Below are 55,608 nucleotides of genomic sequence, written 5' to 3'. Positions count from 1 at the left end.
ACACGGTAACCCTCAATCTGATTGGCGAGATTGCTGCGGGAATGGCCGCGGCGATCATAAGTAACAACCGTGTACCAGTTAGCCAGATGATTGGCAACATGATGGAACTTGTCGGCATCACCGCCTCCTCCGTGGACCAAAAGAATGATTGGACCAGAGCCACGCACCTGATAGTGGATGTTCGCGCCGGGTACTTGCAACGTTCCATTGTTTATCGTCATTTGTAGGACCTTCCTTTCTTCTCATCTCCCTTAACTTTACACAATTGGCCAATGGTATCATATGCAGGAAATAACTAAGAAACAAACTCGCCATATAAAAAGCACTGATTATTTTTTATCAGTGCTTCCGTTTTGTTTATTTAGAGTAGACAATTTTTTTTATTGTTTCAATAGAGAGGTGATATTCATCAGATAATTGATGAATGGTTTTGCCGTTTTTAAATGCTTTTTTAATAGAAGCGTTTCTGTCATCGATCAGCTTTCTTGTTCCTGAACACGCACCCCATTTTTGATGAGAGGATTCAGGTTTAGGGATATATATTGTTTTTCCTTGAACATACTTTTGAATTTCCGATATCAGCTTTTCAGGTAAAATAGCGGTTGCTTTTACATATGCCATTTCTGCCAGCTCCTTATTTTTTTATGTCAAATAAGGTGCAAAGCCACTATATCAGAAAAGCTTACTTGGGCGATCTTTTAGAAAGTCTACCCCATGCAAAGTATCGCCTTCCCAATAGTAGGCTTTGCATGGGACGTTGCGGAATCTGGCATTCTCATCTTGCTTGCCATTACATCACCTCCCTAACGATTTTCGATGATCACTTCCATTATAAAATAGAGTAAAGCCTTATGGCATCTTGTTAATGAAAGTTGAAGCAGTATGAAAATCAAGGGACCTTCCCAGTGAGAGGGGCTAAGGCTGATTGGCAATGAATAGAGTAAGATTCAAGCTATATTACTTTAGATTCAAAATATTGACAAATTGATGTATTTTCAACAATAGGGCAGTTTCTTCATGTATACTGAGTCTGTATTTACAATATTTAGAAAGGGGAAGTGAAATGAAAATCAGTATGCAAAAAGCAGATTTTTGGAAAAAAGCAGCGATCTCATTACTTGTTTTCACCATGTTTTTTACCCTGATGATGAGCGAAACGGTTTTTGCGGCGGGACTGAATAAAGATCAAAAGCGCCGGGCGGAACAGCTGACAAGTATCTTTGAAAACGGCACAACGGAGATCCAATATGGATATGTAGAGCGATTGGATGACGGGCGAGGCTATACATGCGGACGGGCAGGCTTTACAACGGCTACCGGGGATGCATTGGAAGTAGTGGAAGTATACACAAAGGCAGTTCCGAATAACAAACTGAAAAAGTATCTGCCTGAATTGCGCCGTCTGGCCAAGGAAGAAAGCGATGATACAAGCAATCTCAAGGGATTCGCTTCTGCCTGGAAGTCGCTTGCAAATGATAAGGAATTTCGCGCCGCTCAAGACAAAGTAAATGACCATTTGTATTATCAGCCTGCCATGAAACGATCGGATAATGCCGGACTAAAAACAGCATTGGCAAGAGCTGTGATGTACGATACGGTTATTCAGCATGGCGATGGTGATGACCCTGACTCTTTTTATGCCTTGATTAAACGTACGAACAAAAAAGCGGGCGGATCACCTAAAGACGGAATAGACGAGAAGAAGTGGTTGAATAAATTCTTGGACGTACGCTATGACGATCTGATGAATCCGGCCAATCATGACACCCGTGACGAATGGAGAGAATCAGTTGCCCGTGTGGACGTGCTTCGCTCTATCGCCAAGGAGAACAACTATAATCTAAACGGACCGATTCATGTTCGTTCAAACGAGTACGGTAATTTTGTAATCAAATAAGCAGTGAGGAAAAGAAACCGCTGCAGATGAACTCAATCTAAAAGATACCAATGATGTTGGTATCTTTTTATTTGCAGTAAAAAGTATTCAATTTTCTCTATAATGATTATGTCATGCTTGAGGCAGATACATGAAAGGACCTTGGCGATTTCATAAAAAACAATATAGAGGCTTTTTTAAAGCCATGCAAGATTACAATGGATCTGTGCAAGAAGGCGCATTCAATCCATCTATTAACGATGGAAAGGGGGGAGGCTTTTTGCACAGTCCATCTACATCATTTGATAGTCTCCATGCGTATAAACTGTTCCGTCCATAATACGTCGTGCGGTACGGACGATCTTTATACCAGTGGGCTCCACCATTGTTTCAATAATACCAGAAGAATGAGCTAGCCGAACCTTTGTAGAGTGGTTTTTTGCTATTCTTGCAGGGATTGCACCTTCCACTGAAAGGGCTCTTGTTGTACATATCGCTCCAGTGACAGCCAGTGCTTGATGTGGCTTTTGCATGGACATCATCCTGATGTGTAAGTCCATCTCAACGCTTGAATGCCAAGCACCTGTACTATCTTTATATTTCTCTGGTTTTGCTACTATAGCCAGTTTGGGGACAGCCGGCGATAACTTTGTAGCTGAAAATCGACTGGCAAAGCCGCATTTCTCTGCCGCAATGGATCTTAATTCTTCAAATTGAGCCAACTGTAGATCAGTAAATTCTTCTGCAAGTTCCGTTCCATCCAGGCCGATACTGCTCGCTTCCACAAAAACTAATGGATTTGCATAGTCGATAATAGACACCTCTATTTGGCCTTGACTTGTATCTAAAAACTCCGAACTATTTCCAGTAGGCAATAAATGACCGGTAACTGAACCAGCGGCATCATGAAAGTTTAAATAGATTGGAGATCCAGATCCAGGTACTCCAGATATCGTAACATCTCCGTCATATTTGACCTGACCGTCTTCCACTTCTACTTCCGCAATGATCATTTTATTCGTATTGGTATTCAGGATCCTTACCGCAGTCATTGGTTCTGTCGCTTTTACAAGTCCTTCTTCGATAGCAAATGGACCAACAGCAGCGGAGATATTTCCGCAGTTCCCTTTAAAGTCCACTTTTTCTTCTGAAATGCTGACTTGACCGAAAGTATAGTGAACATCAATATCCGAAGTATATGCTTTCTTTATTATTGCCACTTTACTAGTAAGGGAATTACCGCCACCCAAACCATCTATTTGTCTTTTATCAGGACTTCCCATGACATCAAGCAAAAAGGGCTCCCATTCGTTTTTATTGTTAGGCATGGCTGATTCGTGGAAAAAAACGCCTTTGCTTGTTCCGCCTCTCATGATTGTTACATTCGTCTTGACCATCGTCATCATCCTCATCTTAAAGGTAGTATTTTTTATGTTTTTTAGTGTAGAAGGTAAAAAAATAAAAATAAAATATAAGTTTTCTTAATATTCGATAAAAAAACTTTTATAATTGTGAAAGAAGGACTAGAAAGGAAGATGAAAATGGATGAGAAAGATTGGATTTTATTGAAAATTCTTCACGAAGAACAAAGTGTAACAAAAACAGCAGAACGATTATTTACATCACAGCCTTCCATCACTTATCGGTTGAATAAGATTGAGGAGATTTTCGGAATTGAATTATTCACCAAAAGGCATAAAGGAATTACCTTTACTGCGGAAGGAGAACACTTGGTTGCTTATGCAAGAAGAATGCTACAGGAACTTCAAGATACCAAAGATCATATCTCTAATCTAAGCAAAGAGGTGCAAGGACATCTAAGGCTGGGGGTATCAAGCAATTTCGCTCAATATAAGCTCCCTAAGTTATTAAGGGAATTTTCCACTATGTATCCTAATGTCCAATATAGTGTACAAACAGGCTGGAGCACAGATGTCATGAAATTATTAGATGCTGGTATTGTACAAGTCGGTATACTGAGAGGAAGCCATCGCTGGAAAGGGGTGGAGGAACGGCTGACACGGGAAAAATTACATATCATCTCAAAAAAACCAATAACGATAGAGCAACTTCCTTTTTTACCTTTTATCAAATATAAAACGGATGCTTCTTTAAAAACGATTATAGAAGATTGGATGCATACGAATCTAAAACAAGCCCCCATTATTGCAATGGAAGTGGATCGACAAGAGACTTGCAAAGAGATGGTAAAGCATGGTCTTGGTTACTCCATAGCACCAGAAATTTGCCTGCAGGAATCTGATCATTTGTACACAATGGAACTGTATAATGCTAAGGGTAAGCCTCTAATGAGAGATACTTGGCTAATGTACGATCAAAAATCATTAGGAATCAAACTCGTTAAAGCATTCATTGATTTTTTAAAGGGTGAACAAATGGTAACCATTTAAAGTTATGATAGAATTTTTTTTGAAACACAGTAAAAAAATATTTATTTAACTTATTACACCGTATAAGATATGTTAATCAAAAGTCATTTGAAAGCGCATTCTTGGAGGTGTAATATGCTTACTATTTTAGGTTTTTCGATGGTAACTGTTTTTACAATATTAATAATGACAAAGAAAGTCTCGCCTATTGTTGCCTTGACCATCACTCCCATTGTTTTTGCTCTTATTGGAGGTTTTGGTAAGGGTATTGGCGACATGATTTTAGAAGGAATTCAAACAGTTGCAAGTTCAGCGGCATTGCTATTGTTTGCTATTCTTTTTTTCGGAATTTTAATTGATGCAGGTTTATTTGATCCGCTAATAGAAAAAATTTTATCTATAGTAAAGGGAGACCCTGTGAAAATAGCGATAGGGTCTGCCGTCTTGGCAATGCTTATCGCTTTAGATGGGGACGGTACAACAACCTATATGATAACAGTCTCAGCAATGTTACCTTTGTATAAAAGAATTGGTATGAATCCCATGGTTATGGCGACATTAGCAATGCTGTCGTTGAGTATCGTTAGCGGAATGACTCCATGGGGCGGACCAGCTACAAGAGCGATTTCAGTGCTGGGATTGGATCCTTCAGATTTCTTTGTGTCATTACTTCCGACCATGCTTGGAGGTATTGCTTGTGTGATATTTCTGGCTTTTCTAATGGGAAGGAAAGAGAGGAATCGAATAGGCATCGTTCAATTAGAGCCTAGACATATAACAAAGGACAGCTCTCAATCTTATATGGCTGCTACTTTGGAGAGCGAACAATTGAAAAGGCCACGCTTAATATATCTTAATTTATTCCTCGTTATAAGTATCATGGTGTTTATTGTGCTTGGAACTAAGCATCCGTCAGTTTTATTTTTAATTGGTTTTGTTCTTGCCCTTACTATAAATTATCCGAATGTAAAAATGCAGAAGGAGCGAATCGCCGAGCATTCTGGTAATGCCATAACCGTGGTATTATTGGTATTTTCAGCAGGAGTATTTGCTGGTATATTATCCGGGACAAAGATGGTGGATGCCATAGCAGGATCATTGGTATCCATCATCCCCTCATCAATGGGAGAGTTTTTCCCCATTATTGTAGCACTCACTAGCATTCCGTTTACTTTTGTTTTATCAAATGATGCATATTACTTTGGTATGGTACCTATCTTTGCAGAAGCTGCCTCAGCATATGGTATAGAACCAGTAGAAATAGCAAGGGCTTCTATAATGGGGCAGCCGGTTCATCTGATGAGTCCATTAGTTGCGTCAACACTACTGTTAGTAAGCATGCTTAAAATGGACTTGGGATCATTTCAAAGGTTTGCCGTTAAGTGGGCTGTAATTACATCATTAGTTATTACGTTGTTAGCAATAATTACAGGGGCTATTACTATTTTGTAAAGAAACAATAATAATATTTAGACTGCCAATGAATCATTAGTTTGATTGATTTAAATACAGCTGAAAGGGGTCCCAAGCTGATCAAGCCAGTTGTCTCTCCAGTTACTCTATTGTTTAGGGTTCTTTTTTAGAAGTGGCAGCATTTTTGTCGATGTTTAGCCAGCATTTTCAGCATGATGTGGAAAAGACAAGAGACAAACATGCTCTTGTCTTTCTTAATATGATAGTTCAGTATAAATATTTAAGAAAAATGTCAGTATTGAGTAATGAATGTATCACCAGGCGTATGCCTCAGGTGTCTCTCCTCCAGGTCCGGGAAAGATATCATTTAACATGCGGAGAATCTCCTTATCCAGACTGATTTCAACGGCTTTTATCGTATCACGCAGCTGCTCAACCGTTCGTGGTCCGATGATCGGCGCAGTTAAAACTGGATTTGCCAGCACCCATGCCAAAGCCACATTTGCTTCATTTTCTCCTAGTTCTTTGCATAAATCTGAAAATTTCTCGAGTTGCAAACGATGTTTTTCAATTAAATCTGCTCTTTTTGCTGTACGAGTTCCGGCATTGCTTTTCAATGCCTTCCCGCCAAGAAGCCCTCCTGCAAGGGGACTCCACGCCACTACTCCTAAACCAAGATCCCGTGCAGCCGGCAGCACTTCCATTTCAGCTGTTCGTTCTAATAAACTATACTTATGCTGTTCAGTGACGAGTCCCATGAATCGCCGTTTTTCAGCTTCAGCTTGCGCTTTAACTAAATGCCAGCCTGCAAAATTACTGGATCCAATATAGTCTACTTTGCCGGAGCGAACCTGAGTCTCAAAAGCTTCCCATATCTCATCCCACGGTGTCCGCCTATCGATATGATGCATTTGGTACAATTCGATATGATCTGTCTGAAGCCGCTTCAGTGATCCTTCCAGATGACGTCTGATTTTGTATAGAGACAAGCCCCTCATATCATTTGGTCCGTCATTCGGATCAGAAATCGGTTCATATACTTTTGTCGCCAGAACAACTTTCTCGCGGCGCTGTCCTCCTTGTGCAAACCATTTTCCAATGATGCTCTCTGTCAATCCTGCGTTTTTGCCCCAGCCGTAAATATTGGCAGTATCAAAAAATTGAATGCCGTTATCAAGCGCTTCATCCATGATACGGAACGCAGTCTTTTCGTCTGTATCAACTCCAAAATTCATCGTGCCTAGACATAAACGGCTCACCCGCAATCCTGTTCTCCCTAAATAGGTATACTCCACAACAAACCTCTCCTTTATCATTATTTTTTGCAACAGCTGCAATACAATTGATTCAACAATTGTTTCGCTCTTTGTTACGATTAAAAAGACGAAGCAAATGTAAAACAGACGCAAAATTATAGGAGGTTCTTTCAAATGAATATAGAGGATCTATGGGATCAATTTCATCAGCCGTTAAAAACATATATTTCACATAGGGTTAACGATCAATCTATCGTTGATGACCTCTTGCAAATCGTATTTATGAAAATACAAGTGCATCTCCCAAATCTGATCGATGAACAAAAGATCGACAGCTGGATTTATCGGATCACTAGAAATACGATTATTGATTTTTACCGTACAAAAAAAACAAGCGAAATATTGCCTGATGTTCTACATTTTAATGACAGTGCAGAGGAAGAAAATTTCACCAAGGAAGCAACTGTGTGTATTCGATCGACCATCAAACGGTTGCCTGAAAAGTATCGAGAGGCGCTCGAGTTAACTGAATTCCAGGGGTTATCACAAAAAGAGTTGAGTGAAAAGCTCGGCATTTCTTACTCCGGAGCAAAATCAAGGGTACAACGCGGACGGGGAAAATTAAAACAGCTGCTTGAGGGGTGCTGTCATATTGAAGCGGATCGATATGGAAATATCGTAGACTTTCGTATTTTAAAGGAATAACTGATGAACATAGTCAGTTATTCCTTTAAAATAGGCCATCCGCATGAAGAGCATTTTCCCTTTGATGTTTGCAAGAGATGTATGTATAATATAAATCGTAACGTTTTCGATTTAATAAAAAAGGAGTGTTGGAATGAACATTTTATTTTCAAAGCGGCTAGGCATATTAACGATTGGTTCATTACTAGTTTTGGCAGGATGTCAGACTTCAGGTTCTTCTGCAGGTGAGTCTAATAAAACAACATCATCCTCAGCAGTTGAAGAAGACTCTTCCAAAACGCAAGAGCAAACATCTGACAGTCATACACACGAACATTCTCACGATCATAGTCATGCGCATGATGAAGAAACAGAAAAAATATATGAAGGCTATTTTAAAAACAGCCAAGTAAAGGATCGCTTACTTTCTGATTGGGAAGGAGATTGGCAATCTGTATATCCATACCTGCAAGATGGTACTCTTGACGAAGTGTTTTCATATAAATCAGAACACGAAGGCGGCAAGACAGCTGAAGAATATAAAGAGTATTATAAAAAAGGCTATCAAACAGATGTTGACCGTATTGTAATCCAGAAAGATACTGTAACGTTCTTCAAAAATGGAAAAGAATATTCTGGTAAGTATACGTATGACGGATACGAAATTCTAACCTATGATGCGGGCAATAGAGGGGTAAGATACATATTCAAACTAGCTAAAAAAGCAGAAGGGCTGCCTCAGTATATTCAGTTTAGTGATCATAGTATTTACCCGACTAAAGCTAGTCATTACCATCTCTATTGGGGGGACGACCGTGAAGCTTTACTTGATGAAGTCAAAAACTGGCCTACTTACTACCCGTCAAAAATGGATGGACACGATATTGCCCATGAGATGATGGCTCATTAAATGATGATTACTCTATGAAAGTTGTTCTGCCATAGCCATTTTTTCTGTGGAGAATTGATAGAATGGGGAAAAAACTGATTGAGACCATTCAGTATCCGCCATATTATTGTGACGTGGCATACCTTGAGTCATCTCACATGAAGAGTAGAAGAAACCTATTTCAAAATAAAAAATCATTGGATGTATGGCAGTGGATTACGCTTGAAATCTATTGGCTTATATGAAGCAAAGAAGAGACCCAAAAACCGCAAAGCTTCTTCAAGAAAGCTTTGCGGTTTTTTATATGTCTAAGCCTCGATTCATCTCACCATAAAAATGCATTTCAACTTTCTCTTTTGATCGACAATAGTCCATAAAGGGAAGAATATTTCCCTCACAAAGAAGTCGTGGCAGTAATCTCCATAGGTGTGTTTGCATGGCCCCACTTTAATGGTTTTGTTTAAATCTAATAAAAAACAGACGCCATAAAGATTTCTTATGGCGTCTGATGGATATGAGGTAAGGTGTGTTCTTAATAGCCACCAAAGAAAGATGTCCCAACGATGATTAATAGGATGAATAGAACTACAATTAATGGAAATGACCTCATAACATCACCTTCCTTAAAAGAGGATAATACATGATATGCAGATCGAGCTTATTCGATAGTGATGCTAGTTTAATTGATGTAAAAATATTTTTTAGCCTAAGGCTGGACTGCTAACTGATCTTTATTAGTTATTGGATCATACTTATTATTTTGGAATGAATCCGTTTCAAAGTGATGTGTTGTTCTCGGCCAATCGCTGGTTAATCTTCCTGGTGCTATCGAGCTATATGAAGACATCCCTCTTTTATGAAAGTACACCCAAAACTTCTCTCTCTTGCAGACCCTTAATCATTTGACTTGCATATCGAGCGTAAGCATGCCTCATCTAAAAATAAAGTGCACCATCTGCCATTTGTTTTAACATTTTTAAGACAGTGATGCACACCTTTTGCGTTGAGCAAATGGAACAGGCTCAGAAGGGGCGAGCTGCTCCTTACTTCACCCAGATAAAAGACGGGGATAGACGGCATGCACCGAAGCTAACTGAAAGTTAAATTGAAATGAAAAAAGGGGCATGTTAAGCCCCCTTTAAGACTATCGAGAGCTTCTCAATAGCCTAACGCATTGTATGTTTAACATGTTTTAATTTTTGACAACGGATAAACTGACACTGTTGCCTGAGACTGTTACTTTAGCGAAGTCTTGTGTATCAATTACAGGTGTTATTGCTTTGTTGTCGATGGTGATGTTTGTAAAAGATGTTGAAAAATTTGATTTGATAGATTGGCGTGACCCTGTTGTTGCAACTGTAGCGAGCGCTTTCCATTTGGAGATAGAGCCGACATTTGTTTTGCTGATTTCTGAAATGAGACGGCCGTTGTATCCCGCATTGTTCGTGCCCCAGTATGTAGCGCGGGTATTGCCGTTAAGGTTTTTGTAGATGGTAAGTTGTACGGTGCTGCCGGGACGGAAGCCTTTCGTATTCGTGAATTGGCTTCCTCCTTCGAGGTACTGAACCTGATCCTGTCCTTTTGAACCGACTTTCATATATGGTTTCCATACGTTATATTTATCACTGTACTGAAATCCGATATCGGATTCTGTGCCCCCGCTAAAGCCAGAGTAGATGTAGGCTGTCCCATTTGAAACCTGAATGGAGCTAGGAAGCTGGATTTTCGTAACAAAAATGGCACCAGTGCTGTTCAAGTAAGCCCTTCCGCCGATTCCATCAGTTAGCTGTGATGCAGCTTCTGCGGTTTTTGGACTAATAATACCCGGCACATCTACTGCACATGTGCCAAAAAGCACAGTTGCCGTAAGCGCACCCGCAAGCAGTCCTTTTTTCATCATCATTATTTCCCCCTATCATTATAATTAGAAAGCGTTATCATCTTGTATTATAAAACATTATGAAAATAATTCCATAATCAACATGAAAATAGACACAGAATTTACACATTATGACTTTGTGTATCTGGCAAACGGTCGATTTCTAATCTCGAAAAATGTCCTGTGAAGTGTAAATGTTACGATAACTTTTCAATCGAGACTTGTGTTTTATTGAAATAGAAAAGCTATAAGAGATGGGGGAGAAATAAGAGGGGAAAGAGCGAAAACACTGTAATCAGATATGTGTGTATAACTCAATTGTTTGTTAGAAAAAAAGTGGGCTTTTTAAGCCCGCTTCTTAGTTCATGTTTCTCTTCAGGAGATTGTCTTTTTCATTTACATTCAATGTCCAACATGACTCCTTTGAGTTTCATCTAATATTTCAAACAATCTTTTGTACTTTGATATGACTACTTGGTCCACAATTTTATGGCCAGAATTGAAAAAGGTGATTGAGCCCGATCCTTTACCAAGCTGGTTACGATCTGCAAGAACTTTTTTCAACTGTTTTGCAGTACCGACACTGCCTGAAATCATATCAACTTTTATCCCAAATAGTTTTTCAAAACTGTTTTTGAAAAACGGAAAATGAGTGCATCCTAACACAATCGTTCCATATTGTTTCAGATCAAAAGAAGATAGTTCGTTCTTTAGATATTTAATGATTTTGTCTTCACTAAAATCAAAGTTCTCAGCAAATTCAACTAGTCCTGGAAGAGCTAAGCAATCAACAAGGTCATGGTGATCAATTTCTTTAACTAGATTATGAAATTTCTCTTCTTTAAGCGTCAAATTAGTAGCAACTACCAGAACTCTTTTTCTTTCCTCTGTACATTTATTTATAGCAGGCTTTACAGCGGGTTCGATTCCGATTATCGGAAAGTCGAAGTTTCTCCGAAGATCCTCTATCGCAATGCTAGTAGCTGTATTACACGCAATAACAAGAGCTTTGATATTTTGACTGGCCAGAAATTCAGCTGCATTGAAAATATATTCTTTAACTTTACCCTTTGATTTTTCACCGTATGGAACGTTTAACGTATCTGCATAAAAAATGTAATCTTCATAAGGAAGAACTTTTATGGCCTCATACAATACAGTCATGCCACCAATTCCTGAATCAAAAAATCCTATTTTCATCACTTCTCACGCTTTCTGTCTCATTCTTTTTTTATCATATGACTTTATATCATCTGAATCAAACGAAAAAGAACCATTTTACTATTCGAATTTAATATGGGAGTTATCGATTTTTCGAATAGGGAGCAAAACTTGAGAAGGGGAGATAAGATCGAAATGTTGGTAATGTATTGTGGTTGTGGTGAAATTATCAAGATCGCATCGTATCAATGTGATGATTGATAACCCGATTCAAATTAGCTTTGAAAATGTAGGAGTATTTAGATTTCCAGAGTCAGTGGATGAAATTACGAAAAAAAAGCAAACTGCCTGTCGAAGTTTGCTTTTTGCTCTATCAATGAGGTGCGCCTATATTTTTATATCCTCTTGGCAAAGCTGATTTAAAAGCTGCTTAACCGAAATTTCCTCAGTCAATGACCGTATCCCTTGACCTGCCCATAAAGACATCTGATCATGGTTATTTTGAAGTGAAGCCTTCTGTCTCATTGCCTTCGTTAGTGTATTTTGATAAGGGTACGGAAGGGTTTGTGTCTCAAACTGTTCTTTTTCTTCCATCCATTTATTTACGATTCCTCTGGCCTCTTTACCTGAAAATAATGTCGTAAGCTTTGTATCTGCTTCGTTTGCTTCTAGTATTTTCTGTTTATGTACTGGATGTGCGTTACTCTCGTGACAAATTAAAAAGGCAGAACCGATTTGAACGCCTTGGGCTCCAAGGGTTAAAGCTGCTTTTACTCCTCTGTGGTCTATCATTCCCCCAGCAGCTATGACAGGTACGCTCAGTGCATCTGCTGCTTGTGGAATCAGAGCCATTAAACCTACGGCAGATTCACCTTTGGAAGGTAAGAATGCTCCGCGATGTCCACCGGCTTCACTTCCTTGAAGGACTACTATATCCATTCCCCGTTCTTCCATTAACAATGCTTCTTCTACTGTTGAAGCGGTTCCTATTAAACAGCATCCAGCGGTTTTTAGCTCCTTTACTGCGTCTTCAGGCGGCAGATCAAAAGTGAATGAGCAAGCCTTAACCTTATATTTTAAAATTAGATCAATTTTTTGATAGAAGTCATCCCACTCTTCTTGTACAGATGTGAATTGATTTACTTGATTAGCTAACGGTATGTTTTCTTTCCACTTTTTAATCTGATCTTCTGGTGGCATCTCTAGACCTAGCGGAACAAACACATTAATTTGAAAAGGAGCGTCTGTCAGCTCAAACATTTCTTTTATCTGTTGTTCTAGCAGGTCTGGCGTAAGATACCCCGATGCTAAGCTGCCAAGAGCACCTTGATTCGAAACTGCAGATGCAAGTCGGGGCGTTGTAATACCGCCAGCCATTGGAGCTTGAATAATCGGTTTTGTTAAGGAAAACTTCTTCATAAATTCATTCATACCGAATCCCCCCGTTAAGACATGATTTTTGAAAAAAGTGTCATTTTAAAATTTGCTCAAAAACTCGTATTCGCTTAAATATATTGTTTTCCTTCTTTTTGTCAATCTCTCATACCAGTTAACATGTCGATAAAGCAGGGGAGATTAAAGTGTGTCAAAGAGTGTCGTCCCATGGCGGCTCTACAAAAAACTGAATATTCATGTAGTCCTTCATAGTTGATATCTGATTTTGAGATGTCTTGCATCTTAATTTTGAATGATATATAGAAGGACTTCATGTAAAATAAAGCTTAGAAGAATACATCACATTCAAGAGTAAAAAAATCTATAAGACGTACAGATCAATATTCGGTTTTACAGTTAGATATTAAGGCTGAAACGGAGGAACATGCGATGCGAAGTGAGCAGGAAATGATGGACATTTTTTTGGACTTTGCTTTGAACGATGAGAGAATCCGATTGGTCACTTTGGAAGGGTCACGTACAAACAGAAATATCCCTCCTGACAACTTCCAAGATTATGACATCTCGTATTTTGTAACTGATGTAGAATCTTTTAAAGAAAATGATCAGTGGCTCGAAATCTTTGGGAAGCGCATTATGATGCAAAAACCAGAAGATATGGAGCTTTTTCCTCCCGAATTAGGTAATTGGTTTTCATACATCATTCTTTTTGAGGATGGCAACAAATTAGATCTAACCCTTATTCCAATTCGTGAAGCAGAAGACTATTTTGCTAATAACGATGGTTTGGTTAAGGTATTGCTTGATAAGGATTCGTTCATCAACTATAAAGTGACCCCAAATGATCGCCAATACTGGATGAAAAAGCCGACTGCAAGGGAATTTGATGATTGCTGTAATGAGTTCTGGATGGTTTCGACTTACGTAGTAAAAGGATTAGCAAGAAATGAAATCCTTTTTGCCATTGACCATTTAAATGAAATTGTACGTCCTAATTTATTGAGAATGATGGCCTGGCATATCGCATCTCAGAAAGGGTATTCATTTAGTATGGGGAAGAACTATAAATTTATGAAACGGTACCTTTCAAATAAAGAATGGGAGGAACTCATGTCTACATATTCTGTGAATGGGTATCAGGAAATGTGGAAGTCTTTATTTACTTGCTATGCATTATTTAGAAAGTATTCAAAAGCTGTATCAGAAAGTCTTGCATATAAGTATCCTGATTACGATGAAGGCATCACTAAGTATACGGAAGGTATTTATTGCTCAGTAAAGTAATAAGAATATAGGATTGTTTTCATATGATATTTGATTCTCGCTGACAATGGAGACCAAGGAGTCACCATGTTTGTAAAAAGATGCGTAAATCGTTATGTTTAAGAATGTCTACGCATTTTACTATGATTATTCTTGTCCAAAATTTTTGTTCTTTTTAACGAAACGAGGCATTATAATTAACCTATAGGCACATTAAAAAAATAATAGAATGTAAAGGAGGATTTTTGTGTTCCAAACCTTAGACCATTTTTTGAAATCTTGGGAGTTCGAAGCAGATGCTACACAGAAACTATTAAATAGTCTGACTGATGAATCACTTAAACAAGAAATAACTTCACAAAATTGGACTCTAGGCCGTATTGCTTGGCATACTGTTGCTGCCATTCGCATCATTACCTCAAACACAGACTTAACGTTCCATGCCCCAGCTGAAGATTATCCTGTTCCAACTTCGGCTCAGTTTATAGCTGACAGCTATCATCAAGCCAGTAATACATTTGTACAGGCATTAAAAACCCAATGGACTGACCATACACTTCAAGAACGTATCAACTTTATCGGACAACAATTGCCTAACGGTTCACTTTTGATGTTTTTAATTCAACATCAAAATCACCATCGGGGACAAATGACTGTTCTTATGAGACAAGCAGGGTTAACTGTTCCAGGTATTTATGGTCCAGCAAAAGAAGAATGGGCAAAATTTGGTTTGGAAGCCCCGAAAATGTAATCAACCTTTTTATAAAAAAGTTACGCTATGACAACATATAAGAAGATGTTTTGATCTATCTTTTTTCAAAACATGTTCTTTTTTTGTTCGTTTACCAATGATAAGAACATATTCGAATCATTTTTATTCCAAACCACTTCAAATGACAACGTTCTTCCGCTTTATTGTTGGCCTATTCCCAACGATGTAAGTATAATTTTTAATGCTGTCAAATCTTCGATACACATATCTATAGATTCCTCTCTAACAAAACCCCCGCTTTTTCTGCCATCACTCGAGGTGGGGAAGGCATTTCATTTTTCAACCACCATTCGACTACTCCTACGTATGCATTTGCAACAAATTCAGCAGCGATCGATGGTTCAGAAATTCCAATGAAACATTTAGGTGTTGCTCAATTTTTGAATAAAAGCAGCTGCGCCAAAAGGAAGCCTATTGGAAGAGTCTAGCTGAGTTGGAACGTCTTCTCAAAAGGGAAGGCAATTTATTTACTGTAATTCATACAATGAGTAAAGCCTCCCAGGTATAATCTTTACTTCGTTCGACAAATTCTGCAAATTGTAGACAACTTCCTGATTATTTGGATAATTAACTGGGTAGGAGGGGAAAAGTTGTCATATTTCATTATACTTATCATCGTTCTATTATCGGAGCATTGGTAACAGCAGCAGTCGGTATCATCTCTTCAAAAGTAGAGGTAATCTCGCCGAAAACTACAATAGAATCTAAAGAGGAAGAACAGAAAAGTTTTTATACGCTGAAATAAAGCAGAGAAAGAGCATCTCCTGCGGGGGTGTTTTTTATAGAGGAGTTGGAAAAACTGAATCAGACTAATTTACTTTTAAGATTCACCCTTGAAATTGCTGCACTAATCTCCTTAGGGGTGTATGCTTGGATAAGCTTTAATGGTTATTTTAAATATGTTTTAACTTTGGTTTTACCTATTGCAGTTATGATTGTCTGGTCTGTATTTGCAGTACCTCATGATCCTAGTCGAAGCGGACAAACTGTAATAGCTGTAAACGGAGTAACAAGGTTAGTTATTGAATTATTGATCTTTGCAATGGCTGTTGCAGCGCTTTATTTTAGTTATTTAAAACCAGTTGGTATTGTCTTTTTATGTCTTATAATACTCCACTACATCATTTCAGCTGAGCGTATCAAATGGCTTCTAAATCAATAGTTTTTCATTTCAGCACTCGTTATTAGAGTGTTTTTATTATTCTCTGTAGAGCCAGTGATTCTCAGATTAGATTTGAAGGTTAACGGCTTGGGCACAGTTGCAGTATAGAACGCATTTTCCAATAAAGAAGGCGCTCATTTGAAATTCATCATTAAACAATTGTACAAAAGTAAAATTTGTATTTAGAATGTAGTAATAAATAGAAATTCTACGTAGGAGGGTATCTTGTGGAAGAAAAGAAAGCTTTAATCATTGTGGATGTACAAAAAGCCTTCGATGATAAAAAATGGGGGGAACGGAATAACGTAAAGGCGGAAGAAAACATTAGTAAAATACTAAAATTATGGAGAGAAAAAGGATGGACAGTCATATACATACAACACACTTCTGATAAACCTCATTCTTTATTCCATCCAAAGAATGAAGGGTTTGCGATAAAGGAAATAGTTAAGCCTATGGATGAAGAAGTCATTATAACCAAGACAGTAAATAGCAGCTTTATTGGTACGAATTTAGAAGAATTCTTAAAATTAAATGAAATAACCACTGTAGTCATAACTGGTTTAACCACGCCTCACTGTGTATCAACCACCACAAGAATGAGTGGTAATTTAGGGTTTGATACATACCTGATTTCAGATGCAACAGCAGCCTTCGGAATGAGAGACCAAAATGATACATATTATGATGCGGCGACTATTCATAATATATCTCTAGCTACATTGCATGATGAATTTGCCACAATATTGACAACTGATCAATTAATAAATGATTTTATAAAAACTCACTGATGAAAAACATTTTGCACAGTAAAACGGCAGGCGCTTTTCCAATAGGAAGGGCGCTTTAATTCGATTTCCTGCTTTACTTGCTCAGAGGAGATGTATCAATGTTTCTTTATCGACAAGCAAGGGCATATGAATAAGCTAAGTGGCAAAGCTACTCCATGAATCTTTTAATCAATATCCTTTTATGGATTTACTCGTAAAACGCGAAAAAAAAGATCATTCTTTTGGCCATGGCAATCATTTTTGCCTTGGTGCACAGCTAGCCCGCTTAGAAGCAAAGATTGCGATGTCCACCTTATTACGCCGCTGTCCAAATATACAGTTAAAAGGCGAAAAGGAACAAATGAAATGGAAAGGGAATTTTCTGATGAGAGCACTCGAAGAACTGCCGCTTAGTTTTTAATTTTTGGGGGATATGTGATTTTCAAACATATCTCGTTTTACTCCTCAATTAGATTAAACGATAGTAAAAGCTGTAACATAAAAATTTGATATGATAGCTTTTCAAAAACAAAGTTTAGCATTATTTATGCCTACCGGGCATGAAAATGTATTGCAAACACCAATAGTTTCCCCCTATTGGTGTTTTTTATTTGTTTTCAGCCTCATTTGGACAAACAGCTGTTACATAGTAAACGTTTGTTAAGATAAAATAATGGAGGGCATTGTTTCTAATGAGAAAAATAATAATAGATGGAAGAGACTTTGAAAATATAGAAGTTTTACATGATGTTTTAAAAGATAAATTAGACTTCCCAAACTACTATGGGAGAAATTTAGACGCTTTATGGGATTGCCTAACAGGGTGGGTGGATTTGCCGCTCACTTTAGTCTTGATAAATTTTGAGTTTAGTAAAAAGTTTTTAGGTTCATACGCTGATGATGTATTAGAAGTTTTACTAGAGGCTCAAGAGGAATTAGAGGACGAGTTTAAAATAATAATAGAGTAGACTTTCTGTTTTGTGAATTTTAACAATTTTCGTTCGTAGAAAAAGGCAATAGGGCACCACAAATTAAAATTTCGGTGAGACCGCAATAACTTTTTGGCTTATGATAAGTTTCTTATGATGTTGGTATCAAGTCACACAAGTACATAACTCTCCCATGACTTCTTTCTGATGTAAGTTAATTTCATTATGAGTTAATCGCGGGGATAATTTTATTCTGTGAATAATATTTTAAAGGGATTTAAATTTAAATAATATTTGATTAACGAATAAAAATTCGTTATTATTTAAATTGGATGAAATATAATTCTGTTAAGCTGTATTGGGGGTTATCAAATGAGTATTATGCTTGACGAAACTGATAAGGCCATCTTAAGAGAATTGCAGGAAGATGCTTCAATATCAAATCTGAATTTATCTAAGAAAATTGGGCTTTCACCATCAGCTTGCCTTGCAAGAACAAAGAACCTAGTAGAAGCAGGTATAATTAAAAAGTTTACGACTATTGTTGATGAGAAAAAACTTGGAATTGAAGTCACAGCACTAGCTCTCATCAACTTATCACCCTTAAATAGGGAGACAATTCATTCATTTTTAGAGGATATAAACAAATTCCCACAGGTACAAGAATGCTACACACTTACAGGAAGCCATGACTATATGCTTAAGATTGTGGCGAAGGACATGGAGAGTTATCGGAATTTTATCATTGATTCATTAATGCAGAACCCTGCTATTAGTGGAGTTGACACAAGCATAGTCATGAGTACAGAAAAAAGAACTGTCAGTGTGCCAATTGATGAAATGTAGGAGGTTGTTGATTTGAATAAAAATAAAGAATCGTTACATTTAAGCTCTCCTGCTATAAACACTCATATGAATAAGAGAAGTCAAATATGGGCTGCATTTCGTTCTGCATTCCCATATACAATTCCGATTTTTGCGGGGTTTTTGTTTTTGGGGATAGCTTATGGAATCTTTATGCATTCTTTGGGATTTAGCGCAATCTATCCAATCATCATGAGTTTTATGATATTTGCGGGCTCAATGGAGTTTGTTGCAGCGAATTTTTTACTTGGTGCGTTCAACCCTATGAATGCTCTTTTTTTGACGTTAATGGTCAATGCCAGGCATTTGTTTTATGGAATTTCCATGTTGGATAAGTACAGGGGGACTGGAAAGAAAAAGCTTTATCTGATTTTCGGAATGTGCGATGAATCATTTTCTATCAATTATACCGCTAATGTTCCGGCGAATGTTGACAAGGGCTGGTTTATGTTTTTTGTGACACTGCTTAATCATTTATATTGGGTCGCGGGGGCAGCGATAGGAGGTATTTTTGGGTCGTACGTGAAGTTTAATACCGAAGGGCTTGATTTTGTGATGACTGCTCTGTTTATTGTGATATTCATAGAACAATGGATGAAAGAGAAAAAGCATTACAGTGCTCTCACAGGACTTGGACTTTCAGTAGCCTGTCTTATCCTTTTTGGCGGAAACCAATTTATTATTCCTGCTATGCTCGCCATTTTAGGGGTACTGACTGTTCTGAGAAAACCATTGGAGAAAGCTGAGGTTTCCGTATGACGATGACTATGACGCAGCAAATGATCACCATTGCAATGGTCGTGCTAGGAACAATGCTGACACGGTTCCTTCCATTCATGATTTTCCCGTCTGGCAAACCGACACCGAAATATGTACAGTATCTTGGTAAAGTGCTGCCATCAGCGGTAATCGGGCTTTTGGTCATTTATTGTTTAAAAGATGTGAGTCTGCTTTCTGGAAGTCATGGCATTCCTGAATTAGTTGGAGCAGCTGCAGTTGTACTGCTTCACTTGTGGAAGAAAAATATGCTTCTTTCCATAGCGGGGGGAACCGTTGTTTATATGGTTTTGGTGCAATTGGTTTTTTAACCGATATCGGAAACTATCAAATCATGCTTTTATTAAACTTGATAAAAATATATAAAACTGACACAAGCTTATTTTGGAATCAACACTGTGCCAGTGCAAATAGCATCTGTAATGTTTCCTGGCTATTCAAGAAGTGTCTACTTTAATCGGAGGATATATAATGTCAAAAAAAGTGTCTGCTTCCTATATCATCATTATAGGATTAATGCTATTTGCATTGTTTTTTGGAGCAGGAAATCTCATTTTTCCACCTATGCTTGGTCAATTGGCCGGGAAAAATGTATGGGTCGCTAATGCAGGTTTCTTAGTGACCGGAGTTGGATTGCCATTACTGGCTATAACAGCATTTGTTTTTTCGGGTAAACAAAACTTACAGTCGTTAGCCAGCCGTGTTCACCCGGTGTTTGGCATTGTATTTACGACGATTCTCTATTTGGCAATCGGGCCTTTTTTCGCTATCCCGAGATCAGGAAACGTATCGTTTGAAATTGGGGTAAAACCTTTTTTATCAAATGATGCAGGCCCTGTCTCATTGATCATATTTACAATATTATTTTTCGGATTGGCATGCGTGTTATCACTTAATCCTTCAAAAATCATTGATATAGTTGGGAAATTTTTGACACCAATTAAGCTGACATTTATCGGATTGCTTGTAGTGGTAGCTCTTATTCGCCCAATTGGAACCATTCAAGCACCATCAAAAGGGTACACATCACAAGCGTTTTTTAAAGGATTTCAGGAAGGATACCTTACTCTGGATGCCCTTGTAGCATTTGTTTTTGGAATTATCATCGTGAATGCATTGAAGGAACAAGGAGCTTCTACCAAAAAACAGCTGATGGGTGTTTGTGCAAAAGCAGCCGCGATTGCAGCTGTACTCTTAGCAGTTATGTATACAGCTCTTTCCTATATGGGGGCTTCCAGCGTTGAAGAACTGGGGATTTTAGAAAATGGAGCAGAGGTTTTGGCTAAGGTTTCATCCTATTATTTTGGTTCTTATGGTTCAATCTTATTGGGCTTAATGATTACAGTGGCGTGTCTGACGACAAGTGTCGGACTGATCACTGCGTGTTCTTCATTTTTTCATGAACTATTCCCGAACATTTCTTATAAAAAAATTGCTGTCGTTTTATCAGTGTTTAGTACGCTTGTCGCAAATATAGGATTAACCCAGCTTATTAAGGTGTCAATGCCTGTCTTACTGACGATGTATCCTATCGCGATTTCCTTAATATTTTTAACGTTTTTGCATTCTGTATTTAAAGGGAAGACAGAAGTGTATCAAGGCAGTTTATTATTCGCATTCATCATCAGCTTATTTGACGGTTTGAAGGAGGCGGGAATAAAAATTGAAGTTGTGAATCATATTTTCACTCAGATTCTTCCTATGTATAACATAGGGCTGGGGTGGCTCATTCCAGCTATTACAGGGGGAATATGCGGCTATATACTGAGTATATTCCGAACAAAAACAAGTTGATCAATCAACAGCAATATCACTCAGATCTGCAGGATCTCCTCCATCAGTGGATACTTCAACTGTTACAATTGGATGTTCTGCCCCTGTCCAACCGAAAATATCAATCTTTCCGTTGTCACCCGAAATCTGTAGGTGAATATTTAATAGTTGTGAGAGCGATTGACTCTTTAGGAAATAGTCAGCCTTTAACTTCAAGACGCAACCAAGTTTCTAGGGCAATGATCTTCGTTCAAAATTCTTTGAATGAGGAAAATCTACATTCTAATATCGACTAGGTTTCACAATTCAGAGTGCAAAATCACGAAGAAAAAGCAAACTACATACCGAAGTTTGCTTTTTTGCTCTATACAAACAATGAGATGCGCCTATATTTTTATATCAGACAACTGATCAGAGGTATTTTGAGGCGAAGCCTGCCTTCCATCCATTTATTTACGATTGATCTGGCCTCTTTACCTGAAAATGATCCCTCATATGCGTTAAAAAAGCAGATAAAGCAGGGGTAATTAAAGTGTCTTTCCGCCTTATAAACATGGTTGATACGAAAGAATATTTGTCAGAGATAGTGTGGCTGCGAATGCGGCCTTCTTTTTCATGCGAAGCAATGATTGAACGAGGCAGCAGTGAAATCCCCAAGCCGGCGCTTACACAGCCAATGATCGCTTCAAGTATGCCAAATTCCATTAATTTTATAGGTAATAAACCTTCTTCTTGGAGGATATGATTGAGCTTTGCTCTGTAAGAGCATCCTTTACGGAATACAAGCATTGTTTGTGTTTGAACATCCTGAATGGAAGAAATCACAGGGTGTGAAGCGCTTGTAACAAGAACCATCTCTTCATCCAATACCTTTTCTTGAACTAAATCAGGGTGTTCAATAGGCCCTGAAATAAAAGCGCCGTTTAACTCATAATGTAAAACTGCTTGTATTTGTTGTTCCGTAGGGCCGGTTACTAGGTTCAAATCAACATTTGGATAGAGGTTATTATAATGTGCAAGGAGTTGAGGAAGCCAAACTGCAGCTGTTGTTTCCATTGATCCTATACGCAGTGGCCCAGAAGGCGCGGATGATTCGCCCATGGCTGCTCTAGCTTCTTCAATAGTATGTAGAATTTTCTCTGAGTAAGAAACAAGAATTTGCCCTGGGGGAGTAAGTGTGATTCCTCGACTATGGCGATAGAATAATTTTGTCTGTAAATCGTTTTCTAGTTGTTGTATCTTATTCGTTACGTTCGATTGTGCATAATTTAAAGTCTGAGCAGCCTTGGAAATACTGCCTTCACGAGCAGTAGTGAGAAAAACCTGTAACAACTGAATATTCATCTAGTCCTCCATAGTTGATATCTGATTTTGAGATGTCTTCCATCTTAATTTTGAATTATATATGATAGCAGAGCTTCATGTAAACTAAAGCTTAGAAGAATAAATGATTTCTAAAGTAAGTGATAAGGCTATTTCAAAAAATGGTTAATTTACTCGAAGTTGATTCTGTATATTGCCTATGGAAATACACATCATAACATAGGCTTGACTAACACCAGAATGAAGGGGTTATTGGGAAATTACTTTATTTTCTAATGTAGCAGCTGCTTGGAAATAGCTGACACATTAACGAATGAAATTAAAAAGACTGTTGTAGTAGAAGGAGGGGATTTTATGCCATTACTTCGTTTTGACTTAATAGAAGGGCGAGATCAATCAAGTTTGAAAAAACTTTTAGATGTCGCTCACAATGTTGTAGTAGAGGCTTTTGATGTGCCTCAACAAGACCGTTATCAAATTGTTCATGAACATCCAGAAAATCATATGATTATTGAGGATACTGGGTTAGGATTTAACCGAACTAAAAATCTTGTTGTTCTTTCAGTTACAAGTAAATCCCGACCGGAAGAGAAGAAACAAAAATTTTACAGGCTGTTAGCTGAAAGACTGGAATCTGAGTGCGGTATCGCATCAACTGATTTAATTGTATCTATTGTTGAAAATGATAATGCTGACTGGAGTTTTGGACTTGGTGAGGCCCAATTTTTAACAGGTAAATTGTAGTTGAATACTACCCTCAAATGCTTGATTGAAGAAAAGGATAGAGAAACTAGGGTAGCGGAGCAAACCATGTGTTTGCTCCGCTTTTTTATGTTTATAAAAGAATAATTAAGGAGGTATTGTGGATTTCTATAAAAAATATTTTGACATTTCAGTAAAGAGCAGATATATTTATATATGAACACATGCTCATATATAAATATTGTTTGCATTATGTTAGAATGCTTCATAACAGATTTGAAATAATAAATACATATGTATCAATAAACTTTAGGTAAGGAGGAGTTTTTTATGGGTCACAATCATAGTCACAATCATAATGAAGGAGCAAATAAAAAGGTTTTATTGATCTCTTTTATCATGATTACAGGTTATATGATAATAGAAGCTATAGGTGGATTTTTAACAAATAGTCTGGCGCTTTTATCTGATGCAGGCCATATGCTGAGTGATTCAATTTCATTAATGGTTGCCCTGATTGCTTTTACATTAGCTGAAAAAAAGGCAAATCACAATAAGACATTCGGCTATAAACGATTTGAGATTCTTGCAGCTGTGATAAACGGTGCTGCCTTAATTCTTATTTCTCTTTATATCATTTATGAAGCAATCGAACGCTTCTCTAATCCACCAAAAGTAGCAACAACTGGAATGCTTACAATTAGTATCATCGGGTTAGTTGTGAATCTATTGGTCGCTTGGATTATGATGAGTGGCGGAGATACAAAGAATAATCTGAATATAAGAGGAGCTTATTTACATGTAATAAGCGATATGCTCGGCTCTGTAGGTGCCATTTTAGCTGCCATCCTCATCATCTTCTTTGGATGGGGCTGGGCAGACCCATTGGCTAGTATCATTGTGGCTATTCTTGTTCTAAGAAGCGGTTACAATGTGACTAAAGATTCCATTCACATATTAATGGAAGGAACTCCAGAAAATATCGATGTCTATGATATCATTCGTACAATTGAAGGGACAGAGGGAATTCAAAACATTCATGATTTACACATATGGTCTATCACAAGCGGATTGAATGCTCTTTCTTGCCATGCAGTTGTTGACGATCAACTGACCATTTCAGAAAGTGAAAATATTTTACGCAAAATTGAACATGAACTTGAGCATAAAGGCATTACGCACGTAACCATTCAAATGGAAACCGAAGCGCATAATCACGACAATGCGATCCTTTGTCAGCCCAAAATGGAGAAGCCGCGTGACCACCATCACCATTAAATTTTTTATCTAACTTTATAGTGAGGAGATCAACTAGCATTTTGCAGATTCTGTCTACTGACAATTTGAAATTGGCGGGGTGATAATGTGTACGACACTATAGTAATCGGGGCTGGTCAAGCAGGGATCTCGATAGGGTATTATCTAAAGCAGTCCGATCAAAAGTTTATTATTTTGGATAAAAGTCATGGGGTGGGGGAGAGCTGGAAAGATCGGTATGACTCATTAGTTTTATTTACTTCTCGAATGTATAGCTCTTTGCCTGGAATGCATCTTGAAGGAGAAAAACATGGATTTCCTTCAAAAAATGAAATTGTTGCTTATCTAAAGAAGTATGTTAAAAAATTTGAAATTCCAATCCAATTACGGACAGAAGTAATAAGTGTCCTAAAAATAAAGAATTATTTCTTAATAAAAACAAATCGGGAAGAATATCAAACGAAGAATCTTGTCATTGCTACAGGGCCTTTTCATACCCCTAATATTCCATCAATATCAAAGGATTTATCCGATAATATTAATCAACTACACTCATCACAATATAAGAATTCAAAACAATTGGCATATGGAAATGTACTAGTAGTTGGTGGTGGGAATAGTGGTGCTCAAATAGCTGTTGAATTATCCAAAGAAAGAGTTACATATTTAGCTTGTAGTAATAAACTTGTTTATTTCCCTTTAATGATCGGAAAAAGAAGCATCTTTTGGTGGTTTGATAAACTAGGAGTTTTACATGCAAGTCATACATCAATAGTAGGCAAATTCATTCAAAAGAAAGGTGATCCAGTATTTGGGCATGAATTAAAACATGCAATAAAACAGAAGGAGATCATCTTAAAAAAAAGAGTCATTGCCGCAAAGCAAAATGAAATCATTTTTAAAGATTCATCTACATTAGAAGTAAACAATATTATTTGGGCTACTGGTTTCAGGAATCCCTTATGTTGGATAAATATAAAAGGTGTTTTGGATCAAGAAGGTCGAATCATACATCATAGAGGTGTTTCACCTGTAGAAGGATTGTACTTTATAGGTTTGCCTTGGCAGCATAGGCGAGGTTCAGCGTTGCTTCAAGGCGTAGGAAATGATGCTGAATACATTGTAAAACAAATGAACGGTGAATAAACGAAGCAGAGCAGTAACTCACATGTTTACTGCTCTATTTTTTGCGTGAATAAGGGTAGCGAAGTGGAGATGAGCCTTCTCTTTTATTTAAGAAGTTAGAATATAGAAAGAGAAAAATCACTTTAAGCCATACTCATATTTTTATGTTCAACAATGGTCTTAAGGAGGCTGCGCATTGAATTTGTCAGGTACGCATCTTTATGGCGTATAAAGATTGTGGAGATACAGCTGTCTTTCTCAGGTAATGGGTGGCAATAAACCTTACCTTGTGCAGCTAGATGCATAACTGCAGATTCCGGTACCACTGTTATACCGAGTCCAAGTGCAACACTATTTAAGATTGTCTCTAGGATGTTAAATTCCATCATTCTGTTTGGGAGCACACCTTCATCTTTGAGCCATTGTTCAAGCCTAGACCGATACCCGCACCCCTGGTTAAAAACAAGAATCGGAGTCGTTGAAAAATCCTCTATATTAAACGTTTTGTTACTGGTTACAAGAGTAAGTTTTTCAGTATAAACATCATATTGTTCCAGAATAGAATGTTTCAAAGGGCCTGAAATAAAAGCTCCGTCTAATTCGTGATTCATGACCTTTTTAATAAGTTCCTCTGTTAGACCAGCCTGCAATGATAAATCCACATTAGGATACTTTTTATAATAGGAAGCTATGATGGTCGGCAGTATCCTCACTGTTTCCACTGTACCGATTTTTAATATTCCAGACGGTATATCAGTATCTAGAAAGACTTGCTCCAGTTCTTCAACATCTTTCAAAATTTTGTTAACGTATTCAATCATTTTTCGGCCCTCTGGGCTTAGTGAAACCCCTTTTTTATGGCGATTGAAAAGAGGTGTTTTGAGCTCATTCTCTAATTGCTTAATCCGCGCAGTTACATTAGATTGTACATAATTTAACTCTTTTGCAGCACCGGTAATACTCTTGTGATGGGCTACGCATTTGAAAATTTGTAAGTCTCGCAGTTCCATGAAGATCCCCCCTTCATTAAAGTATCATTATCAATGATGTTTTTCATCACTTTTGTTCATTTTACTTGATGCTTACTTCTTTTTATAATTCTCATTGTAATTTTAAAGAAAAGGAGGGGAATTCAATGAAAAAAAGTCAATTATTCATTGGTGCCCTTACATGTTTAGTGGCAAGTATGTCTTGGGGCGCGATGTTTCCAGTTGCAGATCATGCATTAGAATTTATTGATCCGTTTTATTTTTCATTTATTCGCTACGGTGTGGTAACGATTATGTTAGTGATTTTATTATTGGTGAGAGAAGGAAAAAAATCATTTCATTTAGAGGGTAAAGCAAAATGGATCATTTTATTTGGGGTGATGGCGTTTACTGTATACAATGTTCTTATTTTTTTAGGTCAAAGGTTGATGGGGAAGTCTGGAATTATGACAGCATCCATTGCCGAGGCACTCATGCCAATGCTTTCAATTGTTATTCTATGGGGATATAAACATGTGAAACCTAAAAAATACACAATGATCAGTATATTGATTGCCTTTTTGGGGGCTTCGATGGTCATAACCAAAGGTAATATAAGTTTCTTTTTTTCATTAGGGGATCATCTATTCTCGCTACTCTTTATATTCATTGGTGTTTTAGGATGGGTTGTCTACACAATGGGGGGACAGTTATTCCAAGAGTGGTCCACACTTCGTTATTCAACATTGACATGTTTATTCGGCACAGCTATAACAGGAATCATGACAGCTATACTTACCGCGCAAGGTTACGTGTCGGTACCGAGTATTAAAGTGATTGCAGCAATTAAGTATGATTTTTTATTTATGATTACTTTACCAGGTATCATAGCCCTCCTTAGTTGGAACTATGGCATTAAAATCCTATCATCCATTAATGGGATTTTATTTATTAACTTTGTCCCCATTACTACATTGTTAATCATGGTGATCAAAGGATATAACATAACTGCATTTGATATAGTAGGAACACTGTTTGTCATTATTGGACTCATTTTAAATAACATATATCAGCGTAAGGAAGATTATAAGCAGGTATTACAAAAAGAAAAAACAAATTTGACTATCACTTAGACGGTGGGGGATTTAAAATGTTTGAAGGTTTATTGTTTTTCATTTCAGCTGGAATTGTCTGTGAACTTGCTGCAATTAATAGAAATGGCCGCAAAAATATAAAGCAACAGGCGGAATTGATTCAAATTTTAAAAGAAAACCTTAATAAAGACATTAAATAAATCAAGACGGTTGGATATTATTGAAACACACCAGAAAATTCAGGTGTGTTTTTATTTTGCTTTCTATTTTAAGTCTTAAAACGTCACCAATCGCTAGTTGAATACTACGGGAACCACTCTCCATACGGAAAAAGATGATTATTTACATCATTCAGAGTTGATTTTAGGTTCTTTTGAACTTATAATGTTATATATACTGTTTTTTGTTTATTCAGAAAAAACGGGTTATAAAAATAAATATTTATATCGGAGGTGTACGCCTTACTAGGTAAGGCAAATCATTGACAACCATTAACCTTATAATCTTTACTATTTTAATTGTCTTAACAGCATTTTTTGTTGCGACTGAATTTGCGATAGTAAAGATCAGGTCATCAAAAATTGACCAACTCATATTAGAGGGAAAAAAAGGTGCCGTATCAGCCAAAAAGGTCATTACTCATTTGGACGAATATTTGTCAGCTTGTCAATTAGGGATCACGGTTACAGCGTTGGGAATTGGCTGGGTTGGAGAATCGACTTTTGAAGTGATTTTGCACCCCTTATTTGCTCATTTTCATGTAAGTGAAACAGTCTCACATGTATTGATCTTAGTGATTGCTTTTGTGATGGCGACTTTTTTGCACGTTGTAGTTGGAGAACTTGCTCCTAAAACACTCGCTATCCAAAAAGCGGAAACCATCACTCTTTTGACTGCAAAGCCAATTATTTGGTTTTACCGCATCCTGTTCCCTTTTATATGGTTTTTAAATGGTTCAGCCCGGTTTATAGTAGGACTCTTCGGTTTGAAACCTGCATCAGAACATGAACTTGCTCATTCTGAAGAAGAACTGCGCATCTTACTGTCTGAAAGCTATAAGAGCGGTGAAATCAATCAAAATGAGTTGAAATATGTAAATAATATTTTTGAATTTGATGAAAGAATCGCCAAAGAAATTATGATTCCGAGAAGAGAGATCGTAGCGATTTCTAGTGAGGATTCTTATGAAACTATTGTTAAGACCATTAAGACAGAGAGCTATACAAGGTACCCAGTCCTAAATGGAGATAAAGATTCAATCATTGGTTTTATCAATGCTAAAGAATTTTTGTCAGCTTATATTGACACAGACCAGAAGATAAAAGAGGATTTCAAGTTAGAAAATCATATCAACCCTGTTATCCATGTTATTGAATCCGTTCCAATTCATGATTTATTGGTAAAAATGCAAAAAGAGCGAACACATATCGCTATTCTTGTGGATGAATATGGCGGCACTTCAGGTTTAGTCACTGCTGAAGATATTCTTGAAGAAATTGTCGGGGAAATCAGAGATGAATTTGATAAAGATGAAGTGCCTAATATTAGAAAAGTAAATGATAATCACTATATCTTAGATTCGAAAGTGCTCATTGAAGATGTAAATGATTTATTGGGAACAACGTTAGCAAGTGACGAAGTGGATACAATAGGCGGCTGGTTTATGACTCAACAAATAGACGCTGCAGTTGGGTCCGTTATAGAAGCCGATGGGTATATTTTTAAAGTGCACAAAACAGTTGGCCGGCATATTAATTATTTAGAAATTGTCCGGAAAAAAGAATAACATCTGGATAAAACACATGAGATTTTGACTAATAAGATGCTTAAAGCCTGAGATGAAATTTTCATCCAGGCTTTTTTAAACAATGATCTTGCAGTTTAAGTAGGTAATCATTATCGAAGTTCAAACGTTTCTCAGCAAAAAAGGAGGCCTGGATATCTATAGCTCTTTTACCATTACCTTCTCACCATTAAAGTCGAGTTCACCATTAAATTGAAAACCAAACCTTTGATAAAGGCGTATAGCATGAATATTATTTTCAAATATACTTAAATAAATTCTTTTGCATTTATATAGCTCAGCAAGGTGCTGAATGAGGGCTTTAAGCATTTTCTTCCCTAATCCTTTTCCCTGATAGCGTTCGTCAATAAAAAATCGGTCAAGCCAGACTCGTCCGTTTTTATTATCTTCATCATACTCGGGAAACAATCCATACATTGCAAAACCGACTAGATCTCCTTCATAGTAAAGCCCGACAGGTTTATAATAGTGACATTCGTTTGCATCCTCTAAACATATTTTTGTAGATTCAATATATGATAATTGATTCTGGCTGACATGTAGATCAAGAATTGCAGCACGATTATCATCAGTTACTCCTTTTATTTTTATACTCATACTACATTCTCCTTTTTTCTTATCCCGGTATCCTGATATTGCTAAAACTCAGCTTAAACTATATTCACGTCAAGCAACATGTAGCCTATCAAATTAAGTACCTTTTCTTATTGTGCCTAACCAGGGGCATTCCCTGCATCCAAATGACTTGACTTTATAGAAAATGAATTAATTCAAAGCTGCAGCATCATTCTTTTTTTCTTTCCAAACCATTGTAAGACCAAGGCCGACAATCATAACGAAACCTGCAAAAAGGAAAGGATAATGAATGTTAAGATCAAATAGTATACCGCCTAAAGCAGGTCCAAATATATTTCCCAGGCTGGTGTATGTGGAGTTCATGCCTGCTACGAAACCCTGCTGGTTACCGGCCATATTGGATAAATGAGCGGTTAAGGCCGGACGTAGCAAATCGAACGCCAGAAAAATAAAACAAGTTACAAGCAAAACAGTTAAAAATCCTGACATAACAGTAGACACGAAAGCCAAGATCGCTCCGGTTATTAAGCACAGCTGAATCATTCTTTTCTCTCCAAGTTTGTTGACCAATTTCCCGAATAGTAAAACTTGAATAACTACCGCAACAATGGAACTAATCGTAATAATGGTTGCGATATCTTTTGGTGTAAAGCCAAATTTATGATCAGAAAACAAGCTGAATACCGTTTCATAAGCTGATAAACCAAAAGCCATTACAAAGACGATAATAAATGCAATGAAATAAACAGGATGAATGGATCTCTTCAAGTCTTTAATGAAATTTGATTCCTTTGTATGAGATGAGAGTTGATGGCGTTCTTCTATTGACAATGACTCTTTTAGTATAAAAACGGAAGTGACAGCTGCTATTAATGCGATGGCGGAGGCGAAGAAAAACGGCATGCGGATACCAAAGCCGGCAATAAATCCTCCCGCACCAGGTCCAATAATAAAGCCGGTGCTAATTGCAGCAGAAACATACCCCATAGCCTTTGACCTTTCCTTTAGGGTTGTAATATCAGCTACATATGCTGTTACCGCGGGCATGATAAAAGCCGCACTTATACCACCCAATATCCTCGAGAAATAAAATATTGAAACATGGGTCCCTAATCCGAAAATCAACTCAGATAAACTGAATATAAGCAGCCCGAGAATAATTATTTTTTTTCTCCCGAAACGGTCAACCCACCTACCTGCAAAAGGTGAAGTAATTAACTGAGAAATGGCAAAAGCCGCAACAAGATAACCCATTGTGCTGCCGGATAAATGCATGATTTTCATAAAAGAAGGCATAACTGGAATGATTAAACCGATACCAAGAAATGCTACGAAGATGTTGCTTAATAGTATAATGAATATCGTTTTTTGCTCATTTATTGATTTTTTCATCTGAATTCCCCTTTTACTCAATTGAACCCTTTTTACCTATCCTTTTCGCTTGAAGCTTTTTTCAAGTACAATCAAATCATAAGGTATATGGTTACCGTATAGTCAAGGAGGTTTTTATGAGCGAAGATGTTAAGAAGTATTTCACAACAGGGGAGTTTTCGAAGCTCTGCCGTGTAAAAAAACAAACCTTATTTCATTATGATGAGATTGGTCTTTTCTCGCCGGAAATAAAAAAAGAAAATGGGTATAGATATTATTCCTATCATCAATTTGAGATTTTTCAAGTCATCAGCCTATTTAAAGAGCTTGGGGTTCCATTAAAAGAAATAAAGTGTCTAATAAAAGGAAAAACACCAGACAAGATCCTGCATGTTCTAAAAGAAAAGTCTATTGAGATTGATAAAAAAATAAATGAGCTTAAGCAGTTGCAAACGATCTTACAAACAAAAGTGGCGCTTACTGAACAAGCACTTGAGACTGATTTTTCCTCAATTTCTTTTGAATATTTAAATGAAGAAACATTCATGTTAAGCCGAAAAACATTAAACTTACCGGAACGAAAATATGTGGCAGCCATTTCAGAACTCATTCATGAAGTTCAGCAAAATGAATTAGATGAAGGATATCCGATAGGCGGAATCTTTGCACGGGAACAAATCTTAGAAAAAGACTTCTACAATTACAGTTACTTTTATATAAAAGTAAAAAATGGGGGAGAGAACTTAAATTATCATGTACGGCCAAAAGGCCTGTATGCAGTTGGATATGAAATAGGCGGAAATACTGAAGAGGCGTACCGGAGAATCATTGAGTTCATTGAAAAGAATGGAATGCAAATAGGGGAAAATGCATATGAGGAATATATGCTGGATGAGATGGTAGTTGACGGGTATGAAAATACATATGCAAAAATCCTCCTTCAAGTTAAAGAGGTGTAAGATTACGAGATTTTCATATGGAAAAATTGTTTCTGTTGTGTGCCCAAAAAGAATATAAACTGGTTTACTAAAAGCGAGCCCACATACAGGAGACGGTACAAACGGCACTGGGAACCGCAAGTCTATCGGCGTTGAAATATGCTATAACGATTCAGGAGGCGCTAAATACTACGCTGCTGAAAAGCTGGCCATCAAGGCGCATCCAAAGAGATAAATCTAAAAGAGCTGGGATAGGGGGGACAAACAACATAATTCCGTATACTCTGTTGTTGTGCTATGTAAATGTTCAAAAGCCATTTAGGATCGTCGACTTTTGATAATCCATCATATAAAAGTGTCATTCGATGTCTTGTTAACAAAGGCTAGTGAAATTCAACATCCAGAAAACGATTACAAGGTCGGTGATAAATTATTCATCCGTGAATCAAACGGTGATCGAAGATTCATTTTTGTGTTTAATATGAGTTTTCTTGATTTAGCACACTCCCTTAATAAATGCATAGGATACTATCACAAAAATTTATAATTGTGGGGATCAAAAAATGTACTATAACCCTTTTTCGCCTCAATGTTATTATTATGTGACTGTACCGATGTATAATGATGGAAGATCTGTTTATTGGACTATTCCAAATGAGATGGGGAACGTACACAGAGGTGCCGATTTGCGCTCTTCATATGAAGATAGAAACCTTCTTTTGAAGGATTATGGACCAAAACCATTTGTTGTAAATATCAATAGAGCCACAAAACAAAACAATACGTTCCGTACTGCTTTATGGACAGGAAAGCATTTTCAAGTTACTTTGATGAGTCTTGGTATTGGAGAAAACATTGGTTTGGAAATCCATCCTAACGTTGACCAGTTCTTACGGATTGAGCAGGGGCGTGGGATCGTCAAAATGGGAAAGAGCAAAGATCATTTGAACTTTCAAAGAAATGTCTATGATGATTCTGCCATTGTTGTCCCTGCCGGCACTTGGCACAACGTAATTAATACAGGAAATACGCCATTAAAACTTTACTCCATTTATGCTCCTCCTAACCATCCATTTGGTACAGTTCATGAAACCAAAGCAGATGCAGTGGCTGTGGAAGATTAGCACAGATATTCTGCAGAATTCTAGAATAATTAAAGTCACATCCAGCATGAAACATGGGGAACCAGTACCATGCTAATGAAACCCCATTTAATATCCAAGCAGCGTGTCTTGTGCTAATTTTAAGTAATTGATAAATAAAGCCGATTTAAAATTAAATCGGCTTATTGCTTTATTCGAGTTCCTTTTAGCAGAATTGGCATTATCGAATGTAAGTATTTTTTCAATCCGCGGATATCGAAATGAATCTATCAGCTCAAAGAAAGTAACTTTCACACTTGACTATATACCTATGGGGGTATATTATTGTTTTGTGAATAACAAAGAGTTAATAAGGTGGTGTAAGTAGTATCAATTATTTAGTTATTGCATTCCTGCTTATTTTTGTGATTATCATTGCAACGTATAGACGTTATTATCCTATAACCGGAATCTCTTGTATCCATAAAGATAAATTAAAGGCTATGGACATCACAATATTAGATATTCGCCATTATAACGATGTACCCAATTTTTCGGATAATATTATTTTAAACATCCCATATGCGTATCTAAAACGTTTTTATTTAGAGATTCCACGTGATAAAATACACATAATAGCTCGTGACCGGGTGGAATTAAATTTAGGAGTGCGTTTTCTAAAGCGCAAAGGTATCCATGTAAACAGTTATGAACTGGCAGCATGTAAATGTAAAAATAAATGAAAGAAAGGATTTCATTGATATATGGAGTATGATCAAAAGATTAAAAACCGCTTACGACGGATTGAAGGACAAATTAAAGGTGTATTGACTATGATGGAACAAGGAAAAGATTGTAGAGAGGTTGTGACCCAATTAGCAGCTTCCCGTAATGCGATCGATCGAGCGATGGGTTTAATTGTGAGCACAAACCTTGAACATTGTGTTCGTGAAAGTTTAGAAAAAGGCGAAGACACACAAAATTTAGTAAAAGAAGCAGTCGACTTATTGGTAAAGAGCCGATAAAAATTCATCAACCTAAGGTTGACGAATTTTTATATGCGTTATATTATACCCCCTATGGTATTTAAAGAGTTGAATAAAAGCAGATCTTTCGAAAAAATTTTTTGACTTTAATATACCCGCAGGGGTAATTAGTTGGGGGAATAAACATGACAGAACAAACAAAACGCACAACAATTGTTTTATTTAGCGGGGATTATGATAAGGCAATGGCAGCCTATATTATTGCAAATGGTGCAGCTGCCTACGATCATGAAGTGACGATCTTCCATACTTTTTGGGGATTAAACGCTTTACGTAAAGAAGAGCTGATTCCAGTGAAAAAAGGATTTCTTGAAAAAATGTTTGGAAAGATGATGCCTCGTGGTGCTGATAAGATGGGTTTATCTAAAATGAACTTTGCAGGTATGGGCCCTAAAATGATTAAAAATGTGATGAAAAAGCATAATGCACTTACATTACCTCAGTTGATTGAGATGGCTCAAGAACAGGGGGTAAAGCTCGTAGCTTGTACGATGACAATGGATCTTCTTGGTTTACAGGAAAAAGAACTATTAGATGATATTGACTATGCTGGTGTAGCAGCTTATTTGGCAGATGCTGAGGAAGGCAGTGTCAACTTATTTATCTAATGCTACTCATTTACTCATTGCTAAGCGGAATGAGTAGTTTAAAGGCAAGTAAAAATATTGAAGAAACAAGGATTTAAAAACATCACAAATATAAAAGGGGGCATGAATACATGGTATTAACTTCCAGTGAGAAACTTTTTGTATATTTATATACCCCCACCCCTATATGAGAAAAGGAGGAAAAAATGATGAAAGCAACTATTGTACTAGACGCTAAAGGTTTGGCGTGTCCAATGCCTATCGTAAAAACGAAGAAGAGAATGAAGGATTTAAAAGCTGGTGAAGTATTGGAAATTCAAGCAACAGATAAAGGTTCCACAGCAGATCTGGAAGCATGGGCAAAAAGTACAGGCCATGAATATCTAGGTACTGAAGCAGAGGGAGAAATACTTCGTCATTTTCTTCGAAAAGGAGGAGAGCATTCATCAGAAAATGCATCTTCAATTCCTGAGATTTCATTAGAAGCTTTCAAACAGAAAGTGGATAGTGACGAGTCTCTTAACATTTTAGATGTGCGAGAGATAGAGGAGTATGAAAAAGCTCATATTCCTGGAGTTGTGCATATCCCTCTTGGTGAAGTGGAAAAGCGCTCTAATGAATTAAACAAAAATGATGAAATTTATATTATCTGCCATTCGGGAAGAAGAAGTGAAATGGCGGCCCACATCATGAAGAAACAAGGTTTTAAAAAAGTTATTAATGTTGTTCCCGGTATGCGGGATTGGACAGGTAAAACAGAATAAATAAAAAAGATGATGAACAGATAAGTACAAGAGTAGCGATTATTGCGGCAAATGGTGGTCTGTTTGACGCTTATAAAGTATTTAATATTGCGACTGCGGCAGCAGCAAGTGATCAAGAAGTATCTATCTTCTTTACATTCGAGGGATTAAACCTGATCCATAAGCATTCCCATCAACATTTAGAAATGCCGAAAGGAAAAGAACACTTCGCAGAAGGTTGTAGGAACGCAAATGTGCCTTCTATTCTTAACTGATTGAAATGGGAGTTGCATGATTTGGTTGTCAAATAACGATGGACGTTATGGGTTTAACAAAAGATGATTTTATGGAAGGAATCGAAGTAGGCGGGGCTGTTACCTTTTTAGATTTTACTAAAGATGCTGATGTATCCTTAACATTTTAGTCCCGCTAAAAGATTCGATATAGGAGGTATTGAAACATGACCGTAAAGGCAATGACCCCAAAAGAAGTGACAAAAAAAATCTTTAACAAAGAACCTTTATTTATTTTGGATGTGCGTAATGAAAATGATTTTAACGATTGGAAGATTGAAGGACATGACTTTGACCATTTAAATGTACCGTATTTCGATCTTTTAGATGGCGTAGAAGATATCTTGGAGAAAATTCCTTCTGATAAAGAAGTGCTGGTCGTTTGTGCAAAAGAAGGTTCATCCGTCATGGTATCCGAAATGCTATCTGAAGCAGGTCATTCTGTATCCTATCTTAAGGGTGGAATGAAAGCATGGAGCGAACATTTAGAGCCGGTAAAAGTCGGGGATTTAAAAGATGGCGGTGAGATGTATCAGTTTGTTCGAATCGGTAAAGGCTGCCTGTCATACATGGTCATTTCCAATGGTGAAGCAGCAATTATTGATGCGACACGTATGGTAGATTTCTTTATGGATTTTGCGAAGGAGAAGAGTGCAACGATTACTCACGTATTTGATACACATCTTCACGCGGACCATATTTCAGGCGGCAGAGTCATTGCTGAAAAAACAAAAGCAACCTACTGGTTACCGCCTAAAGATGCTGAAGAAGTGGTATTCGATTATCAGCCGTTGGAAGAAGGAAATGACATGATCATTGGAAATACAAAGATTAAAATTCAACCGATTTATTCGCCGGGGCACACGATTGGGTCCACTTCTTTCATTGTCGATGATCTGTATCTTCTTTCAGGTGATATTTTGTTTATTGATTCAATTGGCAGACCAGACTTAGCCGGTATGGCAGAAGATTGGGTAGGAGATTTAAGAAAAACGCTTTATAGCCGTTACAAAGCGTTATCAAAGGATTTAATTGTATTACCAGCACACTTTATGATCATTGACGAGCTAAATGAGGATGGAAGTGTTGGTAAAAAACTAAGTACATTATTTAGCGAGAACCATGGTTTGAACATTGCGGATGAAACAGAATTTAGACACCTAGTAACAGATCATTTGCCTCCGCAACCAAATGCATACCAAGAGATTCGAGAAACAAACATGGGGAAAATCAGCCCAGATGAAGAAAAACAGCGTGAAATGGAGATTGGTCCAAACCGCTGTGCAATACGGTAACACAAGTTTCTATTAAAAAGAGGAGAGATGAACATGAACTCAGATAAAGTATTAGACGCAAAAGGCCTGGCATGCCCAATGCCAATCGTCAGGACAAAAAAAGCGATGAATGAACTGGAATCAGGTCAAATATTAGAAGTGCATGCAACAGATAAGGGAGCTAAAAATGATCTTGCAGCCTGGTCTAAATCAGGCGGACATGACCTTTTAGAGCAAACTGATGAAGGTGATGTATTGAAATTCTGGATTAAAAAAGGCTAATAATGTGAAAGGGTATCGAATAAAAAGATACCCTTTTCCTTTGAAAGGAGGAAACCAAAGTGGATATTGCCTTTATCACAACTCTTTTCATTATAGGGTTTATTGGTGCCTTTATTTCCGGAATGATTGGTATTGGCGGAGCAGTTATTAATTATCCAATGCTATTGTACATTCCTTCTTTAGTGGGAGTGATGTCATTAACTGCCCATGAAGTTTCAGGGATAGGGGCTATTCAAGTTTTCTTTGCGACACTCGGCGGTGTTTGGGCTTATCGTAAGAGTGGTCTTCTAAATAAAGCATTAATTATTTACATGGGAAGCAGCATCCTTTTAGGGAGTGTATTGGGGAGTTACTTTTCTCATTACATATCTGAAAAAGGAATTAACTTTATATACGGAATTCTGGCTATTTTAGCAGTTATTTTAATGTTGATACCTAAAAAAGGACAAGAACATAGCGAAGACAAAGAAGTGATATTTAATAAATGGTTGGCTTCGTCTCTAGCGTTAATCATAGGTGGTGTATCAGGTATTTTAGGAGCTGGCGGCGCCTTTATCCTGGTCCCCATTATGTTATCGATTTTAAATATTCCTGTTAGAATCACAGTCGCTTCATCTCTTGCGATTACATTTCTTTCATCTATTGGCGCAACAGTTGGAAAAGTAATCACGGGCCAGGTTCTTTTTGTACCAGCTCTGGTTCTTATGATTGCTAGTTTAATTGCATCTCCTATTGGTGCATCAGTTGGGCAAAAAGTAAATACAAAATTCCTGCAATGGGTTTTAGCGCAATTAATAGGTGCGACAGCTATTAAAATTTGGTTAGAGCTTCTGATATAAGTCAGCAGGTAAAATGCAAGATTAACAGGTTGATACGGCTGAAGCTTTTGAAAATCAAATGAATATGAAACATCAATTGAGGGTTTTTTATTGAATGGTTTAAAACTATGAGTCAGAGAGAGAAAAAGGCAATAGGGCACCGCAAATTAAAATTCTCAGTAGATCAAAATAACTTTTGGATTGGTATTAGAATCTTGATTATATGCTACGGAGAAAGTGACGGGTTGGAACTGCTGTTAAGGAAAACATCAGATTATGAAAAATCAAGAAGAAAGAAACTAAGTTAGAGGAGTAAACCATACGTTTGCTCCTCTTTTTCTGTTTATAAAGGACTTTGTACCAAAAGTAACGTTTGCTGCTACGAATAGGGATCAAAATGATTTGTTTTTTGATTATTTTTTAAAATAATTTAATAGGATAAAAAAGAGAGTGAAAATCATCCACCACTTAATATCGAAAATAATTCGACTTAATGAAATAGGTAATAAGGTTTAAATGCAAAAGGAAAAGTTTGCTTTATAGCCTGTGAGGCATACAGTAAAAAATAGGTGAAACGTCTGATGAAAGTAGATATTTTTCGGTTTAATATAATTAATGCCCAAAAAATGGAGATTTACAATGGGTAAATGCAAATATCTCTAAGGAAGGTCTCTCTTATTTTAAATATGAAAGGGGATGAAAAAGCGTAAATGACTTAATAGATTCTGTGCTTTATAAATCTTTAACAGAATAAATGATTAAAATAATAAAAAGTAGAAGACGGAGAATATATATGTATAAAAAAATTGGTGTTTTTATATTACTATCTTTCATAATCGTTTCATCTTTTTCACAGTCGGCTCTTGCTCATACAGTTTACCCTGTGAATCCTAATGCACAGGCAACAACGAAAGAGTTGATGAATTGGCTGGCTCATCTGCCAAACCGATCTGAAAATCGCATACTGTCAGGTGCATTCGGCGGATTCACAAATGCTTCGTTTTCCATGAAAGAAGCCAACCAAATTAAGAATGCTACAGGCCAGCTACCCGCAATTTATGGTTGTGACTATTCCAGTGGATGGTTGGAGAAGCCCTATATTTCTGATATTACTGAGACGATCGACTATAGTTGCAACAGTGACTTAATCTCATATTGGAAAAGCGGTGGAATACCACAGATTAGCTTACATCTAGCTAATCCTGCATCCAGTACTTTTGGGAAAAATGCTTCCCATATTTCAAACAGTGAGTATGAAAAGATCTTAGACTCATCAACTACAGAGGGCAAGCGGTTAGAGGCTGTTCTGAGCAAAGTTGCAGATGGCCTTGATCAGTTAAAAAATGAAGGTGTTCCTGTTCTATTCAGGCCTCTTCATGAAATGAATGGAGAATGGTTTTGGTGGGGACTAACCGAATATAACAAAAAAGACAGCCAGCGCTTCTCACTTTATAAACAACTTTATCAAAAAATCTATCATTATATGACTGATACAAGAGGTTTGGACAACCTGATATGGGTTTACTCACCGGACGCCAATCGAGACTTTAAGACTGACTTTTATCCTGGATCTTCATATGTTGATATTGTTGGATTAGATGCGTATTTCTCAGACAATTTTTCAATTCAAGGATATGATGAGTTAACAGCTCTTAATAAGCCATTTGCGTTCACAGAAATCGGCACACAAAAACAAGATGGTAATTTGGATTATGCTGTGTTTCTTAATACAGTCAAACAAAAATATCCGAAAACCGTGTACTTTCTAACTTGGGATGAGGTTCACAGCCCTTCGGTTAATAAAGGTGGGTCTAATTTTTATAATGACAGCTGGACCCTTAATAAGGGAGAGGTATGGGCTGGTAGTTCACTTACACCAATAGTTGAATAACTGAAATGACAAAGGACATAAACAATTTCTTCATGTCGTTGAGTAACACTTGCTGAATTTCTTACAGAAAAATTGATCCAAAGAAGATACTAGACGTTGTGCAAAGAAAAACGTTAAGACGCAGACATAGGTTTGCTCCTCTTTTTCTGTCCATGAAAAGAGGAGTGGTGACTTTTGCGTAAATCGCAATTTGTGTAAATATCATTATTGTTTTTGATGATTCTAATCGTGTATTTAAAAGGAAGAGAGTAAAAAAGCCCGACGTTTACTGTTTTGAGCTCACCATTTTTTAATATATAAGCTTCATAATCAATGATAGTGAGCGGAATAACTCGTGCGGGTTCAATTCTTCTAAACTACATTAATAATAAAGTGGGAGGATTTGAGAAGGGGATAGTTTAGCCGATTATGAGGGCTAAACTATCTTTTTTTACATATTTGATTAGTTTACAATACGGATTTAAATGTCATATGTTTACTAGCACTTAACTATTCAATTCAGGCTGCAATTTGTTCCTCAAAGCATAAAGCATGATGGCACCTACAAGGAATGCGACTGTATCTGCAATGACAAGTGACCAAACCACCCCATGAAAGCCGTTCACCTGATTGGCGATGAACAATACAGGAATCAGAGTAATTCCTTGTATAAATGACATAACAAAAGCGGCCGTTCCTTGCGCGGTAGCTTGGAAGATACCAGTAAATAATGAGGACATCCCTGTAATAAATATGGATAAAAACGTAACATGTAGAATGTAGCTGCCTATTTTAATTAATTGCGGGTCATTTGTAAATAAACCTATTAGATGGTCGGAAATTAAATAGACGATAACGCCAAACATTACTGCTAGCATCACAATCGCTTTTAATGTAAATCCAATGGTATTTTTCATGCGTAATTTATCCGCTGTAAAAGAGAATGCAATTAACGGTACGACCCCTTCACATAGTCCCATCAAAATAAATTCAGGAAATTGAAATAAGCGGGATGAAATTCCGTATGCAGCAACGGCTTTGTCCCCATATTCGACAAGAAAATGATTAAAGATAAGAGACATTGCCCCCAAAAAAATACTCATAATAAAGACCGGAATGCCGATTTTTAATACATTGCTCAGAATATCCAGGCCAACCTTGAACCACTTTACGGAGACAGTTAAGAACTGGCTCTTATATCCCATGTGGAAGGCATAGAATGAACTCGCAGCCAAGTTGGAAATGACGGTAGCAGACGCAACTCCGATTACACCCCAATGGCATACGAAGATGACTAACGCATCAAGCATAATATTTACAACAACACTGAGAATCATACCGGTCATCGACGTGATTGCTGAACCCTCTGAGCGCACGATATTCTCCAGCGTGAAAAATAATACGACGAAAGGTGAACCAATAAGCATAACCATGACATATTCCTTCGTGAAGCCGAAGGAGTCAGATGTTGCCCCTAGGCCATGAACAATTGGATCGATTAAAGGGAGACCCACTGCCATCACAATAAGACCGAGAACTAAACTGCTGTAAAAGGCAAATGAGGATACCTGCTTTACATCATCATATTTTTTCTCCCCGAGCAAACGGGAGATGAATGTACCGCTGCCCATGCCAATCAAGTTGCCTAGCGCCATAATGATTGCAAATAACGGCAAGGTTAATGCGAGTGCGGTTAATATGGCGGTATTGTGGAGTGTACCAAGGAAAAAGGCATTTAGAATGGAATATATGACACTCATTGATGTACCTAGCATCATCGGTATAGCGAAGTGAGCAACAGCTTTTGCGATCGGTGCTTTTTCAAAATAATAGAGGTTTTCTGTATCCATTATATTTCACTTCTTTCTTGTTTATATTTAATCTAACACTGTTAGTTTGAGTCTTACAGTGTTAGATGGTATCATCATTTTATAAACCTGTAAAGAGAAACTTACACTGTTAGATAAAAGGACGGATAATATGAAAAAGCAACAGCCTCAGATTTCAGAGGAAAAGATTTTAGAAACCTCGTGGGAACTTCTTGGGGAGGGAGGCATCGAAACATTCAGCATGAGACGATTGGCCAACAGGCTAGGGATTCAGGCTCCCTCTCTGTACTGGTATTTCAAGAGCAAACAGAAGCTTTACCAGCGTCTGGCTAACCAAGTATCGAAAATGATTCTGGAGGAGTTCCGCTCCGAGGGAGACTGGAAGGAGCAGCTGATGGGGCTTGCGATAACGGTACGGAACGTGCTCAGCCGATATCCTTGCTCTACGCAGCTCATGATGATGACGCTGCCCCATGAACCGGACATCATCCGATTCACGAACCGAATGTTACTCTGCGTGGAATCAACACCACTTAAGCAAGAGCAGAAAATGCAAGTGGTTACTACGCTTGTAAACTATGTCTTCTACTTCGTTTTAGACGATTATCAGCATGAGCGCAATGTCACTGCTATCCTAAAGGACCAAGAAGAGCATCCGGGGGAGGAGATGATACGCCTTCTTGATTCCATGAGCGAGACAGATGCGGGATTATTCCGGAGGATGTTTACGAACGGGCTGTTTGAGTTGATGGGGACTGACAGAGCATTTGAGTTTGGCTTGAAACTGATTTTATATGGGATTGAGAGGGTGATAAAGGAACAGGAGAGGTAATAATTAAACTGCCCGCCATCGGATGGGCAGTTTTAATGAGATTTTCTCGTCCCTCTATATGTGTCACCGTACTGAAGGAGCACTATTTAGGGATTGGAGTCAACAGAAGAGATTGTGAAGAATAGTACTTAAACGATCAGTGATTTGAAATAAAATGAGTAGTTCTTTAAAACGAACTGCTTCTAACCAATGTTTTTTAACTGATTCTTCATATTCATTAAAAGTCCTCTCATTGTGATAGTCATATATGTAAGGGTATCGAGAGCATTGATGAGGCCTCTATAAAGAAAGCAGAGACTAGGAATGTACTGAAGTATACCGATCTAAGGATTTTCTCAGGAGAGCTTTTAGAACGTCCGGCTTAGAATCGCTTGATGGAGGGAAGTAACTCCCCATAAGAGAAGCCATCTGCTATGATCCAGACGCTTTTCTCGAAGAGTTTATCAGTGATGACAAAACTGATTTTCATCACTCTTTTATATATTTTTTCTCTATTTTCTTTTTAAAAAACTTTAATGAAATAGAGAAAGCCGGAATATGAGATCCGGCTTCTTCTGCATTATTTCCCCTTCGCTTTCTTCCGCTTTTCCTTCTCTGCCCGATAAAACTCATGAAACATCTTCATCAGCGCCCGTTTTTCAATCCGCGATACATAGCTGCGTGAGATACCGAGTTCTTTGGCAATCTCTCGCTGCGTTTTTTCCTTCTTCAAATCAAGTCCAAACCGCCCGACAATCACTTCCTTCTCACGGTCATCTAAAATGTCAATGTATTGTTTCACTTTTTCAAGCTCCATATTGAGCTGGATCGTATCTATCACGTCTTCGTTTTCTGATTTCAAAACGTCAATCAGGCTTATTTCATTCCCTTCCTTATCCTGCCCGATCGGATCGTGAAGGGAGACGTCTTTTTTTGTTTTTTTCAATGCGCGCAAATGCATGAGGATTTCATTATTAATTACAAAAGGGGGGTGCACAGATTTCCCGTAACTGTTTGATTAAATAAAGGTTGAGTCAGCTTCCTGTAATAAATGCTCAAACGTTTCTTCGCAAACGAAGGGGATACCTTAAATAACCAAGCTATATTTTCAATTGCATGTGATTGTATGTACGAAAGATTAATATTACGCAACATGAAAGTTGGAATGCAAAAGTGATATGTAAAATAATTGGACTGCCACTCTAAATAATCTGTCCAAGTTGCAGGCATTGTTTTTTTATCGCCTTCATGTCTATATATATGGCAAAATTCATGAGCGAAATCATACCATTGTTCAGTTCGGCTTTTTCGGCTGTCCAAGCATATATTATAAATCCCGCTGTGTTTAAGTGCGAAGCTTGTAACAGGTTTAAACGAAAGCCTGATATCTAAAGCCTCGGCAATCCGTTCAAAATTAATTTGTTCTGGTTCTGTAATATCAATCTTCTTGTATAAGTTTTCAATCCAATCCTCTAAATGACTGTTTGTATACCTCAAGATGAAAAACCTCCTTAAAGACGACAATCTAAAAATTGGATTCGTTTAAATATTATATGGAAATCAAGACTTTTTTCATAGGAAAATGCGTCTAAGGAGATGGAATATGAATCCGTTTAATAATGACTGTTTTCGTAAGTATTATGATTTTAACACGCATCTGGATTTCCCTCGAAAAGTAAAGGTCTTTTAGGGATTTATGTCAAAATAATAGTAAGTACGTTATGCAACAAACAGGGAGTTTGGTTGCTTAATAAGGAGGGGAAGTATGAAAAAAAATATTCACATATTGGGAGCCTCTGGTGTCGGAACTTCAACATTGGGTGCTGCATTATCAAAGCGTTTGCCTCATACGCATCTTGATACTGATAATTACTATTGGTTAGACAAATTCACTAAAAAAAGAGAAATTCCTGAAAGAAGAAAGTTGCTTGAAAAAGACTTAACAATCAATGAAAAATGGATTCTTTCTGGTGCAGTGTGTGGCTGGGGCGATAATCTAAAAAGTTATTTTGACCTTGTCGTCTTCTTATGGATTCCACAAGATATACGGCTTGAGAGACTAAGGCACAGGGAATTTCAGCGTTATGGAAACGAAGTGTTAGCCGGTGGCAGTAAATATGAACAATCAAAAACATTTTTAGAGTGGGCTTCTTTATATGATAATGCTGGAATGGAAGTTAGAAGTAGAGCTTTGCATGAACATTGGATGGCAGATTTATCTTGTCCAGTGTTAAAGATTGAAGACGACTGCTCAGTCAATGAAAGAGTTGACCGTGTCTTGGATTATCTGAGTTCTAATTAAACTAACGGATAGCAATAGCTGCATCAGAAAATAAATCCAAAAATCAAAGACAGTTCCAGTATGGCATTTAATGAGCTGTTTTTTTAATACCGCTATCAATTTGCCTACTATTTTTGGTAGCATCCCCACAACAGAGAAGAGATTGTTCTTCATAAGGAAGTTTTTGGATCAGTTGCAGGAAATGGAACCTCAACGATTAGATACATCCTAAAACCTGTCCAGCTAGTGCTTATGTTGGTTACCATTGAGTGAAAAGCACTTGCCGATCCTTTTTTGTTGGTGTAATCATTAGTGAATTATTACAATTGCAAATGATAGGGGCAAGGGAATAAATGGACTTCAAAGGAGTTTAATCATGAAAAATAATGATAAGAAGAAAGAGGTTCAAAGAAAATACAGAGAAGAGATTAAAAAAAAGAAACAAAAGAATGAAGATAATAAAAATTTTATTAAAGAAACAATTATTGTTGTTACGATAATTGTATTGTTTATTTTTTTCACATACACTTTGCAAGGTTTTTAACAAGAAGCCCTCTTTTCCCATTTCGATACTCTGCAATTTCCCTCACAATAAACGCTCAATTTTTTTACATGAGAATATAAAAGAAACATAAATGAAAATATAAATGAGAAAAACAACAAAAACCCTTGTCACGTAAGGGTTTGTAAAGGATTCAAAATCACTTTTTAAATGAGGGTATGAATGAAATATAAATGAGAATCTAAATCTTATTAGTAAACAGAATTAAACATAATAAACAGAAATAAATAATAATAAACTAACTGCGTTTATTTATCTGATTTCCGTCTTTCTTTTAATTGCTCCGTTATAATCTCCAAAGCAGCCTGTAAGATCTCATCTGTTACCTCACCGTCTTTTGCTGCAAGGAATGTTTCAGGATCGTTTAACACTTTTTTTGCTTCATCCTGAAATACTTTTTCATTGCTTTCTCCTTTAAGAAGATAATCCAAAGAAACATCAAGTATGTTTGAAATATTAATTAAGGTTTTATAGTCAGGCTCACGACTACCTAGTTCATAGGCGGTGTAGGCAGGCCGAGTAATTCCAAGTTTATCAGCCATATTTTGTTGGGTTAGTTTCTTTTGTTTTCTGCACTTTTTCAAGTTCTCGGAGAACATATTAATCACCTGACTTTTGTTTTTATTCTATATCTCATTGTAACGTAACAAAGGGTTACATATAAGTTTTGGTAACAAAACGATACTTTTTTTATGAAAATGTGTTGACAATGTAACGAATCGATACTATTATCTAAGTAACGAAACGTTACATTTTCTGATTAAGGGGGTGAAAAATGATGAGAAAATGGCTTAAGAAAAACCGCTTAGAAAAAGGGTTTACTCAAGAAGAAGTTGCCAAAGCTGCACAGATTGGTAGAGCATACTACACCATGATAGAAAATGGTACTAGGAAGCCTAGTGTTATTGTCTCAAAAAAAATAGGAGAGAAATTAGGCTTTGACTGGACTATTTTTTTTGAGGATGTATGTAACGAAACGAAACATAATTCTAAGGATTCAGCATGATTAGAATTCACAAAGGAGGCCTTTTAATTATGAAAGTCATCTTGAAAAAAGGACCACTGTTTGAACAGGCAGAGGCCAAAGCCTACAAATACCTCAGTGGCATACTTGTTCAGCGTATGAATGAACACCAAGAGAAGCTTGCGCAAAAAAATAAAAAGGAATCAGCCTAAGTCATTTATAAACAGCATGGTCTTTCAACTTCAATTTTAAAACTAAAAACCTAATATAACAGGAGGCAAACATATGGAGAACAACCCATACAATATGCGTAATTTACCGCAGATTATGCGTAGTGCCCGTAAGGCTGCAGGTCTTTCACAATACCAAATCGGCAAGTTAATCGGAGGTAAGGATCAAAGGTATGTTTCAGATGTTGAAAATGGACTTGCCAAGCTTACTCCAGAGTTATGTATTAAATGGTTTGAGAAGTGCGCTGCCTATGAACATATTGATCTTGTACATTACTTATTCAAACTTCATCCTACAGCCGCTGCTCCTATTGATCCGGCACTCAATGAATGTGCAAGTAATGCGGTGATTAATATGGTTCACCAATTGGAGGAAGCACTGCAAGCAACCAAACATTTAGCCCGTTGGCTCACGGATAACCGACCAGGTAAAACAGAGGAGCTGCCGATGGCCGATATTAAGCAGATTTTTGATTTGATTGCGGCTAACAAAACATTGATTTATTCACTTGTTCGTACTCACGGGTTGAAAATGCAGGAACTTGCAGATAGATGGACGCGGAAAGCTCTAGTTGATCAAGTTGCTATGGCAAAACAAGAAGGAAGGCAGGCGGTTTCAGTATGAATACTAATCATTTCTTGAAGGCAGATGTTCCTATCGCAAAAAGAAAAATCGAATCAGCAGAAGAGCTATCAATCATGCTGTCAGAGGCATTACGTGATGGTGATTATGAAGAAGCGATTAGTCTTGCTGGAAGCATCAAGGTTCTTACTGAGGATATTAGCCGGCTTGCAAACAAAGGACGCCTTTATGAAACGGCATTGAAAATGCAACAGCAAGGTATCAACTTAACTGTAGTGAGCAGGTGTATAGGATGATGGTTCATTTTGTTCATAAACCGGCAACTGCTCTGGAAGTTCGTAAATGGTGTGTGATGATTCGTAACAATAGTGAATTCCATCTGTTATGGGATAGACGTGCAGACAAATTCAGAGAGGAGAATAAGAATGGTCGAAAATCCAATGGTCATAAACAACTGGCACGATAAGCTGACTGAAACGGATGTACAAATAGATTTTTACGGTGATGAAGTAACACCAGTTGATGATTATGTAATTGATGGCGGCGAAATCATTCTCAGAGAGAACTTGGAAAGGTATCTAAGGGAGCAACTTGGTTTTGAATTTAAAAACGCGCAATAAAAAAGCCCACTCGGCAAAGTGGACTTCTTTAAAGGCTATCTAAAAAAACTCATGTGCAAATATTTTATCAGATAGCCTCAATAAAAACAATGGGGGTTAGGTGGAATGACAAGCAAACGGGCTGAGGTTCTTGCTAAGAATTCTGAAATGAGCCGTGATGAATGGCTTATTGAAAGAAGAAAAGGAATTGGCGGCTCAGATGCATCCATTATCTTGGGGCTGAACAAGTGGAAGACACCTTTTGAATTATGGTTAGACAAAACAGGACAGGTCCCTGTTAGTGAATCGCAAAGTGAAGCTGCTTACTTTGGATCATTGCTAGAAGATATTGTTGCAAAAGAATTTGAGATACGTAGTGGCAAGAAGGTTAGACGTAAAAAAGCAATACTCAGACATCCAGAATATAATTTCATTTTGGCTAATGTTGATCGAATGATCGTTGGTGAAAAAGCGATCCTTGAATGTAAAACAACATCAGCCTACAACTTAAAAGAATGGGAGGACGAAGAAATCCCCGAGAGCTATATCGTTCAGGTCCAGCATTATCTGGGTGTGCTTGGACCTGAATATCGGAAAGCTTATTTTGCTGTGCTGATTGGCGGGAACAAATTTGTCTGGAAAGAGATTGAGCGAGACGACGAGTTAATTGACATGATCTTTAAAGCAGAGATTGAGTTCTGGAATGACAAGGTCTTAGGTGGACAAGCTCCTGCTTTAGATGGTTCAAGTGCTGCGGAGGAATACCTCAAAAAACGATATGCCGAAACGGAAAATAACAAAGCTATTGATTTAACTGCGGCTAATCGAGAACGTATTCAACAATACTTGCTTATTAAAGAACAGATCTCAGAGCTTCAAAGCCAGGCAAAAGAATTAGAGAACCAAATCAAACATGAAATGAAGGATGCAGAGTATGGGTTTATCGGTAACTATCAAGCTTGCTGGAAGCCTGTTGTCTCAAATCGAATTGACACGAAAAAGCTCAAAGACCAGTTTCCGGATGTATACGAGAAAGTTAAAAAGGAAACTCATTTCAGACGTTTTGGAATCAAGGAGGTTAGCTGATTATGGCTACTAATCAATCAATTAAAAACAACATCCAAAAGAAACAAAAAAACGTACCTGTGCAACAACAAGGAGCAACAATGAAAGGGCTACTTTCCTCACCATCTGTTATTAAACGATTTGAGGAAGTGTTAGGGAAGAGGGCTACACAGTTTACTGCTTCTATCTTAAGCCTTTATAACAGCGAGCAGATGCTACAGAAAACAGATCCTATGAGCGTCATATCCTCAGCAATGGTGGCAGCTACACTCGATTTACCTATAGATAAAAACTTAGGGTATGCCTGGATTGTTCCTTACGGAGGTAAGGCTCAATTTCAGCTTGGATACAAAGGATATATCCAGCTAGCCTTACGAACAGGCCAATATAAATCCATCAATTGCATACCGATTCATGAAGGCGAATTGCAGAAGTGGAATCCGTTGACTGAGGAGATCGAGATTGATTTTGAAAAACGAGAATCAGACGCGGTAATTGGTTATGCAGCTTATTTTGAGTTGATAAATGGCTTCCGAAAAACAGTGTACTGGACAAAGGCACAAGTAGAGAAGCACAAAAAGAAATTCAGTAAGTCTGATTTTGGATGGAAAAATGACTGGGATGCGATGGCTCTTAAGACTGTATTAAAAGCAGTTTTGAGCAAGTGGGGGATTCTCTCTGTTGAAATGCAAAAAGCAGTTATTGAGGAAGATGAAACAAGGGAACGGATTGACATTACCAATGAGGCAGACAGTTCAGAAATTATCGATTCCGAGCCTTCAAACAAAGATGAAACGGAAAAACCAAGCGCCCAAGAAACCGATCCTTTTGACGGCAAGCCTGTAGATATAAAAGACGATGAACTTCCGTTTGATTGAGCCGGCATCTCTGACATAACTGCACTCTGTGAAAGGAAGTAGGTGATTGACTTGGACATAAAAGCAATGGGGTATGTGGTCATACCCCGACTACCATTCAAAGAGTTTAGGGATGAAAAAATTTATGATCACTTGTTCAAAAGAGCTGAATACAGGCCAAATCAAGAGCTAGAACTTGGGCAGACCATTATCAAAGTTGTGGAACTAGCAAAAGATTTTAACTGGTCAGCTGCACAGATCAAATACTCACTAGACCGAATGGAGAAACAGGGATATATCAAATTGCACCGTCTTCCACAAAAAAGAGGGTTCATCGTCACCATACTTCATTATGCAGACTACATACAACTAGGAAATTACATGAAGAACAAAGCTTTGGAACCAGCTCAGATTGAACATCAGGAGGTCGATGACAAAATGAAAAATGCCTTTGAGCTATATGAAAACAAAGTTGCTCGGTCAGTCGGCCCGATGGAGGCACAGCGGATCGGCTACATGGTCGACGATTATGGTGAGGAAAAAGTGATGGAGGCTATCAAGACAGCGTTTCAATTAAAGGGGAAAGCTGCAAGTTTGTCATATGTTCAAGCCATCTTATCAAATCCATTCACTCAAAAGAGAAAGGAGAAACAATATGGCTATAAACAAAGCAGTCAGTATAGACACCGCATTTCAAACGATCATGCAGGAACTTCGGGAAAGGTCAGCCCGCTTTTTGGGAACAAAACAGGCCGTATCAGAAGAAAAGGCTGAATTTGATTGTCCTTATTGTAAGGATCGTGGAATTGTCGTTTATCGAGTCCATAAGGACACTTCTTGGCATTTAGATGAACAGTTAGACCTTATGGTTCCGGACGATATGGTGTCGGAAGATGATTTTCTGTTAGGTAAGGTTTGTACGCCGGATAAAGCTAGCGAATGGAAAGATACTTATTCAAAACAGTGTGAATGTGTAAGACGAAAGAAAATTGCCAGACTCATGGCAGCTAGTGGCATTACAGAAGAGTTTGAAAAGCTTCTCTTTGGTAACTTCATAACGGACGGTAAGCCAGACATGATCAAGGACGCTTATGAGTGTGCAGTGGAATACTATAAAGATTTTCAAAAGATCAAAGGAGAAAGGCAAAACAGTATCGCATTACTTGGACAGCCAGGTAGCGGTAAAACTCATTTGCTCACGGCGATTATGAATAATCTGATCAAGAAAAAATCAGTACACTGCATGTATTTCCCTTATGTAGAGGGCATGGGTGATTTGAAAGCTAACTTTGATAACTTAGAAGCAAAACTCGATGCCATGAGAAAGGTCGAAGTTCTATTCATTGATGATTTATTTAAACCAATAAACGGTCAACCAAGGGCAACAGACTGGCAGGTTGAACAAATCCAGTCAGTCTTGAACTACCGGTATTTAAATCACAAACCTTTGCTGATTTCTTCGGAGTTAACAATCGATGAGATTTTGGATATAGACGAGGCTCTTGGTTCACGAATTCACCAGATGTGCCGTGATTACATAGTGATTATTAGAGGCGATCGAATGCAATTAAATCATAGGTTAGGTGATTGGGAATGAAAAAGAAAACGAATATAAAAGCAACTGGTGGACTTTATATATTTGGCCCTTCAAATCGAAATGAAGGTAAAGATCTTACACCAACAATCCGTTTACTTGAGGAAAAAATAAAGCAAATGGAGCGGATGCTGAGTGCTTAAAGCAGTCGTGTCTCTGCTGATAATTTTACTTTCTGCACCGAGAATAGAAAAAGAAATTAAGTTATGGGAACAGCTTGACGGGAGGTAAAGAACAGTTGGATTGCATTAAGTTCACTGTTTATGGTGAGCCAGTCGCACAAGGAAGGCCGCGTGGATCAATACGAAATGGGAAGGTGCATATGCGTGATCCAGCGAAATCAAAGTATTTCAAACAGTATGTGGCATTGGTTGCGTCTCAGCATCGACCAGAAACAATTATTACTGGTCCTGTCTCAATGGATGTCAAAGTGTACAGACCAATGCCTAAGTCAGTTTCAAACTCAAAAAAGAAGAAAGAGAAAGCTGAAAAGGGCCTTCTGCGGCCGACTACAAAGCCCGACGTTGATAATTATGTAAAGGGCGTGAAAGATGCTTTGAATCATCTGATATACAAAGATGATAGTCAGGTTGTGGATTTGAAAGTCAGTAAGTTTTATAGCGAAGAGCCAAGGGTGGAAGTCATGATAAGAGAGGTTTCTGCCTAAAAATAAAAAACACCGAAGCGCTTAGCCTCAGTGTTCTTGATATGAACTGGTACTTCTATCATAACATAGGGGGCGCTTTGAGTGTACAATCCAAGAGAAATAAACATCAAAAAAGACTTCACTATTCAGCAGAAAATTGACCCAGGAAAAGTTCAGATCATTGTTTTAGATGGGAATCAGGGAACTGCACATGTTTTAGATGCTCCGGAGCACGGCAAAACAGTGATTCAAACTGTAAAGGGCAGCTTTGCAAGGGTTGATCATGAGATAGGGTTTAAGGTGAAATGAGAAGAAGATATAATACTTTATAAAAAGGTAAACAAGAAGGAGGATATCTCCTCCTTCGGCTTGGATGTGCAGGTTATTCCTGTTCAGGTAAATTGTCAGCTAATGTTTCTAATAATTGTTGAGGCTCTTCTAAATTCTTTTGGGGTTCAGGAAAGGCTTCAACTGTTTCAGAAGGTGCATCTAAAGATGGGTGGAATTGGGTACCTTCATGGAGTAATTCTGCAAAGATTTTAACCGATTGTTTTATATGTCCTATTGATTCTGTTGAATAATTTGCTCCTTCAGTAACATTTTTTATTTCGGCATCTGTTATTGTGTCAATACCCTTTTCAATTCCATCTAGCAAAGCTTTGGAAGTTTCGACTTGTAGCTTTAATTGCTCATTTTGAAGAGCTAGCTTTTCGATGTTTGCCTTAGTAATGAGTAATTCTTGAGATCGCTTTGAAATGTTTATAGCTGCATCTATAAGTTGTCCAACAAATATTACTGCAGCTGAACTGTTTACTAAGATGTCAATCCACATTGAACCTGTGTCAAAACCCTGTAATTTATAATGTCCATTAATTTCCTCAAGGGTAATACCATTCTGAAATGCATTATTTAATTTTTTGATGAATTTTTCTAGTTCTTCTAATGAGTTGTATTGAGGGAGTTTTACGCTAATTACGTTCTCATTTTGATCAGAAACTGACTGATCAATTAAAATTCCAAAACCACGTAATTTTTCTTTTACAATTTTTATATGATTAGTAATTTGATTAGCGATGTGATTATCCACTTCAATCTTATCTTCAGGTACACGTGAATAATATATACTTCCTAGATCTTTAAATCTCTCAATATCATCATCTAAAAAACCAAGTTTAGACAACTCGTTAATTGCATCTAAAGACTTTTGTAAATTAAGAACAGTCTTTCTGTTGCTGTGCGGTACGTGCGAAACACTAACTCCAATTTGTTTATTATAATTGTCGAGTAAATTTTTTATTTCTCTAACTCTCATATAACAACCTCCACTACTTTATAATAAAATTTTACCATATTTAAGGAGGGAGTTGAATTTTTTTCCTTAGGTAATGTGAATTCATTAAAGCATAAAATATCCAGTTAGTCCAAGACGGAAAGCCTGCGGACACTGAACTTACAGTATTACGCTGTATGTTTGGTGTCCGTTTTTATTTTGAAAAGGAGGATACTTTCATGAATCGAAAAGAAATTGAAAATCTAATCAATAGCTATCACTGGATGGTGAAAGAGGTTCGTCGATTGCAAAGGGTACTCTATGGTTCAGTAATTCCCATGAAGAATTGGGGTGTTGCTCAATATGGATTAGAAGCTACTATGCCAAAAGGAAGTCCTGGGAAGAGTCAGGCTGAGCTAAGGCAAATGGATATGAGAGAGGAACGTCTTTTCAAACGTCTTAAGTATTATGAAGAGCGAGTATATGCAGTTGAATTAGGGGCTGAAAAGATCCATGGTGAGCAGCATAAAGTCATTTATGATTGCATGATGGAGGGTATGAGCTACCGCGCAATAAGTCTTCACCTTGGCATTTCAAGGGAAACTGTACGCAAAATGAAAGATGAGTTCATCAGCCAATTATGCCAAGATTGCCACTTTGAGCGTTTGTTGAATCTGAAAAAATCTGTAGTGTAAAATGGGAGGCAGGTCGGCGCGGCGAATTATTCCTGCGTCACCACTAAATTTAGGTTTTATACAACAGTTTCGTTCGACAAATTTTGCGAATAGTACCTGTATCGCTCTCTTTTGCCGATAATTAGTAAAAGGAGGGGATGAAATTGATTCAAATAGATTTTGGTACAGTCATTACTAGTGCTATAACAGCAGTTTTTTTTACAGGTGGAACTAATTATGTTTTACAAAAGAAGAATAGAAAAGGAAATGAAATTTTCACAAAAGGCTATATACTAATTGATGAGATTTATAATATTAACAATAAAAGAATTGAAACCGCTGCTGCCTTTGTACCGTTCTATAATCACCCAGAAGGATACTTAGAAAAATTACATACTGATTATTTTAAAGAGCTATCGGCATTTGAACTGATTGTTAAGAAATTTTCAATACTCTTTGATAAAGAACTGAATATCAAGTTACAGGAATATATAAATTATTTAAGAGAAGTTGAAGTGGCATTAAGAGGTTTTATGAACGATGATCCAATAATTGAGGTGAACTTCAATCAAGAATATATTGAGCGGTTGATTGATGAAATAACTAATTTAATAAAAAAACATATTTAAGCTTCTTTTGAGGAGCTTTTTTATTTTCAAAACAACTCAATCTAAAAGGAGGCGGCAGTGAATGTAGATGGTTGATAAGCACATACAGGCGTATAAGGATTACGCCAAAGGTATGAAATACAAGGACCTTGCCGAGAAATATGGGGTATCTGTGAACACCATTAAATCGTGGAAACAACGCCATGGTTGGCAAAGAAAAAAGGGTGCACCCTTAAAAAAAGGTGTGCACACAAAAAAAGTAGGTGCACCACTCGGTAACAAGAATGCGTTAGGTAATAATGGCGGCGCACCTAAGGGAAATCAAAACGCTGTGACTCATGGATTCTTCTCTAAGTTCCTGCCAGAAGAAACGCTATCCATCATGGAAGGGATTCAAGAACGTTCGCCTGTCGATATGATATGGGATCAGATACAGATCCAATATGCCGCAATAATAAGGGCGCAAAAGATCATGTTCGTTTCTGATAAGCAGGAAATGATTAAAGAACTGAAAAAGAAAAAGTCTGTGCTATCTGAGACAAACGAAGTCGAAGAGGAAGAATTCGAATTTCAATTTTCTTGGGATCGTCATGCAACGTTCTTGAACGCTCAATCTCGTGCAATGGCAG

67 protein-coding genes and 7 pseudogenes (2 of these 74 cut by a window edge) are annotated in these 55,608 nt (G+C 37.4%); 56 read left to right on the top strand and 18 right to left on the bottom strand.

The annotated features are described in order from the left end of the window. On the bottom strand, positions 1 to 221 hold the beginning of the coding sequence (locus bslm_RS12935; RefSeq protein WP_003229849.1) for an alpha/beta fold hydrolase. It extends 595 nt beyond the left edge of the window; only the first 221 of its 816 coding nucleotides appear in the window; it begins with the start codon at positions 219 to 221; its stop codon lies beyond the left edge, outside the window. 136 nt (positions 222 to 357) lie between these two features. Next, positions 358 to 621 carry a CD3324 family protein gene (locus bslm_RS12930; protein WP_003229850.1) on the bottom strand — a complete coding sequence of 88 codons (264 nt, stop codon included), beginning with the start codon at positions 619 to 621 and terminating at the stop codon, positions 358 to 360. 442 nt (positions 622 to 1,063) lie between these two features. On the opposite strand from bslm_RS12930, the gene csn reads away from it, so the two are divergent. Next, a complete protein-coding gene (gene csn, locus bslm_RS12925) occupies positions 1,064 to 1,897 on the top strand; it encodes a chitosanase (protein WP_003229851.1) in 834 nt (277 codons plus the stop codon). A gap of 272 nt (positions 1,898 to 2,169) precedes the next feature. Here csn and bslm_RS12920 read toward each other — a convergent pair whose 3' ends face one another. Further along, on the bottom strand, positions 2,170 to 3,273 hold the full coding sequence (locus bslm_RS12920; RefSeq protein WP_019712533.1) for a 2-methylaconitate cis-trans isomerase PrpF family protein: 1,104 nt from the start codon (positions 3,271 to 3,273) through the stop codon (positions 2,170 to 2,172). Positions 3,274 to 3,417: 144 nt separating this feature from the next. Between bslm_RS12920 and bslm_RS12915 the strand changes: the two genes are divergently transcribed. Further along, the gene (locus bslm_RS12915; protein ID WP_015251604.1) at positions 3,418 to 4,287 is read left to right on the top strand and encodes a LysR family transcriptional regulator; all 870 of its coding nucleotides are present in this window, start codon (positions 3,418 to 3,420) and stop codon (positions 4,285 to 4,287) included. Positions 4,288 to 4,401: 114 nt separating this feature from the next. Further along, positions 4,402 to 5,718 (top strand): citrate:proton symporter, encoded by a 1,317-nt coding sequence (locus tag bslm_RS12910; RefSeq protein WP_046381217.1) that lies wholly within the window; start codon positions 4,402 to 4,404, stop codon positions 5,716 to 5,718. A 275-nt stretch (positions 5,719 to 5,993) separates the two neighbouring features. On the opposite strand, the gene bslm_RS12905 is transcribed toward bslm_RS12910, so the two are convergent. Continuing rightward, positions 5,994 to 6,974: an aldo/keto reductase gene (locus bslm_RS12905; RefSeq protein WP_046381216.1), complete on the bottom strand. Its 981-nt coding sequence runs from the start codon at positions 6,972 to 6,974 to the stop codon at positions 5,994 to 5,996. Between the two features lie 135 nt (positions 6,975 to 7,109). Here bslm_RS12905 and sigZ point away from each other — a divergent pair, with 135 nt between their 5' ends. The 3 genes from sigZ (at position 7,110) to bslm_RS21390 (ending at position 8,753) form a co-directional block, all read left to right on the top strand. Continuing rightward, complete coding sequence (gene sigZ / locus bslm_RS12900) at positions 7,110 to 7,640, top strand: RNA polymerase sigma factor SigZ (protein ID WP_015251607.1); 531 nt, start codon at positions 7,110 to 7,112, stop codon at positions 7,638 to 7,640. Between the two features lie 133 nt (positions 7,641 to 7,773). After that, positions 7,774 to 8,529 (top strand): metal-binding protein ZinT, encoded by a 756-nt coding sequence (locus bslm_RS12895; protein WP_046381215.1) that lies wholly within the window; start codon positions 7,774 to 7,776, stop codon positions 8,527 to 8,529. A 62-nt stretch (positions 8,530 to 8,591) separates the two neighbouring features. Then, the gene (locus bslm_RS21390; protein WP_003245984.1) at positions 8,592 to 8,753 is read left to right on the top strand and encodes a hypothetical protein; all 162 of its coding nucleotides are present in this window, start codon (positions 8,592 to 8,594) and stop codon (positions 8,751 to 8,753) included. A gap of 287 nt (positions 8,754 to 9,040) precedes the next feature. Here the strand turns inward: bslm_RS21390 and bslm_RS20930 are convergent, their stop codons facing one another. The 4 genes from bslm_RS20930 to bslm_RS12880 form a co-directional block, all read right to left on the bottom strand. After that, positions 9,041 to 9,118 (bottom strand): YjcZ family sporulation protein, encoded by a 78-nt coding sequence (locus tag bslm_RS20930; RefSeq protein ID WP_072175780.1) that lies wholly within the window; start codon positions 9,116 to 9,118, stop codon positions 9,041 to 9,043. 582 nt (positions 9,119 to 9,700) lie between these two features. Next, positions 9,701 to 10,408, bottom strand: coding sequence for a YrpD family protein (locus bslm_RS12890; RefSeq protein ID WP_015483480.1), 708 nt, complete (start codon positions 10,406 to 10,408; stop codon positions 9,701 to 9,703). Positions 10,409 to 10,789: 381 nt separating this feature from the next. Next, positions 10,790 to 11,587, bottom strand: coding sequence for a glutamate racemase (gene murI, locus bslm_RS12885; RefSeq protein WP_015714374.1), 798 nt, complete (start codon positions 11,585 to 11,587; stop codon positions 10,790 to 10,792). Positions 11,588 to 11,935: 348 nt separating this feature from the next. Beyond that, positions 11,936 to 12,979, bottom strand: coding sequence for a nitronate monooxygenase (locus bslm_RS12880; RefSeq protein WP_019712534.1), 1,044 nt, complete (start codon positions 12,977 to 12,979; stop codon positions 11,936 to 11,938). Between the two features lie 393 nt (positions 12,980 to 13,372). On the opposite strand from bslm_RS12880, the gene aadK reads away from it, so the two are divergent. Together aadK and bslm_RS12870 are read left to right on the top strand one after the other, a co-directional pair. Continuing rightward, on the top strand, positions 13,373 to 14,227 hold the full coding sequence (aadK, locus tag bslm_RS12875; protein ID WP_046381214.1) for an aminoglycoside 6-adenylyltransferase AadK: 855 nt from the start codon (positions 13,373 to 13,375) through the stop codon (positions 14,225 to 14,227). A 226-nt stretch (positions 14,228 to 14,453) separates the two neighbouring features. After that, on the top strand, positions 14,454 to 14,957 hold the full coding sequence (locus bslm_RS12870) for a DinB family protein (protein ID WP_033885127.1): 504 nt from the start codon (positions 14,454 to 14,456) through the stop codon (positions 14,955 to 14,957). A 229-nt stretch (positions 14,958 to 15,186) separates the two neighbouring features. Here bslm_RS12870 and bslm_RS21385 read toward each other — a convergent pair. Next, positions 15,187 to 15,312, bottom strand: a pseudogene (locus tag bslm_RS21385) (TetR-like C-terminal domain-containing protein); the annotation flags it as partial. A 456-nt stretch (positions 15,313 to 15,768) separates the two neighbouring features. On the opposite strand from bslm_RS21385, the gene bslm_RS12865 reads away from it, so the two are divergent. The 9 genes and pseudogenes from bslm_RS12865 to bslm_RS20915 all read left to right on the top strand — a co-directional run bounded on the left by bslm_RS12865 (position 15,769) and on the right by bslm_RS20915 (position 21,549). Then, positions 15,769 to 16,140, top strand: coding sequence for a YrdB family protein (locus bslm_RS12865; RefSeq protein WP_080480882.1), 372 nt, complete (start codon positions 15,769 to 15,771; stop codon positions 16,138 to 16,140). A gap of 227 nt (positions 16,141 to 16,367) precedes the next feature. Next, positions 16,368 to 16,931 carry a cysteine hydrolase family protein gene (locus tag bslm_RS12860; protein ID WP_015251614.1) on the top strand — a complete coding sequence of 188 codons (564 nt, stop codon included), beginning with the start codon at positions 16,368 to 16,370 and terminating at the stop codon, positions 16,929 to 16,931. Positions 16,932 to 17,145: 214 nt separating this feature from the next. Next, positions 17,146 to 17,331, top strand: a pseudogene (locus bslm_RS12855) (cytochrome P450); the annotation flags it as partial. A 271-nt stretch (positions 17,332 to 17,602) separates the two neighbouring features. Continuing rightward, positions 17,603 to 17,878 carry a barstar family protein gene (locus tag bslm_RS12850; RefSeq protein ID WP_046381211.1) on the top strand — a complete coding sequence of 92 codons (276 nt, stop codon included), beginning with the start codon at positions 17,603 to 17,605 and terminating at the stop codon, positions 17,876 to 17,878. 333 nt (positions 17,879 to 18,211) lie between these two features. Then, complete coding sequence (gene azlB / locus bslm_RS12845) at positions 18,212 to 18,685, top strand: azlBCD operon transcriptional regulator AzlB (RefSeq protein WP_021480168.1); 474 nt, start codon at positions 18,212 to 18,214, stop codon at positions 18,683 to 18,685. A gap of 12 nt (positions 18,686 to 18,697) precedes the next feature. After that, positions 18,698 to 19,462, top strand: coding sequence for an azaleucine resistance protein AzlC (gene azlC / locus bslm_RS12840; protein WP_046381210.1), 765 nt, complete (start codon positions 18,698 to 18,700; stop codon positions 19,460 to 19,462). Continuing rightward, a complete protein-coding gene (azlD, locus tag bslm_RS12835; RefSeq protein WP_003245988.1) occupies positions 19,459 to 19,791 on the top strand; it encodes a branched-chain amino acid transporter AzlD in 333 nt (110 codons plus the stop codon). The genes azlC and azlD overlap by 4 nt, the downstream gene beginning before the upstream one ends. A gap of 160 nt (positions 19,792 to 19,951) precedes the next feature. After that, complete coding sequence (gene brnQ, locus bslm_RS12830; RefSeq protein WP_046381209.1) at positions 19,952 to 21,274, top strand: branched-chain amino acid transport system II carrier protein; 1,323 nt, start codon at positions 19,952 to 19,954, stop codon at positions 21,272 to 21,274. Beyond that, entirely contained in the window at positions 21,232 to 21,549 is a 318-nt protein-coding gene (locus bslm_RS20915) for a hypothetical protein (RefSeq protein ID WP_015251620.1), read from the top strand. The genes brnQ and bslm_RS20915 overlap by 43 nt, the downstream gene beginning before the upstream one ends. 157 nt (positions 21,550 to 21,706) lie before the next feature. Here the strand turns inward: bslm_RS20915 and gltR are convergent, their stop codons facing one another. Continuing rightward, positions 21,707 to 22,597, bottom strand: coding sequence for a glutamate biosynthesis transcriptional regulator GltR (gltR, locus tag bslm_RS12820; RefSeq protein WP_019712544.1), 891 nt, complete (start codon positions 22,595 to 22,597; stop codon positions 21,707 to 21,709). Between the two features lie 333 nt (positions 22,598 to 22,930). On the opposite strand from gltR, the gene bslm_RS12815 reads away from it, so the two are divergent. The 3 genes from bslm_RS12815 to bslm_RS12805 all read left to right on the top strand — a co-directional run bounded on the left by bslm_RS12815 (position 22,931) and on the right by bslm_RS12805 (position 25,681). After that, a complete protein-coding gene (locus bslm_RS12815) occupies positions 22,931 to 23,320 on the top strand; it encodes a tautomerase family protein (protein WP_004398711.1) in 390 nt (129 codons plus the stop codon). Positions 23,321 to 23,608: 288 nt separating this feature from the next. Continuing rightward, a complete protein-coding gene (gene czcD, locus bslm_RS12810; RefSeq protein WP_015714362.1) occupies positions 23,609 to 24,556 on the top strand; it encodes a CDF family zinc transporter CzcD in 948 nt (315 codons plus the stop codon). 87 nt (positions 24,557 to 24,643) lie between these two features. Next, entirely contained in the window at positions 24,644 to 25,681 is a 1,038-nt protein-coding gene (locus bslm_RS12805; RefSeq protein ID WP_019712545.1) for a flavin-containing monooxygenase, read from the top strand. Between the two features lie 122 nt (positions 25,682 to 25,803). Here the strand turns inward: bslm_RS12805 and czcR are convergent, their stop codons facing one another. Next, entirely contained in the window at positions 25,804 to 26,670 is an 867-nt protein-coding gene (czcR, locus tag bslm_RS12800; RefSeq protein WP_015251625.1) for a LysR family transcriptional regulator CzcR, read from the bottom strand. A 125-nt stretch (positions 26,671 to 26,795) separates the two neighbouring features. On the opposite strand from czcR, the gene bslm_RS12795 reads away from it, so the two are divergent. The 3 genes from bslm_RS12795 to bslm_RS12790 all read left to right on the top strand — a co-directional run bounded on the left by bslm_RS12795 (position 26,796) and on the right by bslm_RS12790 (position 29,508). Next, complete coding sequence (locus tag bslm_RS12795) at positions 26,796 to 27,761, top strand: DMT family transporter (RefSeq protein WP_046160624.1); 966 nt, start codon at positions 26,796 to 26,798, stop codon at positions 27,759 to 27,761. A 17-nt stretch (positions 27,762 to 27,778) separates the two neighbouring features. Next, a complete protein-coding gene (locus bslm_RS20910; RefSeq protein WP_014477437.1) occupies positions 27,779 to 27,922 on the top strand; it encodes a YrzO family protein in 144 nt (47 codons plus the stop codon). A 281-nt stretch (positions 27,923 to 28,203) separates the two neighbouring features. Then, complete coding sequence (locus tag bslm_RS12790) at positions 28,204 to 29,508, top strand: hemolysin family protein (protein WP_046381208.1); 1,305 nt, start codon at positions 28,204 to 28,206, stop codon at positions 29,506 to 29,508. 156 nt (positions 29,509 to 29,664) lie between these two features. On the opposite strand, the gene bltD is transcribed toward bslm_RS12790, so the two are convergent. Together bltD and blt are read right to left on the bottom strand one after the other, a co-directional pair. After that, positions 29,665 to 30,123 carry a spermine/spermidine acetyltransferase gene (gene bltD / locus bslm_RS12785; RefSeq protein WP_015714357.1) on the bottom strand — a complete coding sequence of 153 codons (459 nt, stop codon included), beginning with the start codon at positions 30,121 to 30,123 and terminating at the stop codon, positions 29,665 to 29,667. A 168-nt stretch (positions 30,124 to 30,291) separates the two neighbouring features. After that, positions 30,292 to 31,494, bottom strand: coding sequence for a multidrug efflux MFS transporter Blt (blt, locus tag bslm_RS12780; RefSeq protein WP_029727180.1), 1,203 nt, complete (start codon positions 31,492 to 31,494; stop codon positions 30,292 to 30,294). Between the two features lie 116 nt (positions 31,495 to 31,610). Between blt and bltR the strand changes: the two genes are divergently transcribed. From bltR to bslm_RS12730, 14 genes and pseudogenes are all read left to right on the top strand, one after another. Continuing rightward, on the top strand, positions 31,611 to 32,432 hold the full coding sequence (gene bltR, locus bslm_RS12775) for a multidrug efflux transcriptional regulator BltR (protein ID WP_046381207.1): 822 nt from the start codon (positions 31,611 to 31,613) through the stop codon (positions 32,430 to 32,432). A gap of 82 nt (positions 32,433 to 32,514) precedes the next feature. Further along, a pseudogene (locus tag bslm_RS21695) lies at positions 32,515 to 32,625 on the top strand (N-acetylmuramoyl-L-alanine amidase); the annotation flags it as partial. Next, entirely contained in the window at positions 32,606 to 32,749 is a 144-nt protein-coding gene (locus bslm_RS20905) for a hypothetical protein (protein ID WP_069704135.1), read from the top strand. The pseudogene bslm_RS21695 and the gene bslm_RS20905, both read left to right, overlap by 20 nt. A 225-nt stretch (positions 32,750 to 32,974) precedes the next feature. After that, on the top strand, positions 32,975 to 33,535 hold the full coding sequence (locus bslm_RS12770; RefSeq protein WP_046381206.1) for a cupin domain-containing protein: 561 nt from the start codon (positions 32,975 to 32,977) through the stop codon (positions 33,533 to 33,535). A gap of 383 nt (positions 33,536 to 33,918) precedes the next feature. Next, the gene (locus bslm_RS21690) at positions 33,919 to 34,236 is read left to right on the top strand and encodes a hypothetical protein (RefSeq protein ID WP_015714354.1); all 318 of its coding nucleotides are present in this window, start codon (positions 33,919 to 33,921) and stop codon (positions 34,234 to 34,236) included. A 21-nt stretch (positions 34,237 to 34,257) separates the two neighbouring features. After that, a complete protein-coding gene (locus tag bslm_RS12765; protein ID WP_003237170.1) occupies positions 34,258 to 34,518 on the top strand; it encodes a metal-sensitive transcriptional regulator in 261 nt (86 codons plus the stop codon). A 146-nt stretch (positions 34,519 to 34,664) separates the two neighbouring features. Beyond that, a complete protein-coding gene (locus tag bslm_RS12760) occupies positions 34,665 to 35,147 on the top strand; it encodes a DsrE/DsrF/DrsH-like family protein (protein ID WP_024572226.1) in 483 nt (160 codons plus the stop codon). A 23-nt stretch (positions 35,148 to 35,170) separates the two neighbouring features. After that, a pseudogene (locus tag bslm_RS21685) lies at positions 35,171 to 35,267 on the top strand (rhodanese-like domain-containing protein); the annotation flags it as partial. Positions 35,268 to 35,332: 65 nt separating this feature from the next. Beyond that, a complete protein-coding gene (locus tag bslm_RS12755; RefSeq protein WP_046381205.1) occupies positions 35,333 to 35,890 on the top strand; it encodes a sulfurtransferase TusA family protein in 558 nt (185 codons plus the stop codon). A 20-nt stretch (positions 35,891 to 35,910) separates the two neighbouring features. Further along, a pseudogene (locus bslm_RS21375) lies at positions 35,911 to 36,293 on the top strand (DsrE/DsrF/DrsH-like family protein). 29 nt (positions 36,294 to 36,322) lie between these two features. Then, a pseudogene (locus bslm_RS12745) lies at positions 36,323 to 37,457 on the top strand (MBL fold metallo-hydrolase). A gap of 33 nt (positions 37,458 to 37,490) precedes the next feature. Beyond that, positions 37,491 to 37,718: a sulfurtransferase TusA family protein gene (locus bslm_RS12740; protein ID WP_046381203.1), complete on the top strand. Its 228-nt coding sequence runs from the start codon at positions 37,491 to 37,493 to the stop codon at positions 37,716 to 37,718. A 59-nt stretch (positions 37,719 to 37,777) separates the two neighbouring features. Further along, positions 37,778 to 38,557, top strand: a complete 780-nt coding sequence (locus tag bslm_RS12735; RefSeq protein WP_046381202.1) for a sulfite exporter TauE/SafE family protein — start codon at positions 37,778 to 37,780, stop codon at positions 38,555 to 38,557. Between the two features lie 772 nt (positions 38,558 to 39,329). Next, positions 39,330 to 40,427 carry a glycosyl hydrolase gene (locus bslm_RS12730; protein ID WP_033884505.1) on the top strand — a complete coding sequence of 366 codons (1,098 nt, stop codon included), beginning with the start codon at positions 39,330 to 39,332 and terminating at the stop codon, positions 40,425 to 40,427. 485 nt (positions 40,428 to 40,912) lie between these two features. On the opposite strand, the gene bslm_RS12725 is transcribed toward bslm_RS12730, so the two are convergent. After that, positions 40,913 to 42,256 carry an MATE family efflux transporter gene (locus bslm_RS12725; protein WP_046381201.1) on the bottom strand — a complete coding sequence of 448 codons (1,344 nt, stop codon included), beginning with the start codon at positions 42,254 to 42,256 and terminating at the stop codon, positions 40,913 to 40,915. Between the two features lie 130 nt (positions 42,257 to 42,386). Between bslm_RS12725 and bslm_RS12720 the strand changes: the two genes are divergently transcribed. Then, a complete protein-coding gene (locus bslm_RS12720) occupies positions 42,387 to 43,067 on the top strand; it encodes a TetR/AcrR family transcriptional regulator (protein ID WP_046381200.1) in 681 nt (226 codons plus the stop codon). 559 nt (positions 43,068 to 43,626) lie between these two features. On the opposite strand, the pseudogene bslm_RS12715 reads toward bslm_RS12720, so the two are convergent. Then, positions 43,627 to 44,025, bottom strand: a pseudogene (locus bslm_RS12715) (sigma-70 family RNA polymerase sigma factor); the annotation flags it as partial. Continuing rightward, positions 44,025 to 44,543, bottom strand: coding sequence for an ImmA/IrrE family metallo-endopeptidase (locus tag bslm_RS12710; RefSeq protein ID WP_015714342.1), 519 nt, complete (start codon positions 44,541 to 44,543; stop codon positions 44,025 to 44,027). The gene bslm_RS12710 and the pseudogene bslm_RS12715, both read right to left, overlap by 1 nt. A 268-nt stretch (positions 44,544 to 44,811) precedes the next feature. Here bslm_RS12710 and bslm_RS12705 point away from each other — a divergent pair, with 268 nt between their 5' ends. After that, positions 44,812 to 45,348 (top strand): ATP-binding protein, encoded by a 537-nt coding sequence (locus tag bslm_RS12705; RefSeq protein ID WP_004399117.1) that lies wholly within the window; start codon positions 44,812 to 44,814, stop codon positions 45,346 to 45,348. 355 nt (positions 45,349 to 45,703) lie between these two features. After that, positions 45,704 to 45,871, top strand: coding sequence for a hypothetical protein (locus bslm_RS20875; RefSeq protein ID WP_003229900.1), 168 nt, complete (start codon positions 45,704 to 45,706; stop codon positions 45,869 to 45,871). A gap of 266 nt (positions 45,872 to 46,137) precedes the next feature. Here bslm_RS20875 and sknR read toward each other — a convergent pair whose 3' ends face one another. Further along, the gene (gene sknR / locus bslm_RS12700; protein WP_004398704.1) at positions 46,138 to 46,488 is read right to left on the bottom strand and encodes a transcriptional regulator SknR; all 351 of its coding nucleotides are present in this window, start codon (positions 46,486 to 46,488) and stop codon (positions 46,138 to 46,140) included. A 176-nt stretch (positions 46,489 to 46,664) separates the two neighbouring features. On the opposite strand from sknR, the gene bslm_RS12695 reads away from it, so the two are divergent. The 13 genes from bslm_RS12695 (at position 46,665) to bslm_RS12650 (ending at position 52,736) form a co-directional block, all read left to right on the top strand. Then, positions 46,665 to 46,895 carry a helix-turn-helix transcriptional regulator gene (locus tag bslm_RS12695; RefSeq protein WP_004398958.1) on the top strand — a complete coding sequence of 77 codons (231 nt, stop codon included), beginning with the start codon at positions 46,665 to 46,667 and terminating at the stop codon, positions 46,893 to 46,895. 29 nt (positions 46,896 to 46,924) lie between these two features. Beyond that, positions 46,925 to 47,065 (top strand): hypothetical protein, encoded by a 141-nt coding sequence (locus bslm_RS20870; protein ID WP_003229902.1) that lies wholly within the window; start codon positions 46,925 to 46,927, stop codon positions 47,063 to 47,065. A gap of 73 nt (positions 47,066 to 47,138) precedes the next feature. Next, positions 47,139 to 47,708, top strand: a complete 570-nt coding sequence (locus bslm_RS12690) for a helix-turn-helix domain-containing protein (protein ID WP_004398626.1) — start codon at positions 47,139 to 47,141, stop codon at positions 47,706 to 47,708. Continuing rightward, on the top strand, positions 47,705 to 47,962 hold the full coding sequence (locus tag bslm_RS12685; RefSeq protein WP_003245994.1) for a YqaH family protein: 258 nt from the start codon (positions 47,705 to 47,707) through the stop codon (positions 47,960 to 47,962). Before bslm_RS12690 ends, bslm_RS12685 begins: the two co-directional genes overlap by 4 nt. Then, positions 47,959 to 48,132, top strand: coding sequence for a hypothetical protein (locus bslm_RS21370; protein ID WP_119123069.1), 174 nt, complete (start codon positions 47,959 to 47,961; stop codon positions 48,130 to 48,132). Before bslm_RS12685 ends, bslm_RS21370 begins: the two co-directional genes overlap by 4 nt. Beyond that, entirely contained in the window at positions 48,092 to 48,286 is a 195-nt protein-coding gene (locus bslm_RS12680) for a YqaI family protein (protein WP_003229905.1), read from the top strand. Before bslm_RS21370 ends, bslm_RS12680 begins: the two co-directional genes overlap by 41 nt. Before the next feature lie 105 nt (positions 48,287 to 48,391). Then, complete coding sequence (locus tag bslm_RS12675; protein WP_004398673.1) at positions 48,392 to 49,351, top strand: YqaJ viral recombinase family nuclease; 960 nt, start codon at positions 48,392 to 48,394, stop codon at positions 49,349 to 49,351. A gap of 2 nt (positions 49,352 to 49,353) precedes the next feature. Continuing rightward, positions 49,354 to 50,208 (top strand): recombinase RecT, encoded by an 855-nt coding sequence (locus tag bslm_RS12670; protein WP_003229907.1) that lies wholly within the window; start codon positions 49,354 to 49,356, stop codon positions 50,206 to 50,208. Positions 50,209 to 50,283: 75 nt separating this feature from the next. Then, positions 50,284 to 50,961 carry a DnaD domain-containing protein gene (locus tag bslm_RS12665; protein ID WP_116362964.1) on the top strand — a complete coding sequence of 226 codons (678 nt, stop codon included), beginning with the start codon at positions 50,284 to 50,286 and terminating at the stop codon, positions 50,959 to 50,961. Beyond that, entirely contained in the window at positions 50,843 to 51,784 is a 942-nt protein-coding gene (locus tag bslm_RS12660) for an ATP-binding protein (RefSeq protein WP_075058863.1), read from the top strand. Before bslm_RS12665 ends, bslm_RS12660 begins: the two co-directional genes overlap by 119 nt. Then, positions 51,775 to 51,924 (top strand): hypothetical protein, encoded by a 150-nt coding sequence (locus bslm_RS20865; RefSeq protein WP_003229910.1) that lies wholly within the window; start codon positions 51,775 to 51,777, stop codon positions 51,922 to 51,924. The genes bslm_RS12660 and bslm_RS20865 overlap by 10 nt, the downstream gene beginning before the upstream one ends. Before the next feature lie 95 nt (positions 51,925 to 52,019). Continuing rightward, entirely contained in the window at positions 52,020 to 52,448 is a 429-nt protein-coding gene (locus bslm_RS12655; RefSeq protein WP_009967809.1) for a RusA family crossover junction endodeoxyribonuclease, read from the top strand. Between the two features lie 81 nt (positions 52,449 to 52,529). Continuing rightward, a complete protein-coding gene (locus bslm_RS12650) occupies positions 52,530 to 52,736 on the top strand; it encodes an XtrA/YqaO family protein (RefSeq protein ID WP_003229912.1) in 207 nt (68 codons plus the stop codon). A gap of 73 nt (positions 52,737 to 52,809) precedes the next feature. Here the strand turns inward: bslm_RS12650 and bslm_RS12645 are convergent, their stop codons facing one another. Next, on the bottom strand, positions 52,810 to 53,739 hold the full coding sequence (locus bslm_RS12645; protein WP_003229913.1) for a hypothetical protein: 930 nt from the start codon (positions 53,737 to 53,739) through the stop codon (positions 52,810 to 52,812). Between the two features lie 197 nt (positions 53,740 to 53,936). On the opposite strand from bslm_RS12645, the gene bslm_RS12640 reads away from it, so the two are divergent. The 3 genes from bslm_RS12640 to terS all read left to right on the top strand — a co-directional run. After that, positions 53,937 to 54,392, top strand: a complete 456-nt coding sequence (locus tag bslm_RS12640) for a hypothetical protein (RefSeq protein WP_004398775.1) — start codon at positions 53,937 to 53,939, stop codon at positions 54,390 to 54,392. A gap of 143 nt (positions 54,393 to 54,535) precedes the next feature. Further along, positions 54,536 to 55,000, top strand: a complete 465-nt coding sequence (locus bslm_RS12635; RefSeq protein ID WP_004398685.1) for a hypothetical protein — start codon at positions 54,536 to 54,538, stop codon at positions 54,998 to 55,000. Between the two features lie 67 nt (positions 55,001 to 55,067). After that, positions 55,068 to 55,608, top strand: partial view of a phage terminase small subunit gene (gene terS, locus bslm_RS12630; RefSeq protein WP_003229916.1) — the 5' portion only. 179 nt of this gene lie beyond the right edge of the window; 541 of the gene's 720 nt are visible here — the first part of the coding sequence; the start codon lies at positions 55,068 to 55,070; the stop codon falls past the right edge of the window.

Source organism: Bacillus sp. LM 4-2, from assembly GCF_000978495.1.
Classification (GTDB): domain Bacteria; phylum Bacillota; class Bacilli; order Bacillales; family Bacillaceae; genus Bacillus; species Bacillus subtilis.
Note: the sequence above shows the minus strand (reverse complement) of the source record. Positions and strands in the feature narration are given on the sequence as shown.

What these genes read in the sequence shown, in the direction of transcription:
- bslm_RS12930 (WP_003229850.1), bottom strand. Translation starts at nt 621, where the DNA reads ATGGCATATGTAAAAGCAACCGCTATTTTACCTGAAAAGCTGATATCG.
- csn (WP_003229851.1), top strand. Translation starts at nt 1,064, where the DNA reads ATGAAAATCAGTATGCAAAAAGCAGATTTTTGGAAAAAAGCAGCGATC.
- bslm_RS12920 (WP_019712533.1), bottom strand. Translation starts at nt 3,273, where the DNA reads ATGGTCAAGACGAATGTAACAATCATGAGAGGCGGAACAAGCAAAGGC.
- bslm_RS12915 (WP_015251604.1), top strand. Translation starts at nt 3,418, where the DNA reads ATGGATGAGAAAGATTGGATTTTATTGAAAATTCTTCACGAAGAACAA.
- bslm_RS12910 (WP_046381217.1), top strand. Translation starts at nt 4,402, where the DNA reads ATGCTTACTATTTTAGGTTTTTCGATGGTAACTGTTTTTACAATATTA.
- sigZ (WP_015251607.1), top strand. Translation starts at nt 7,110, where the DNA reads ATGAATATAGAGGATCTATGGGATCAATTTCATCAGCCGTTAAAAACA.
- bslm_RS12895 (WP_046381215.1), top strand. Translation starts at nt 7,774, where the DNA reads ATGAACATTTTATTTTCAAAGCGGCTAGGCATATTAACGATTGGTTCA.
- bslm_RS21390 (WP_003245984.1), top strand. Translation starts at nt 8,592, where the DNA reads ATGGGGAAAAAACTGATTGAGACCATTCAGTATCCGCCATATTATTGT.
- bslm_RS20930 (WP_072175780.1), bottom strand. Translation starts at nt 9,118, where the DNA reads ATGAGGTCATTTCCATTAATTGTAGTTCTATTCATCCTATTAATCATC.
- bslm_RS12890 (WP_015483480.1), bottom strand. Translation starts at nt 10,408, where the DNA reads ATGATGAAAAAAGGACTGCTTGCGGGTGCGCTTACGGCAACTGTGCTT.
- murI (WP_015714374.1), bottom strand. Translation starts at nt 11,587, where the DNA reads ATGAAAATAGGATTTTTTGATTCAGGAATTGGTGGCATGACTGTATTG.
- bslm_RS12880 (WP_019712534.1), bottom strand. Translation starts at nt 12,979, where the DNA reads ATGAATGAATTTATGAAGAAGTTTTCCTTAACAAAACCGATTATTCAA.
- aadK (WP_046381214.1), top strand. Translation starts at nt 13,373, where the DNA reads ATGCGAAGTGAGCAGGAAATGATGGACATTTTTTTGGACTTTGCTTTG.
- bslm_RS12850 (WP_046381211.1), top strand. Translation starts at nt 17,603, where the DNA reads ATGAGAAAAATAATAATAGATGGAAGAGACTTTGAAAATATAGAAGTT.
- azlB (WP_021480168.1), top strand. Translation starts at nt 18,212, where the DNA reads ATGAGTATTATGCTTGACGAAACTGATAAGGCCATCTTAAGAGAATTG.
- azlD (WP_003245988.1), top strand. Translation starts at nt 19,459, where the DNA reads ATGACGATGACTATGACGCAGCAAATGATCACCATTGCAATGGTCGTG.
- brnQ (WP_046381209.1), top strand. Translation starts at nt 19,952, where the DNA reads ATGTCAAAAAAAGTGTCTGCTTCCTATATCATCATTATAGGATTAATG.
- bslm_RS20915 (WP_015251620.1), top strand. Translation starts at nt 21,232, where the DNA reads ATGCGGCTATATACTGAGTATATTCCGAACAAAAACAAGTTGATCAAT.
- gltR (WP_019712544.1), bottom strand. Translation starts at nt 22,597, where the DNA reads ATGAATATTCAGTTGTTACAGGTTTTTCTCACTACTGCTCGTGAAGGC.
- bslm_RS12815 (WP_004398711.1), top strand. Translation starts at nt 22,931, where the DNA reads ATGCCATTACTTCGTTTTGACTTAATAGAAGGGCGAGATCAATCAAGT.
- czcD (WP_015714362.1), top strand. Translation starts at nt 23,609, where the DNA reads ATGGGTCACAATCATAGTCACAATCATAATGAAGGAGCAAATAAAAAG.
- czcR (WP_015251625.1), bottom strand. Translation starts at nt 26,670, where the DNA reads ATGGAACTGCGAGACTTACAAATTTTCAAATGCGTAGCCCATCACAAG.
- bslm_RS12795 (WP_046160624.1), top strand. Translation starts at nt 26,796, where the DNA reads ATGAAAAAAAGTCAATTATTCATTGGTGCCCTTACATGTTTAGTGGCA.
- bslm_RS20910 (WP_014477437.1), top strand. Translation starts at nt 27,779, where the DNA reads ATGTTTGAAGGTTTATTGTTTTTCATTTCAGCTGGAATTGTCTGTGAA.
- bltD (WP_015714357.1), bottom strand. Translation starts at nt 30,123, where the DNA reads ATGAGTATAAAAATAAAAGGAGTAACTGATGATAATCGTGCTGCAATT.
- blt (WP_029727180.1), bottom strand. Translation starts at nt 31,494, where the DNA reads ATGAAAAAATCAATAAATGAGCAAAAAACGATATTCATTATACTATTA.
- bltR (WP_046381207.1), top strand. Translation starts at nt 31,611, where the DNA reads ATGAGCGAAGATGTTAAGAAGTATTTCACAACAGGGGAGTTTTCGAAG.
- bslm_RS12770 (WP_046381206.1), top strand. Translation starts at nt 32,975, where the DNA reads ATGTACTATAACCCTTTTTCGCCTCAATGTTATTATTATGTGACTGTA.
- bslm_RS12765 (WP_003237170.1), top strand. Translation starts at nt 34,258, where the DNA reads ATGGAGTATGATCAAAAGATTAAAAACCGCTTACGACGGATTGAAGGA.
- bslm_RS12760 (WP_024572226.1), top strand. Translation starts at nt 34,665, where the DNA reads ATGACAGAACAAACAAAACGCACAACAATTGTTTTATTTAGCGGGGAT.
- bslm_RS12755 (WP_046381205.1), top strand. Translation starts at nt 35,333, where the DNA reads ATGATGAAAGCAACTATTGTACTAGACGCTAAAGGTTTGGCGTGTCCA.
- bslm_RS12740 (WP_046381203.1), top strand. Translation starts at nt 37,491, where the DNA reads ATGAACTCAGATAAAGTATTAGACGCAAAAGGCCTGGCATGCCCAATG.
- bslm_RS12730 (WP_033884505.1), top strand. Translation starts at nt 39,330, where the DNA reads ATGTATAAAAAAATTGGTGTTTTTATATTACTATCTTTCATAATCGTT.
- bslm_RS12725 (WP_046381201.1), bottom strand. Translation starts at nt 42,256, where the DNA reads ATGGATACAGAAAACCTCTATTATTTTGAAAAAGCACCGATCGCAAAA.
- bslm_RS12720 (WP_046381200.1), top strand. Translation starts at nt 42,387, where the DNA reads ATGAAAAAGCAACAGCCTCAGATTTCAGAGGAAAAGATTTTAGAAACC.
- bslm_RS12705 (WP_004399117.1), top strand. Translation starts at nt 44,812, where the DNA reads ATGAAAAAAAATATTCACATATTGGGAGCCTCTGGTGTCGGAACTTCA.
- bslm_RS20875 (WP_003229900.1), top strand. Translation starts at nt 45,704, where the DNA reads ATGAAAAATAATGATAAGAAGAAAGAGGTTCAAAGAAAATACAGAGAA.
- sknR (WP_004398704.1), bottom strand. Translation starts at nt 46,488, where the DNA reads ATGTTCTCCGAGAACTTGAAAAAGTGCAGAAAACAAAAGAAACTAACC.
- bslm_RS12695 (WP_004398958.1), top strand. Translation starts at nt 46,665, where the DNA reads ATGATGAGAAAATGGCTTAAGAAAAACCGCTTAGAAAAAGGGTTTACT.
- bslm_RS20870 (WP_003229902.1), top strand. Translation starts at nt 46,925, where the DNA reads ATGAAAGTCATCTTGAAAAAAGGACCACTGTTTGAACAGGCAGAGGCC.
- bslm_RS12690 (WP_004398626.1), top strand. Translation starts at nt 47,139, where the DNA reads ATGGAGAACAACCCATACAATATGCGTAATTTACCGCAGATTATGCGT.
- bslm_RS12685 (WP_003245994.1), top strand. Translation starts at nt 47,705, where the DNA reads ATGAATACTAATCATTTCTTGAAGGCAGATGTTCCTATCGCAAAAAGA.
- bslm_RS21370 (WP_119123069.1), top strand. Translation starts at nt 47,959, where the DNA reads ATGATGGTTCATTTTGTTCATAAACCGGCAACTGCTCTGGAAGTTCGT.
- bslm_RS12680 (WP_003229905.1), top strand. Translation starts at nt 48,092, where the DNA reads ATGGTCGAAAATCCAATGGTCATAAACAACTGGCACGATAAGCTGACT.
- bslm_RS12675 (WP_004398673.1), top strand. Translation starts at nt 48,392, where the DNA reads ATGACAAGCAAACGGGCTGAGGTTCTTGCTAAGAATTCTGAAATGAGC.
- bslm_RS12670 (WP_003229907.1), top strand. Translation starts at nt 49,354, where the DNA reads ATGGCTACTAATCAATCAATTAAAAACAACATCCAAAAGAAACAAAAA.
- bslm_RS12660 (WP_075058863.1), top strand. Translation starts at nt 50,843, where the DNA reads ATGGCTATAAACAAAGCAGTCAGTATAGACACCGCATTTCAAACGATC.
- bslm_RS12645 (WP_003229913.1), bottom strand. Translation starts at nt 53,739, where the DNA reads ATGAGAGTTAGAGAAATAAAAAATTTACTCGACAATTATAATAAACAA.
- bslm_RS12640 (WP_004398775.1), top strand. Translation starts at nt 53,937, where the DNA reads ATGAATCGAAAAGAAATTGAAAATCTAATCAATAGCTATCACTGGATG.